The following is a 53,242-nucleotide window of genomic DNA, read 5'->3' on the forward strand; positions in this document are numbered from 1 at the left end:
TGCCGACATCGACGGAACGATCGCGGGCTATGCCTCCTATGGTGACTGGCGCCCCTTCGATGGCTTCCGCGCCTCGGTCGAACATTCCGTCTATGTCGAGAAGGATCATTACGGCCAGGGGCTTGGCAAGTCGCTGATGACGGCGCTGATCGAGCGCGCGAAGACGGGCGGCATCCACGTCATGGTCGCCGCCATCGAAGCCGGGAACACGGGCTCGATCGCGCTCCACACCTCCCTCGGCTTCCGCCTTGTCGGCACCCACCACGAAGTCGGCCAGAAATTCGGCCGCTGGCTGGATCTGACGATGATGGAGCTGAAGCTGGGCTGAGGGGTCACCTCTCCCTCGAGGGGGAGGTCGCCGCAAAGCGGCGGGTGGGGGGGATAGCACCGAGGCCAGACCGAAGTTCACCCCACCCCGGAGCTCCGCTCCGACCCTCCCCCTCAAGGGGAGGGTGTAATCTTCGCGCAGACGCTCAGCCCTCATCCTGAGGTGGGAGCGAAGCGATATCAGAAGGACGAGGGCGGATGGGGGCGTCGGGGCCTCGATCCTTCGAGGCCTGCTGGCGCAGGCACCTCAGGATGAGGAGAGCCCGAAGCACCCACTTCTCCTCAAGGGGAGGGAAGTTGCCTTACAGCAGCTTCAGTAGCTTCTTCGCCGCCTCTTCCGACGAGGCCGGGTTCTGGCCGGTGACAAGCTTGCCGTCGGTCACCACATAGACGCCCCAGTCGGCGCCCTTTTCATAGAGACCGCCGCGCTCCTGCAGCATGTCCTCGACCAGAAAGGGCACGACGTCCGTCAGGCCAACGGCCTCTTCTTCCGAATTGGTGAAGCCCGTCACCTTGCGGCCCTTGACCAGCGCTTCGCCATCCGTGCCCTTGACGTGGCGCAGAACGCCCGGTGCATGGCAGACAACACCGATCGGGCGATCCTTCGCAGCGAAGGCCTCGATCAGCGCGATGCTGTCCCGGTCTTCGGCCAGATCCCAGAGCGGGCCGTGGCCACCCGGATAAAAGACCGCGTCGAAATCGGCGGGATCGATATGCGACAGCGGCGTGGTCGAGGCCAGCAGCTGCTGCGCCGTCTGGTCCGCCTTGAACCGATCGGTCGATTCGGTCTGGGCATCCGGCTCGTCGCTCTTCGGATCGAGCGGCGGCTGGCCGCCCTTCGGCGAGGCGAGCGTGATCTCGGCGCCGTCATCCTTCATCACGTAATAGGGGGCGGCGAATTCTTCGAGCCAGAAGCCGGTCTTCTTGCCGGTATCGCCGAGCTGGTCATGCGAGGTGAGAACCATGAGGATTTTCATCGGTGTTTTCCTTTGTGTTGTCTTGGGAGCATTCATGTTTGCTTCGAAGGCCTCGCCCTTCGAGGTCCGGCTGCGCCGGACACCTCAGGGTGAGGGGAGATCTTGGTATTTCAGGCGACAGACGCCCCTCATCCTGAGGTGCCCTCGCAAAAGCGAGGGCCTCGAAGGATCAGTTGCGCGGGGTCAATCATCCGGCCCGACGCGGATCACCCGCTTGCCGAAGGCCTCGCCACGCAGCAGACCGATAAAGGCGCTCGGCGCCTGTTCCAGCCCGTCGATCATCTCTTCGCGGTATTTGATTTTGCCGGCCTCGACCCAGCCGGCCATCTCCTTCGAAAATTCCGGATAAAGATGGCCGAAGTCGTCGAAAACGATGAAGCCGCGCACGGTGACGCGCTTCTTCAGGAAGAGCCCCATCAGCCAGCCCAAGCGGTCCGGCCCGTCGGGAAGCGACGTCGCGTTATACTGCGCAATCAGGCCGCAAAGCGGGATGCGCGCAGCCGTGTTGAGAAGTGGCGCGACCGCATCGAACACCTCGCCGCCGACATTCTCGAAATAGATGTCGATACCGTCGGGCACCGCCTGCTTCAGCGCATTTGCAAAGCCGTCGGCCTTGTAGTCGATGCAGGCGTCGAAGCCGAGCGTGTCGGTGGCATGGGCGCACTTCTCCGGCCCACCGGCAATGCCGACGACCTTCAGCCCGAGGATTTTGCCGATCTGCCCGACGGTCGAGCCGACAGGGCCAGTCGCGCCGGCTACGACAAGCGTCTCGCCGGCCTTGGGCTTGCCGATCTGCTTGAGGCCCGACCAGGCGGTAAAGCCGGGCATGCCGGTCACGCCGAGCGCCCAGGACGGATGGCTGGGATTGGCGCCAAGCGGCGTCACGCCTCGGCCGTCGGAAAGCGCATAGTCCTGCCATCCGGTGAAGCCGACGACCCAGTCGCCTTCCTTGAACCCTTCGAGCTTGGATGAGACCACGCGCGACACGGTACCACCGACCATGGTCTGGCCGATCTCGACCGGCGCCGCATAGGAGGGCGCATCGCTCATCCGCCCGCGCATGTAAGGGTCGAGCGAAAGGAAGACGGTGCGCAACAGCATCTGGCCGTCTTTCGGTTCGGGAATGTCGACGGTCTCGAGCCGCAGTGTCTGATCATTGGGTTCGCCTTTCGGGCGTTCAGCCAGCACGAAGCGGCGGTTGGTATCGGTCGATTGCGGCATGGAAATCTCCTGTCTTGCAAGGCCTGTCCGTCTCGGCCGGGCCATGAGCACGATGTCCGTTCGATCGTCGATCGCGCCTTGGCGCGAAGGCGACGGCCATGAGCCATGACAACGGCACCCGGATGGCGTTGTTCCATGACATCCTGTCGCGGTCATGGCAGTAGGCAGGGGCAGCGCTCCTCGCCTCCCCCTTGAGGGGGGAGGTCGCCGCGAAAGCGGCGGGTGGGGGTGAAAACGTCCGGCGGGTTGGATGCACTGGGCAGAGCCGATGCCTTGCCCCATCACCCCACCCCGGAGCTGCGCTCCGACCTTCCCCCTCAAGGGGAGGGTGGTGAAGCCGCGATCTTCCTCTTCTCCCCAGCGGGGAGAAGGTAGGGTGAAAGGGGGGGATAAGGGAGCGCGAAGCGCAAGGCAGTCGATCACGGGTCCGCCCACCCCCTCAGTCGGCCTCCGCTCCGAGCACGGCGGTGCCCGCGCCGCCTCACTCGATCCGCACCCGCGCCATCTCGCCGCGAATGCGGATCTCGGGCCTGGCGCCGGGCGTGTTCGGCAAGGCGCTATCGACGAACGAGGCGACGGCCTCGACGCCGTAAGAAATCGGCGTCGGCACGAGGAACATCACGGTCGCATCCAGCATCTTGCCGGAAATGCGGATCTCCTCGGTGTTCATCACCCGCTCGAAGGCAAGCCGTGCCCGCAAGGCTGCGCCCGACACGGCGACGGAGGCCGCATGGCCAGTCAAGGCGAAGTCCCCGGCATCGCTGTTGATGGTGATGGCGCCGAAGTCACCGGCAAGCCGCATGCGCGCTGCATCCTGGCGGATCGAGATCCGGGTCTGCGGCGGCAGGGTGGCCGTCAGAGACAGCGTGCAGTCGTCCCAATCGTTCCAGCCGAAGAAACCGCCCCGATCGCCCATGTCGACATAAAGCGTGTCACCCTCGCGCCGCATCTGAGCCTCACCCATGCAGTCGCCGGCAAACCAGCCGGACCGCCAGATCGCGCCCCAGCCATGCCGTGTGCCTGAGAGAACAGCTTCCCGCGCGCCGTCGCCCCCGGTGGAAATGGAGATGTCGCTCGAAGCCCCGGTCACCGAAAGCTGCGTCACGCCGGTGAGATCGATCGGACCGGACAGCGCGTCGCTGGCCCGGATCATCTGCACGCTGCCGTCGATGATAGCGAGGCCGATGATGCCGCCGAGGATGGAAAGAAGGATGGTTCGTTTGCGCATGAAGGGCACTCCTGATTTGGCACGTCCGTTTAAGGCGGCCGGTTTCGATGCCTTCATCTCCGTCGAGAAACCTGTCATCCGCGACCTCGATCGCGATCCGGGTCGACCGGGATCGCGCTTTCGGTCATGGTCGGAGCAGTCTCACCTGGCCTCCATGATCGAAACATCCGCATGCTGCTCGTCCCGCTCTCCTTTCTCGTCGCCCTGTTCCTTGCCGTCTTCCTCGTCCGCCTGCTCGGTGAAGGCCGCGAAAGCTGGCGCCGCAACGGCCTCTTCCTTGCGCTGCTGGCGCTTTACGTTGTCCAGAGCTTGCTGGTCGGGTTGCGCTGGGGATATGGGGTGATGGCCGTGCTGCCGGCCTTGCCGGTCATGGCAAGCCTCGTGCCGGCGCTCTCCTTCCTCGCCTTCCGCGATCTGACCCGTGAAGAACCGGGGCTCTCGGCCGCCGACTGGCCGCATCTTCTCCCGATGCTGGCGACGCTAGTTCTGCTGATGGTCGGCCGGGCGCCGGTCGATCTCGTCATCATCGCAAACTTCCTCGGTTATGGTCTGTCGCTGCTCTGGCTCGCCCGCCTTGGTCCTGATGGGCTCATCGCCGCCCGCCTCGATGGCTCGCTGCGTTCCTTCCGCGCACTGATGCTGACCGGCATTGCCCTGATTGCCTCGGCCCTGACGGATGTCGCGATCAGTCTCGACATGCTCTGGTCCGGCGGCCGCTATTCGCCCATGGTCGTCTCGGCCGCCACAACGCTCATACTGCTCCTCCTCGGCATCGGCGCCGTCACCGCCGGCCAGGAAGAGGCGGGCGAGGGGGCTGATGCGGCTGCCGATCGGACGAGCGCTCTTGAGCCTCGCGCCATGTCCGGCCGCGACCGGCCGTCGGCCCCGCTCATGGATGCGGCGAACACCTCGGCCCCAGTCCTTGCCTCTCCCACACCGGCGAAGGCCGCGACGGAAGATCACCGCCAGATCGCAACCGCGCTTGATGACCTGATGCGGGAGAAACGCCTCTGGGCGGACCCGGATCTCAACCTCGCCCGCCTCGCGCGCCGCCTCGGCCTGCCCGCCCGCGCTGTCTCGGAAGCGGTCAACCGCGTCCACGCCATCAGCGTTTCGCATTACGTCAACAACCACCGCATATCAGAGGCCTGCCGCCTGCTTAACGACACCGACATGCCCGTCACCCGCATCCTCTTCGAGGCGGGCTTCATGACTAAATCCAACTTCAACCGCGAATTCCTGCGTGTGACCGGCGAAAGCCCAAGCGACTGGCGACGCGCACAAAACCCTGGACTGGCAAAGACCTGCTAGCGAGGATATACTCAGATCCTTGAAGGGATATGCTGCCATGCCGCTCTACATCAAGGATCCCGAGGTGGACCAACTCACCAACGAATTGATCGGCCTCACCCGGACGACCAAGGTGGAGGCGGTCAGGGATGCGCTGAAGGACGCCATTGCAAACCGGAAGGCGAAGCTGTCGATCCGAGATCGCCTTGCCACCACACTTGCCATGGCCGACGCAGCCGGCCCCTTCCATCCCGGTGATCACAAGCGGGAATCCGACGAGATGTGGGGCGAAGAAGACTGATGATCTTCATCGACGCCTCCGTCGCCGTCGCGATCATCACCCGGGAGGATGATGCCGATGCGCTGATGGATCGATTGGAGAAAGAAGGCGGGCCGTTTTATGTTTCAGCAGTCATGAAACTCGAGACGAGCCTATCTGTCGCGCGCCGACTGGCGGGTCCGGGCAATCCTGCGACCGCCGACATGGTCGCCACGGCCAGGCGACTTGTCGACCAGTTCATTACCGATCTGGAGGCCCGTGATGTTCCCATTGCGGACGACGTTGCCAATTACGCTCTGGATGCCGCCCAGCGGTTCGGCAAGATCGTGAACCATGCAGCCCGCCTCAACATGGGCGACTGCTTCGCTCACGCCTGCGCGACAGCAAGCCAGACAAGGGTCGCCTACAAGGGCGACGATTTCCTTCATACGGATATCGGCTGGTAGGCACGCACCGCCGCTCTCCACCTCCCCCTTGAGAGGGGAGGTCGCCGCGAAGCGGCGGGTGGGGGTGACCATGGCCTCGAGTTCGATCTTGTCGATAAGCGCTGACGTCTCCACGTCACTCCACCCCGGAGCTGCGCTCCGACCCTCCCCCTCGAGGGGAGGGTGATCCATCACCGCGAATAGGCCGTGATCACCTCGATAAAGGCGTCGCCGTAACGCTCCAGCTTCGATTGCCCGATGCCGGAAATCGACAGCATCTCGTCCTCGTCCATCGGCCGTTCAGTGGCGAGTGCAACCAGCGTCGTGTCGGGGAAGATGACGTATGGCGGTACGGATTGCTCGCGGGCGAGCTCCATGCGCTTGGCGCGCAGGGCCTCGAACAGTTCCTGATCCGCCTGATCGAGCCCGGCCTTTGCCTGTGCCGTGCGCGAGGACTGGCCGCGCGCTGCCTTGCCCGTCGTCGGCCGGTCCTTGCGGAAGCGCACATCGACCTCGCGCTTGAAGACGGCGCGTGCGCTTTCCTCCAGCGTCAGCGCACCGTAAGCCGTGTGATCGACGCGAATGTATCCGGCGGCAAGCAGCTGGCGATAGACCGATTGCCAGGTCTTTGCGGGTAAATCCTTGCCCGCCCCGAAGACCGGCATGTCCGTATGACCGAAACGGATCGTCTTGTCGTTTTCGTTGCCCATGAGCACGTCGATCAGATGCCCGGTGCCGAAGCGCTCTCCGGTGCGGTAGATGGCGGCCAGCGCCTTGATCGCGGCCTCGGCGCCGTCCCAGGTCTCGACTGGCTTCAGACAGGTGTCGCAATTGCCGCATTGGCCCGCATGGCTCTCGCCGAAATGCTTGAGAATTGCCTGGCGCCGGCAGCCGGGCGTTTCGCAGATGGCCAAGAGCGCATTGAGCTTGGCGCGCTCCACCCGCTTGATGTCGTCGGCAGCTCCGCCCTCGTCGATCATCCGTCCGCGCTGGATGACATCGGCCATGCCATAGGCCATCCAGACTTCGGACGGCAGACCGTCACGCCCCGCGCGGCCCGTCTCCTGATAATAGGCCTCTACCGAGCCCGGCAGGTCGAGATGCGCGACGTAACGCACATTCGGCTTGTCGATGCCCATCCCGAAGGCAACCGTGGCGACCAGGCAGAGGTCTTCCTCTTTGAGAAAAGCGTCCTGGTTGGCGTCTCGAATCGCCCGGTCCATGCCGGCATGATAGGGCAGCGCCCTTATCCCCTGGTCGTCCAGCCAGCTGGCGATCTCCTCGACCTTGGCGCGCGACAGGCAGTAGACGATACCGCTCGATCCCTTGTGGCGCGACAGGAAGCGCAAAAGCTGCTGGCGCGGCTGGTCACGCTCGACGATCTCATAGGCAATGTTCGGGCGGTCGAAGGAGGTGGTGAAGACTTGTGCATCGTCCAGCCGCAGCCTTGCAATGATGTCTTCCCGCGTATGCGGATCGGCGGTTGCCGTCAGCGCCAGCCGCGGCACGCCGGGGAAGAGATCGGCAAGCTTGCCGAGCTCGCGATATTCCGGCCGGAAATCATGCCCCCATTGAGAAACGCAATGGGCCTCGTCGATGGCAAAGAGCGCGATCTCCACACCTTGCATCATCTCGATGAAGCCTGGGGTCGCCGTCCGCTCCGGTGTCACATAGAGAAAGTCGAGCTCGCCGCGATCGAGCGCCCGGCGGATCTCGACATATTCCTCGCGGCTGAGCGTCGAGTTGAGCGCCGCCGCCCTGACGCCGAGGCCTTTCAACGCCTCAACTTGGTCGCGCATCAGGGCAATCAGCGGCGAAACGACCACGCCGACGCCTGGCCGGCAGAGCGCGGGCACCTGGAAACAGAGCGATTTTCCCGCCCCCGTCGGAAACAGCACCACGGCATCGCCGCCGGACACGACATGCGAAACCACCTCCGCCTGGCGCCCGCGAAACGCGGAATAGCCATAGACACGCTTCAGGACGGAAAGCGGACCGTCCAGGGCAGGGTGCGAGAAGAGCGGATCGGTGAGGGACTGAGTCGGCATGATCAGAGGGTTTAGCCGAGAGGCCGGGGGATGGCCATGGCAAAGCAGTTCGATACGCAGCCTTTGCCGACCGCATCCCAAGAGTCTTGCCGCCCCGCGAGGAACCCCGGAGCGGCAATACGGATCAAGGCTCAGGCGACTTCGTTTGCCACCGGCAGATGTAGGACGTTGTCGGCGGCCACAGGTTTCTGAATCAGCCAGGTATCCCGCTCGCCCGTAAAGAACAGCTGGATGTCATTCACCTTGCAAAACAGATCGACGTCATGCTTGACGGCCGGGAACATCATGTAGTCATCGCCGATGATGATACCACCCGGCGGCAGCAGGTCGTAATAGAGCGACAATTCCATGAAGGTCTCGCCGCACTCATGCGCCGAATCGAGATAGACGAAGTCAATCTCGTAATTCAGCACTTTCAGCGCCCGGGCGGCAACGATCGATGATACGCGGAAGGGGATGACCGTCTCTGTCAGGCCGCTGTTGAACATCGCATTCATGAAATACTTGAAGATAACGGGGTCACCGTCCATCTTGCGCATCGTGCCGGCGAAGTTGCCGAGCAGCCACATGTTGATATCGCCGCACCAGGTATCGACGCACATCAGCGCTCCGCCGTGCTCACGCATCCACGCACCGATGATCGATGCGCTGCTGCCGATGAAACTTCCGACTTCGATGCCGAACGTCGGCTTGCGGCCGAGCTGCGCCTCGATCGCGCCGAGAGTCTTTTCTCCTATATGGGCCTTGTAGGGCATCGGTGCCGGAAGCAGTTCCGGCTTGTAGGCGTGATAGGGATTGTCACATCCGAACAGCCTGTTGCAGACATCCTTAAAGGACGGCTTGATCCGTGGCAGATGGTTGGTGTTGATGAACCGGGTGAGTTGCGGATCCGCGATGGTCTTGGCGGAAAACCAGGTCTTCAGGACAGTCTCATCGATATGGTCGCTGTAATTGCTCATGTGCCTCTCCAGGGTAAGACTTGCGTGCCAAGCGGCTTTCCCAGCGGCGATGAGCAAATGGGTGCAGGGTTTGCGCACGAAATCGCAATGACTATTTCGCCTTATCCTTGTGTGAGCCTCGCGTCCGATGGGTTGACGTTCGGATTCACGATCACCTGTGAACAAGGCCTGGATACACTTGCGTCCAACGATAAGGCCTGATCCTCATGAGGTTCCTCCCGCCACGCCCCAAGGTTGTCAGTCTCCTATGCACTTTCCTTTGAAACTCTATCTCGCCGGCCCCGAAGTCTTCCTCCCCAATGCCCGCGCCGTGCTGGACGAAAAGGCTGCAATGACGCGCGCCTACGGCTTCGAACCGATCTGCCCCGGCGACCTCACCATTCCGCCGGCACCGACAAAACGTCAGTTCGGGCTCAATATTTCGGAGATCGACGAGAGCTTCATGAACCGGGCGGATGGCGTGATCGCCAACCTGACCCCCTTCCGCGGCATCGCCGCCGATCCCGGAACCGTCTTCGAGCTCGGCTATATGTGCGGCGCCGGCAAGATCGTCGCCTGCTACACCAATGTCGCAGAGACCCACTACCAGCGCACACTCGCCTGGTATGACGGCCAACTGAGCCGGGACGCCGAAGGCCGCATGCGCGGGCCGGATGGTCACTCGCTTGAAGATTTCGACATGATCGAAAACCTGATGCTGCATGGCGGCGTCGTGCGCCGCGGCGGCCCGGTGGCCGTCCATGCCGCCGATCCGGCGCGGCTCTATACGGATCTCACGGCCTTCGAGCAGTGCCTGAAGGCGCTGTCAGAAAGAGTCTGAAATCAAGTATTTGCCCGGGCAGGCTGAGGTCCTGCAAACAGTCGCCGCATCCACTTCCAGGTCATGTCCAAAGGGCACAAGGCTGCAGAGCCGACCCTCCCCGATGCGGGGAGGGTGGTTGCCCGCGTCAGGCTTTCTTGGCTGCCGGCTTCGCGGTCGGGTCTTCAAACCGGATGCCGCAGTTGTTCTTGATCGACGCGCCCTCGATCGCCTTCATCTCGCCCTTCAGTCGCGCAACCTCCGCCGCCGAGGCGCCATCGCCCTTGGCGAAGAACAGTGCCGGCCAGAAGAGGACGAGGCCGACCCCGACGGCGACAGCATCATTGTCGGCCTTCTTCTGCTGCACGCCACTTGCAGCAATGGCGCGGGCCGAAACGGCGGTTGCCTCTTCGCGCAGTCGGTCGCAGGACAGGCTTTCATAGAGCATCGGCGAGACATAGGCCGCTTCGATGTCCTGCGGCTTGCTGGCGCAGGATGAAAGCATGGCGGCGAGACCGAGAACGGTCGCGAGTTTGATATGCATGATAGACCCCCAGGTTGTTAACTGGATTGGGGTTCCATCAACGCGTTTGCCGGTCAAATGCAAAAATTGCAACTGGAGCTTTAGGCCTGGGATTTCCACAGCCAAGAAAGGCAGCGTCGTGCGCCAGTCGGTCTGTCGGCCGATGTGGCGGACAGTTACGGCAAGGCGCAACCGATCACGGGGCAGTGTTTGCGCGGCAGCGATGCCGTCGCCTCAGCTTCGCCTCCGGCGAACCTGACGGCCGTAAAGCCGATGACCGTGGCGACGGCAGCGACGCCGAGAAGGAGGATGATCTTTGTCTTCAAGCAGGTCTCGCTCGGGCTATTTTCGGCCGCGCGAAAGCGGCTCTGCCGGACTGGAAGCCGCCCGGCCGTTCGGCCAGGCGCGTCTTCCGGCGCTGGTCTTGCCCATCACTCGATCGGCGTGAACACCATGGAATGGCCGTTGATGCAGTAGCGCAGCCCCGTCGGCTTAGGGCCGTCGGGAAAGACATGTCCCAGATGACCGCCGCAATTGGCGCAGCGGATTTCCGTGCGCACCATGCCGAAGGCGGTGTCACGGTGTTCGGTCACGGCATCCGCCTTCACCGGCTCGAAATAGCTCGGCCAGCCGCAGCCTGCGTCGAACTTGGTGTCGGAGACGAAGAGCGGCTCGTCGCAGGCCGCACAACGGTAGAGGCCCTTTTCGAAATTGTCCCAGTAAGGCCCGGTAAAGGCGCGCTCGGTGCCGTGTTCGCGCAGGATCCGGTATTGCTCCGGCGTCAGCTGGTCGCGCCATTCGGCATCCGACTTGACGATCTTCGGGGCGGTCGTGGAAGCGGTCATGATGATCTCCTTGGCCAGAGGCGGGGCAGGGCGAAGCCTCGCAGGTGTTGCTCTATAGATAGGGAGGCAGAGCCTGAGCGGCAATTGTCTGCCCGGTGCTTTGCTCGATCGGAGCCCCGTTGCCCTCACGACAAACTGAACTGCATCACTCCAATCTCACAGAATCGTGGGTTGACGCGTCCGTGAAGGGGCAAAGTTCCGTTTTCGCTTGAGACAAAGGTTGGCTTGTCCTAACACGTGCCACCTTGTATCGACTGATGGTCGAGCGCTGATCGTTGCCCACGGGGAGATGGAATGCCTGAGATGACGAGCGACATGACTTGGGTCGCCATGCTGTTGCCGTTTGCCGCCGCCGTTCTGGCGCCGTGGATCGTCTCCCGTCTCGGTGCAAACGGCGCCTGGGTCCTGGCATTGGCGCCGGCGCTCGCCTTTGCCCATTTCGCCGGCTTCTTGCCCGAGATCGCCAACGGCGAGCGGGTAACCGGCGGTTATGCCTGGGTGCCGAGCCTGAACCTCTCCTTCTCCTGGTTCATCGATGGCCTGTCGCTCACTTTCGCGCTTCTGATCACCGGCATCGGCACGCTGATCGTGCTCTATGCCGGTGGCTACATGAAGGGCCATCCGCAGCAGGGCCGTTTCATCGGCTTCATCCTGCTCTTCATGGGCGCAATGCTCGGCCTCGTCGTCTCCGACAGCTTCCTGATGCTCTTCGTCTTCTGGGAGCTGACCTCGATCACCTCCTTCCTGCTGATCGGCTTCGATCACACGCGTGAGGCCTCGCGCCGTGCGGCCTTGCAGGCGCTGGTCGTCACCGGCGGTGGTGGCCTGATCCTCTTGGCCGGCATGATCTTCATCTGGAACATCACCGGCGTCAGCCAGCTGTCGCTTCTGCTCTCGACCGGCGACGCGCTGCGCGAAAGTCCCTTCTATCTCGCGGCGCTCCTGCTCGTGCTCGGCGGCGCCTTCACCAAGTCGGCGCAGTTCCCGTTCCACTTCTGGCTGCCCAATGCCATGGAAGCGCCGACCCCGGTCTCCGCCTATCTGCATTCGGCCACCATGGTGAAGGCCGGCGTCTATCTCTTGATGCGCTTGAACCCGGTCATGGGCGAAACGCCCGCCTGGGAAATCCTGCTGCCCTTCTTCGGCGGCATCACGCTGATCGTCGGCTCGGTGCTCGCCGTCCGCCAGACGGATCTGAAGCTGATGCTCGCTTATACGACGGTGGCCTCGCTTGGCCTGCTCGTCATGCTGACCGGCTTCGACACCGAACATGCGGTCGAAGCGGCGGTGCTCTATCTCGTCGCCCATTCGCTGTTCAAGGGCGCGCTCTTCATGGTCGCCGGCGCCATCGACCATGAAGCCGGCACCCGTGACATCACGCGGCTGGGGGGGCTTGGCAAACTGATGCCGATCACCTTTACCGCCGCCATTCTCTCAGGCGTTTCCATGGCCGGCCTGCCGCCGCTCTTCGGCTTCCTCGCCAAGGAAGAGATCTACTATGCGCTGGCCGGATCCGACCCGCGCGCCATCCTCTTCACGGCCGTTGCCGTCATCGGCAATGCGCTGATGTTCGTCATCGCCTTCGCAGTTGGCCTGAAACCCTTCATCGGCAAGGAAGGCCCGACGCCGAAACATGCCCATGAGGGTCCTGTGCTCCTTTGGATCGGCCCGCTGACGCTCGCCATACTCTCGCTTCTCGGCGCGCTCTTCTCCGGTCTTGCCCATCGTTTCATTTCGTCACCCATGGCAAGCGCCGTCGATGGCGAGGCGCAGACCGTGACCATCGGACTGATCCCGTCGCTCGGTGCAGCACTTGCGCTCTCCGTGCTGACGGTCCTGATCGGCCTTGTGCTCTATCTCGGGATTGAGCGTCTGAGAGCCGCCGTCGATCGTCTCGTCACGGGTCTTGGGATCAGCCCCGATCGCGGCTTCGACCACTTCATCGCAGGCCTCGTCCGTTTCTCCACGTCAGTCACGCGCCTCGTCCAGAACGGACGGCTTGAGACCTACATCACGCTTTCCTTCGTCTTCATCGCGGCCGTGCTTCTGGTCACGCCGATCGTCTTCAACGAACTCCCGCGAGACCTGGTCCTGCCGCGCGACGTCGATCTGCATGAGATGGCAATCCTGGTGATCGCGGTCATCGGCGTGATTGCCGTTCTGACCGCCAAGGATCGCCTGACCGCCATCGTCTGCCTCGGCATCCAGGGCTTTGCGGTCGCCGTCATCTTCCTCCTCTATGGCGCACCCGATCTCTCCTTCACCCAGTTCATGGTCGAAACACTCTCGGTCATCATTCTGGCGCTGGTCATGACCCGGCTCAGGCTCTCGCTCTCCGACCATCGCCCGATGGCAGCGCGCCTGTTCGATGGTTCGCTGGCAATTGCCTGCGGTCTCGGCTTCGGCCTGATGCTGGCAGCCTCGACATCGGGTCCCTTCGATGGTTCGCTCTCGGCCTTCTTTGCCGAGCACTCCAAGATCATTGCCCACGGCGCCAATGTCGTGAACGTCATCATCGTCGACTTCCGCGGCGTCGATACGCTGGGTGAAATCGCCGTCGTGATGATCACTGGCCTTTCCATTCTGGCCTTGATCCGCATCCGGGTCGGTGGCGCGCCGGCAGCACCGGCCATGGCGCCGCCCGGCGCCTCCGCCGAGGGGATACGTCCCAGCAAGACCAAAGGTGGCAAGCGCTCATGAACACTCTGATCTTCCGCACCTTCGCACCCTTCCTGACGGCGCTGATGCTGGTCTTCTCGATCTTCGTCCTGCTGCGCGGCCACAATGAGCCCGGCGGTGGTTTCATCGGCGGGCTGATCGGCGCTGCTGCCTTTGCGATGTACGGCATCGCTTTCGGCGTTCAGGCCGTGCGCCGCGCCATGGTTTTTCATCCGATGTCGATCGCCGGCTTCGGCCTGCTGATCGCCGCCTTGTCCGGCCTCATCTCTGCGCCGCTCGGCTACCCCTTCATGACCGGTGTCTGGATCTATCCGAGCCTCTTCGGTGTCGAAGTGCCGCTCGCGACCGTGATTTCCTTCGACATCGGCGTCTATCTTGTGGTCGTCGGCACCTTCGCCTCGATCGCGCTTGCACTCGAAGAAAGGGATGACGGCTGATGGAAGTCATCTTCTCGCTCGTCGTCGGTATCTTCTTTGCCGCCGCCGTTTATCTGATGCTGTCGAGAAAGATCGTCCGCATTCTGCTCGGACTCGTCTTGCTCGGCAATGCCGTCAACATGCTGCTCTTCACCGCCGGTCGCCTGACCCCGTCCATCCCGCCGATCATTCCGGGTGGCGTCGACGTGCTGCCGGCCGGTACCGCCAATCCGCTGCCGCAGGCGCTCATCCTGACGGCGATCGTCATTTCCTTCTCCTTCTTCTGCTTCCTGCTGGTGTTGAGCTATCGCGCCTATCAGGACCTCGGCACCGACGACACGGGTGAAATGCGTGTCGCCGAGCCGATGGACGAGCCGCTGCCGCCGAGCGGCTACTGAGCGGGAGACACGAGGACCACATGGCTGCCCCCACAACGACCCCTGCCGACTACGCCGCCGCCTATGTCATGGAGCCGATGACGGCTGCCGACTGGCTCGCGGTCACGCCCATGGCGCTCTGCATCGTCTTCGGTGCGATCCTGATGATGATCCGCCACCGCACCCACTGGCATCCGCCGGTGGCACTGACGGGACTGGCGCTGCTCGTCCTCAACAATGCATTGCTGCTTGCCAAGGTCATGGCCGATGGCCCCCTGACCATGATGATGGGCCGCTGGCTGCCGCCCTTCGGCATCGCGATCACCGTCGACCTTGCCGGTGCGCTCCTCGCACTGTCCGCGGCCATCGTCGCTTTCTGCGGCGCGCTCTACGCCCATGTCGAGATCAACAACAGTGGCCGCCGCTATGGCTTCTACCCGCTTTTGATGTTGCTGATGGCCGGTGTCTCCGGTGCCTTCCTGACCGGCGACATCTTCAACCTCTATGTCTGGTTCGAGGTTCTGCTGATCTCCTCCTTCGGCCTCCTGATCCTCGGATCCGAGCGCGAGCAGATCGATGGTGCGCTGAAGTATGCCGTCCTCAACCTGATGGCGACGACGCTCTTCCTCATCGGCGTGTCCTATGTCTATGCCATCTTCGGCACGCTCAACATGGCCGACATCGCGACGAAGGTCCCGCAATATGCCGAGACCGCGCCACTGATGACGCTGACGGCGCTGTTCATCCTGGCCTTCTCGATGAAGGCTGCGGCCTTCCCGGTGAATTTCTGGCTGCCGGCCTCCTATCACACGCCGCGCGTCGTCGTATCGGCGCTGTTCGCCGGCCTTCTGACCAAGGTCGGTGTCTACGCGCTGTTCCGCGTCGTGGTCATGCTCTTCCCCGTCGAGCGTGAGGCGCTCAGCCTCGTCATCGCGATCGTCGCGGCTCTGACCATGATCTTCGGCGCGATCGGCGCGCTCGCCCAGAATGATATCCGCCGCTTCCTCGGCTTCGTGGTCATTGCCGGTATCGGCAACATGATGGCGGGCGTCGCGATCGGCGGCGACATGGCGGTGGGTGCTGCGATCTTCTATGCGCTGCACTCCATCCTCCTGATGACGGCGCTCTATCTGGTCGCCGGTGAGATCGGCCGCATCGGCGGCAGCTACCGCCTCGATCGCGTGGCCGGCCTCTGGACGGCAGCGCCCGCCTTCGCCGCGATCACCCTTGCGCTCTTCTTCGCCGCAAGCGGCCTTCCGCCTTTCTCCGGCTTCTGGCCGAAGGCGCTTCTGGTCAAGGCTTCGATCGATATCGGCGCCTGGTGGCTGGCCGCGTCCGTGCTCGTCTCCGGTTTCCTGACGACGATCGCCTTTGGTCGCGTCTTCCTCTTCTCCTTCTGGCGCCCGGTCGCCGTCGAAGGCAGTGCGCAGGCAACGGCTGCCCCCACATCGTCGGGCGCGCTGCGCTGGCGCATGACGCCGATCGTCATCCTGACCGCTTTCGTGGTCTGGTTCGGCCTCTTCCCGGACAGCCTGATCGTTGTCACGCAGCAGGCGGCCGCCGGTCTCTCCGATCCCACCGCCTATATCCGCTCCGTCTTTCCTGAAGGAGTTGCCCGATGAGCCTTTATGCACTCAGCATCCTGATGGCGGTGATCTGGGCCACCGTCTCCGGCAGCTTCACAGTCCCCAATCTGATCTTCGGCTTCGTCATCTCGCTGCTCACGCTCTACCTTCTGCGTGAGCGTTTCGTCGGCCGCGACTACACGAGCCGCTTCCGCCGCGTCCTGGCGCTGGTGATGCTCTTTCTCGTCGAACTCGCCAAGTCCGCCTGGCGTGTCGCCACACTCGTGCTCCAGCCGAAGATGGACCTGAAGCCCGGCATCTTCGCTTATCCGCTGACCGTCAAGAGCGATTGGGAGATCTCCTTGCTCGCCAATCTCATCACGCTCACCCCGGGCACGCTCTCCGTTGACGTTTCCGAGGACCGCTCGACGCTCTACATCCACGCGATTGACTGCTCCGACGTGGAGGCCGCCCGCCGTGACATCGCCGAGGGCTTCGAGAAGAAGATCATGGAGGCATTTGCCTGATGACCCCTGAACTCATCGTCGAATACGCATCCGTCGCCGCCATCGTCATCCTCGTGATCGCCCTGTTGATGACCGTCTACCGCGTCGTCGTCGGTCCGACCCTGCCGGACCGCGTCATCGCCCTCGACATGCTGGTCGGCATCGTCATCGGCTTCATCGCCGTAATTGCGCTCAGAACAAGCTATACGCTCTATATCGATATCGCGATCGCGCTCGGCCTCGTCGGCTTCCTCGCGACCGTCGCCTTCGCCCGCTTCATCCTGGCCCGCGGCTATGTCGGGGAAGGGGAGCAGGTCGAGGCGGGCCCGTCGTCGAAGAAACCGACCGGCAAGTCGGGTTCGGGAAAGTCGGGCAAACCGGTCAAGGCAAGCAAACCGGCCGCACCGCTCGGCAAGGAGGCCAAATGATCTCGCTTCTCGCAGCCATCGCCATTGCCGTTCTGACCATCGGCGGCGCGCTCTTCTCCCTGATCGCCGCAATCGGCCTCAATCGCCTGCCGGATCTCTATACCCGCATGCATTCCGCCTCGAAGGCGGGCACGGTCGGCTCCGGCCTGTTGCTGCTCGCCGTTGGCCTGCATGCAGGCGATGTGGCGACGTTCGGCCGTGCCGTGGCCGGCATCATCTTCTTTGTTCTGACGGCCCCGATTTCCGCCCATCTGCTTGCCCGCGCGGCTCACAAGGTCGGCTACAAGCTGTCATCCGCATCAGTACGTGACGATATGATGTCATAATGAAACGACTGATATTCCCGGTTGAGTAAGCGTCTCTATTGAAATCCTAGCTATCTTGCTCAATGCAAAATGCGTGATCGGCGAATAGAAAAGTTTTATACCCGTCAAATCTAGTAGAAATATCAGGTGGACATTTGCAGCAGGGGTGTTAATTCACTCTTGAGAGCGCTGATCTGTTGCGTTCGCGGTAACTAGGCGAAGTGAACTGCCAGCTATTGGCAATGTCGAACACCTGATCTTCGCTGAATTCTGCGTGGCATTACGCCGGACGGTTTGGGGCCGGTCCGGCAAATTGGTGATCTTCGTGGGGGTGTCTTAGCCTTCCCCGTCCGGTTGGATCGGGAAGACGGTAAAACTATTGTCTGCAGGGGCGGCGGCCTCTCCGGAATCTGAACAGGAGAATTGAATGACTGAAACCCAGCAGGGTCCAAGCCAGCAGTTGCTGGTCGAACTGACCGCTGACATCGTCTCTGCCTATGTCAGCAATCACGTCGTCCAGGTCAGCGACCTGACCAACCTGATTGCCGATGTGCATATGGCCCTGAACAACACCGCTTCGCCGACTCCGGCCCCCGTGGTCGTCGAAAAGCCGAAGCCGCCGGTTCCGATCCGCAAGTCGATCGAGGATGATTATCTGATCTGCCTCGAAGACGGCCAGAAGTTCAAGTCGCTGAAGCGACACCTGATGACCCATTACAACATGACCCCGGAAGAATACCGCGAGAAGTGGGGCCTGCCGGCCGACTATCCGATGGTTGCCCCGGCCTATGCCGAAGCGCGCTCGCGCCTCGCAAAGGAAATGGGCCTCGGCCAGCGCCGCAAGCGCGCCAAGTAAGCCTTTTCTGGTTTCTCGCGATGCGAGGAAGATCAGGCCGGTCCCGCGACCGGCCTTTTTTGCGTTCATAGATAGGAAAAAGATCCTTCTCCGTTTGCCGGCGACCACACTCGCCGCGCTGATAGTGACCTTTCGGGGCACCGAGAGATGGTCCTGATTCCCCTAAAATCATGGGGTTCACATTCTCTCCGGCTCTGGTAACTTGGATAGGAATAAAATCCTTTATCGGAGTGCGCCATGATCACTGACGACCCCATCAGCCCGCCACCCCCGATCCTTCCCGCCGCACCATCGGTTGAATGGCAGCCCACAGCCGAGGCGGATGATCTTTCCGAGCGTCCCCTGACGCCCGAGCGACGGCTGCTCTGCATGATCGTCCGGCAGTTGACCGAGGAATTGCTGCGCGCCACAGGCCTCGAGCATGATCAGGAGCCTGGCCGCCGGGCGACGAGCCATGTCCGCCAGGTGGCAATGTATGTCTGCCACGTCGTCTATTCGATGCCGATGGGGGAGGTGGCCCAGGCCTTCGGCCGTGATCGCACCACGGTTGGCCATGCCTGCCGCATGGTCGAGGACCGCCGCGACGACCGCGCCTACGACACCTTTGTCGCGATCGTCGAGCGCATGGCAAGTGCAGTCCATCTCATCGCCGGCAAGCGCATCTGAAGGAGACGGCAGGTCATGACCCGCAGCGAACGAAAACAGATCCGCCAGATCCTACGCCGGGCGCTGACCGGCCCCCTGGAACTGCCCCCGCATGACGCCAACCATCAGGCGGCCTTGTCACCGGCCGAGACTGCGCCCGAGCTCCTCGCCCGCCTGATGGCCGATGGCCTGCTTCGCCACACGCCAGGCGGTCTTGCAGCCACCGCCGAGACCGCCGCCTGGCTTCGCCGCGATCTCTGCGACCTGCCCGAGGAGGCCCATGCCGCCCAGCACCGCACGGTCGAGGCCGTGACGCTGGAGATGCCTCAGGGTCGCCAGGCCGTGCGCCGCAATCTGCAGGAATCGCCGCTTTTTCCCCTGCTGCGCCTGAAGGAAAAGGACGGACGCCCGTTTCTGTCGGAAGAGGCTGTTGCCGCGGGCGAGCGGCTGGCCGCCGATTTCGACTTCGCCGGCCTGCAGCCGCGCATCACCGCGAGCTGGGAGCCTCGCCTGTCGACCCGCAACAAGGGCGCACCCCCGCCGGGAGTTGACTTCACCGATGCGACGCTCTCGGCCCGCGACCGCGTCAATCGTGCCGTCGAGGCCATAGGGCCGGAGCTGTCAGGCGTGGCGCTCGATGTCTGCTGTTTCGGCAAGGGTCTGGAAACGGTCGAACACGAGCGCCAATGGCCGGCCCGTTCCGCCAAGCTGATGCTGCGTACCGCCTTGCTGTCGCTCGCCCGCCACTACGCCCCGCCACCCGTCCGGTCCCGCACCCGCCACTGGGGCGACGACGGATTTCGGCCGGACATCGGCTGAGGGGGCCGTTCACACCAGCCGACGCGCCGCCTCTTCGCGGATCCGCTGGATCATCGAACGCAAGCCGTTGGCGCGCTGCGCCGTGAGGTGTTCGAGAAGGCCGAGTTGCTTGAAGAGGTCGAGCGCATCGAAGCTGACCACCTCCGATGCCTTCTTGCCGGAATAGGCTGAAAGCACGATCGCAACGAGACCGCGCACGATGAAGGCGTCGCTGTCGCCGCGAAAGGTCATGTCCGGATCGGCGCCATCGTTGGATGTGACCGAGAGCCAGACCTGGCTTGCGCAGCCCTGCACCTTGTTTTCGGCGGTCTTCTCGCTGTCCGGCAGATCCGGCAGCGCCTTGCCGAGCTCGATTACGTAGCGCATCCGGTCCTCCCAATCATCCAGGAAGCCGAAGTCGTCGATCATCTCGTTCAAATTAGCCATGCTGCCCACCCGCTCGTTACGTCGGACCCATATAGTTGAGACCGACAAGCTTTTGAACTGGCTGCGGCAATGAAAGCTTTTGAGTGAGGGCGGTTGGGAGCAACGTCGTCACATGTCGTCGCTGGTGTCCGCGTCGTCGATATCGGGCATGGGCTGCTGCATGCGACCATGTCGAATGGTGACGATGTCCACGGTTTCGTCATCGGCGCGGTAGTCGATGAGATAGTTGTCCACCACAAGCGTGCGAAATCCGGCGATCTGCAGCCCGTGCAGCGTGTTGCCCGCTTCCGGGAAATCCTGCAGCAGGCTGCGCGCCCGCTTCATGGCAAGAGCAAACGTGCGTGCCGCAGCCGGGCTGCGGTCCTTCAGGTAAGCGCTTTCCTGGCGGATGTAATCGGCGGCCTTGTGCGAAAGCCGAATGGTTTTCATGCCACCTTGCCGGCGATGATACGGTCCATCTCGGCAAGCACGGCGTCGAAATCTTCGTGCTCTCCGGCGTCGATCTCTGCGCGTCCTTCGATGGCCGCAAGCACGTCGGCCCCCTCGCTGAGGAGATATCCCTTCATGGCGCGCAGAATGATATAGCTGCGCGAGCGTTCGGTCGCCTCCGCAATTCTGTCGATGTCCCGGAGGACTTCGATCGGAATACGAAGGGTGACGGATTCGGTCGATTTGCTTGTCGCCATCGCGCTCTCCTCTCGAGTGCAAGACAATGTAAGACAATTTCCCTCAGCCCTCAATGCTGGCCATAGCCCGGAAAAAAGAAAAGCCGCGCAGCTTGCGCCACGCGGCCCGGCAAATGCCGAATTCAGTCAGGGACAGGCAGACAGGCATCCGGTCTATGGCAGAACCGGCTGCAAGGCGGGGAGGGGCGGCTGTCCGCCCCGGAATTTGTCAGATGACCGCGTAAGCTTTGGTCATGCGCCTCAAGCTCTCAGGGCTTCGGCGGCTGGTAGGGTTTCGGCAGATGCCTCGGCCGTTCCGCCGGTGTCACCGTACCGGTGATGACGGGCGCATCGGTCTCGGCACTGACGAGCCGCGGTGTCTCGACCTGAGGCCTGATAATCTCGACGGCGCCACTCTTCGGCGCCTGGATCTCGTCGGCGACGACGGCCGTGCCCTCGTCGGTAAACTGCTGGTCGAGCAGCTGATAGGCGACGAGCGCCCCTTCGCGGGCCCGCTGACCGAGCGCCTGGAAGGTTGCCTTGCCCTTCTCGCAGACCTCGGGCTTCTCGACGCAGAGCGAGGTGACATACTCATAAGCACCGCTTGCGGCGGTGATGGCGGCACCCATGTCGAAGCTGGCGCCATCCTTTTCCTCTGCAGGCGGTGCCGCGAGGAAGGACAGCGCGACAAGCGTCGCGGTGCAATAGAAAGTTCCCTTGATCAGAAACCACATTGTCTTCACCAAATCCCTGTTGCCGGTCTTTGCCGGAACGGTCCGGGTTTCTCCCCGAACTCGTGAATTCCACCCTAGGTTTGATTCGCCAAAATCGATTTGCGAAAGACGGTCGGTTTTGATGCGAATTCGACTAAAATTTGAGTGATCTCCCCATTTCGGGACGCGTCCGTAAAACTTTAGCGGTCAGCGTTAAGCATAAATGTGGCGCTGGCCCCGCAATCCACCGCTTTTGGCCTGGTGGCGCCGACACAAATCTTAACGGCCATCAGAAAACTTGAATGATTTCAGTGCTTACGCCCCGTTAACCATGATTTGGAAAGCCTCGTTCGGCTGTCCTGTTTCGGGTCAGAACGGCTGAGCCGGGGCCCTTCCGGGGCTCTGCCTTATCTATTCCTTAAGCGCGTCGGCCTATCTTCAGACCCATAAATCAGATGAACCGGTCGCGGATTTCTGGCGTGGTTGTATTGCGTAAAATGTCGGCTGCATTGACGGTAAAGATGGACGGGCTTCTGGCCCGGCTTCTCGTGCGTCATGCCGTTGGCCGTCCGGTTGACCGGGCCGAGATCGTTGCCTTGCGCCGGCTGACCCTTGCGGTTCTCCCCGCGCTCGTCGCCGTGCCCGCCATCCTCACTTTGGTCTTTGGCGTCGCAACCGGTCTGCCGATCGGTTTTGCCCTCGTCACCGCCCTTTATCTTCTCGGCGCCCTGGTGCTGGTCTCGGGCCTTCGCCTCGGAAGCGAGCGAGACGAGGCCGAGACGGTGCTCGCGACCATCCCGACCGACCCTTACGAATATTGCCCCGGCCTCTTCCTGACGCTCGACGCGACGGGCATCGTCCGCGCGGCCGGTGGCCGTGACCGTCAGATGTTCCTGTCCTTCCTGCGCGAGCCGCTGTCGCGTGCCTTTGTCGAGCAGGTGCATGTCTCCGACCGCTTGGCCTTCGTCCAGGCGCTCGACGAGCTGCGCCTCGGCGCCGATGTCGTCGTGACCGATCTCAGGCTCGACCGTCCGGTCATCGGACTCGATCAGGCCCAATTCCTCAATGTCCGTCTCGACATGACCGCCGTCCGGTCCGACGACGGCACGCTTGCCGGTGTCCGCGCCCAGATGCTCGACATCGAAGGCGAGATGCTGATGCGCGACGAGGTGGTCCGCAAGGAAGAAGAGGCAAGTGCCGCGCACGAGATCAAGAGCCGCTTCCTGGCTGCCGTCAGCCATGAGATGCGCACGCCGCTCAACGCGATCCTTGGTTTCTCAGACATCCTGATCGGCGAGTATTTTGGCAAGCTCGAAAACGACCGCCAGCGCGAATATGTCCAGCTGATCCGCCAGTCCGGCGCCCATCTTCTGTCGGTGGTAAACACCATGCTCGACATGTCGAAGATCGAGGCCGGCCGCTACGAACTCATGCTTGAGGATGTCGATCTCGCGCAGTCGCTGACCGAATGTGAACGCATGCTTTCGCTGCAGGCACAGACCAAGGGCGTCAAGCTGACCAGCCGTCTGCCCAAGGGCCTCGGCGAAATCTCGGCCGATGGCCGGGCGCTGCGCCAGATCGTCATCAACCTCGTCGGCAATGCCATCAAGTTCACCGATGCCGGCGGCGCCGTGAACATCGATGCCGCAAGGCACGGCAACGAGGTCACGATCAGCATCAGCGACACCGGTATCGGCATCGCGCCGGAGAAGATGGCTCTGCTCGGTCGCCCGTTTACACAAGTGCAGAACGATCTCAACCGCAACTACGAGGGTTCCGGCCTCGGCCTTTCGCTGGTAAAGGGATTGACGGCTCTCCATGGCGGCACCTTCAGGATCGAAAGCCGCCCAGGCGAGGGCACCGTGGTCTTGGTGACGCTGCCGGCGGACGGTTCGGGCGCCAGAGCTATCGGTGAAACGAACATGGTCGAATTCCCGCCGCGTCTGGCCGAGACGGGAACTGATCTGACAAGGGGTGGGAAAGCACCGGCGCATGACGAAGCGAAAGCGAAAATCGCCTGAGAAGAAGAAGGCGGGATCGAAGGTCCTCCTGGTTCTCTCGACGGGTGCTGGCGCCCTTGCGCGGCTTGCCGGCCGTCATCCGCGTGCCGTGGGTGGCGCTTTCTGCTTTACACTTGTCTTCGGAACGATCGCTGCCAATGCGCTGTGGTATCAGCCGGGCCAGCATCCCTCGCCATTCCTGCGCACCCGTGACGCTGCCGACTTTACCGCCCTTGCCGGCACGCCGCGCAGCCCGCTACTCAGCGAACAGGACGCGGACAACGTCACCACCTTCCGCATCGAACGCGAAAAGCCGGGCAGCGAAACGGCACCCTCGGATACGACTGAAGCCCGTCCGGCAGCAGCACCGGCTCAAACCGCGACATCAGCCTCGCCCGCGCCCGCGAGCCTCCCCGCCAATGCCGCGGAGACGGCAGGCCTCATTCGTAAGGTCCAGGATGAACTCCTGCGCCGCGGTCTCTATGACGGCGAGCCAGACGGCGTCATCGGGCCGCGCACCGAAACCGCGATTGCCATGTTCCAGAAGACCGTCGGCATGGAGGCGAACGGCCTCGTGACGCCGGAACTTTTGGCGGCGCTCACGCTCGATCGCGGCATCACCGCCGCCGTTCCGGCACAGCGCCCGGTGATGGATGTCGAAGCGCCGGGAGAAGACCCGGTTGCGGCCGCCATCCGCAATTCCGAAGCCCAGGTGGTCACCGCGCCGCGGCGTCCGGTGACAGCCGCCCAGCCCGTTCCGCCCAAAACCGTCGAACCGACGGCCCCGCCGCCGGTGCAGCAGGCGAATTTCGATCCGGGCCTGGTCATGGAAATCCAGCGCGGCCTGTCCAACATGGCCTACAAGAACATCCGCATCGACGGCGTGCCGGGCGATGACACCCGTGCTGCGATCCGTCGCTTCGAGCGCCACTACCAGCTGCCGGAAACGGGCGAGCCGAGCGCGGCCGTCTTGAAGAAGCTGAAATCCATCGGCGCCCTCTGATAATGCGCCCCTGAAGCGGCGGCGTTTCAGTCCGTCCAGGGCAGCAAGCCCTGATGGGGCGAGACCGGCGCCGTGAAGCTTTCCGGGTGCAGGCTCTCTCCCGCCTCGATACGCTCATAAAGCGACAGATAGCGCGCGGTCATGCGCTCCGCCGTGAAATTCTCCTGGAAATGCCCGTGGATCGCCGCGCGGTCGAACCGGCCGATATCGCGGATCGCCTCCGCCAGCACGTCGCCCTTGTCCGAAAGGCAGCCCACATGCTCCGGCACCAGTTCCGGCACCGACCCGTAGGGCGTGGCAAAGACCGGAAGCCCGAAATACATCGCCTCAATCACCGCAAGCCCGAAGGGTTCGTGCCAGCGCACCGGAAACAACAGGCCGGCCGACCGCCCGAGCACTTCAGCCTTGCCGGCGTCGTCGACCATGCCGTGAAAGCGTGCATTGGGATCGAGCGTCAGCCGCAGCCCCATCTTCAGGTTCAGGCGATAGCCGCCAAGCACGTCGAGCCGACGTCCGGCCTTCCGCGCCACCCGGATCGCGCCGCGCACATTCTTCACCTTCCAGGCCGCCTTGGCGAGGAAGGCGAGGGACTTACCGTCATGGGCAAGGTCAGGCACAGGATAAACGCGCGGATCGAGCCCATTATGCACGAAGGCGGCACCGCCATGCCGTGCGGCATGATTGGCGGAGACGAAGATCGAGTTGCGATGCAGCCGGGCACCCGCCGCATTGCCATGGATCGTCTGGCAGGCCTTGCCGTCGAAATCGGGATCCAGCCCGACATGGCTGTGAAACACATCCGCCTCGCGCGGGATCTGCGCCTCGAGCGGCCGATCGGGATCGAAAACCGTAAGCGGTCCGTAGTGCCACGTCGAACCCGCCGGGCCCAGAAGTCCGACGACGTGACCCTTTTCGGCAAGCGCGCGGCCAAGCCAGGCGATGATGCGCTCCGTGCCGCCGTAACGCAGGGCCGGAATACGGGTATGAGTGGCGAGAACGATGTGCATGGCGGTCCTGGGTCAACTTTGCTGTGACCTAACATGCCGTGTCCTGCTCGGGCAATTCTCCGCAGGCGGGCAGGGCGGACGAGCATCGGCTGTTCACCGGACTTTCGTCTAGGTGAATTTTCGCAGTCCCTAACGAAAGGCCTCATTAATCATACCAACTGTATACTCCGTCAATTGGAGGAGGATGATCCATGACTGCTGCGATGAACGCGCGATACGATGACGACCACCAACTGGATGCGACGGAGACCCTGCGGCATCAGGAGATCGATGCTGCCACCTTGCGCGGCATCGTCCAGCGCCTGGCCGAAGAGGCCTCGACGCTCGGCGTCGATCTCGTCGATATCGCCGGAGCGATCCAGGACGTCGCCGGTATTTCCAAACGCCATGCGGTGACTTTCGACGGCATTACCCGAACAGCGCTGTCGATCGCCGAAACCAATCGCGATGTCGCGAGCACCCTGCGCGAGACGGATCAGACCGCCGGCGAAGCCCGTCGAATGCTGACCGACAGCGCGACCCGCTTGACCGGCGCTGTCGACAAGATCGATCACATGGTCGAGACCTCGGAGGAAATCGGCACGGAGATCGGTAGCTTTTCGCAGTCGCTCGCCGAAGTCGACAAGGTCGCCGAAGAGATCGGCACCATCGCCCGCCAGACCAACCTGCTCGCCCTCAATGCCGCGATCGAAGCTGCCCGTGCAGGCGAGGCCGGAAAGGGCTTTGCCGTCGTTGCAGCCGAAGTCCGCGCGCTTGCGCTGCAGACCTCCCAGGCGACCGGCGCCATCCAGGAAACCCTGAACCAGATCCGCCAGAAGATCGTCCGCCTGACCGATGCCGGCCGAGGTGCCACCGCGAGCGCCCGTGACGTGCGCGAGACCTCCCAGGCGATGAACCAGTCATTCTCCGCCATGGAGCAGGTCATCACCCGCATTCTCGACGGCTCCTCCGCCATGGCCCAGACGACCGATCAGGTCGATCGCCAGTGCTCGGAATTCGTCGCAACCCTCAGCGACATGTCCGCAGAAGTCCGCCAGTCCGACCATCACCTGCAACAGACCGCAGGCCGCGTCGACAAGGTGGTGGCGCTCTCGGAAACCCTGATCCAGCTGACCGCGAGTGCCGGCATCCGTACCGCCGACAGCGACTGGATCGACACCGCCGTCGATGTCGCTGCCCGCATTTCGCAGGCCTTCCAGAATGCCGTCGATAGCGGCCGCATCCGAGCAAGCGATCTCTTCGACCGCAATTATCGTCCGATCCCGGGCACCGACCCGGTGCAGATGATGACCGGTTTCACCGAATTCACCGACCAGGTGCTGCCCGCGATCATCGAGCCGGTGGCGGGGTCTTCGGAGCGCATCGGCTTCTGTGCCGCGGTTGACGAAAATGGCTATCTGCCCACCCACAACAAGAAGTTCTCCGCCCCGCAGCGCCCGGGCGACACGGTGTGGAACACCGCCAACTGCCGCAACCGCCGCATCTTCAACGACCGCGTCGGCCTCTCCGCCGGCCGCTCCACCGCCCCCTTCCTCGTCCAGACCTACCGCCGCGACATGGGCGGCGGCAATTTTGTCCTGATGAAGGACATTTCCGCCCCGATCTTCGTCGCCGGCCGGCACTGGGGCGGATTGAGGCTGGCCGTGAAGGTGTAATCGCCCATGAACGTTGGCGCCGGTTAATCAAGATCGGCGTTTCCTCGGCCCGTGAAATCCAAGTCGACGCAGCGCGTCGGTTTTTCAGTCGGATCGCCCTTTCATTGTCTTGCGCAGGCAATGCAGATGCATTACTTTTGAGCCTTATTATCTGCGGGCCCGGCCATGACTGTGCGACCTGACGAGATTTCGAAGCTGACCGATCGGTACCAGACCACGGTTCCGACGGGTGTGCGAAAACAGTTGCAACTCCGTAAGGGCGACCAGATCCGCTATCGTACGGACTCGAGCGGCCGAGTATATATCGAAGCTGTGGCCGAAGAGCGCGATCCCGCTCTGGGCGCATTCCTGGATCTGCTGGAACGCGATGTGATGGATCATCCCGAACGGCTGAAGCCGATGGAGGGAGCGCTGGTGCAGCGGATCGGAGCACTGGTCGGAGATGTCGCCGTCGATCTCGACGCGCCACTGTCGCCGGAAGATGAGTGAGCTCGGCGCGCCCTTCACGGCCAGTGGCTGGGCCGTCTATGCCCACCCCCTTTTTCTCGATCAGTTGCTGACCCTTGCGGACGAAGTCGAAGCGCGAAAGCGCCGCGATCCGGAGACTTGGCGTGAGAAGAATGCTTCGAAGCGGCTGGCCGCGATCCTCAAGCTCGTGACGACGGATATCCCGGCCGATCCGGGAGCCCCGCAATTCCGTCAGGGTCATACGCTGGGCAGTCACCGCAAACACTGGTTCCGAGCGAAGTTCTTCCAACAATACAGGCTGTTCTTTCGCTTCGACAGCAGCCGAAAGATTATCGTCTTCGTTTGGGTGAACGATGAGGACACGCTCCGTGCCTATGGCAGTCGATACGATGCCTATTCGGTCTTCAAGAGCATGCTCGACAGCGGCCATCCGCCGGACGATTTCGATGTGGTCCTCAATGAGGCCAAAGGGGCAGGCGCTCGATTTGCGCAATTGATTAAGCCGACTGACGAACCCTGACCCTCGACCCTCGACGCCGCCCGCGCAATCCCCTAAACCCTAGCCCATGCGCATCCGCTCCGACATCTTCGTCTCCGCACTCACCCGCCGCGTCTTCTCCGACGGCGGCTATGCTGCTGTTGTCGCCAAGGGGTCGGACGCTTCGGGCGCGATCTTCGTGCGCCAGCGCTTCCGCGATGGTCTGGAGACGCTTTATGGCCCGGCACCCCAGGCCATGATCGATGACGAGACACGCGACGACCGCATCTTCGAGCCGCGCCTCGTGCGGGCTGAACCCGAGGCGGTGGAGGCTCTGATCGCCCGCGAGCGGAAGTTCGATAGCGATCTCTGGCTGGTTGAGATCGAGGTGGAAGATCTCGGCACCTATCTGACGCTGGCGGATGTGAAGGATTGAGCGGCAGCCACTCTGCATGGCGTGAGATCGGCTCCTCGGAAGAGGCCGTCGAGCGGAGGAGCATCGGCCATCGCCATCCACCCTCCCCCTTGAGGGGGAGGGTCGGCGCAAAGCGCCGGGGTTGGGGTGATCACACGCGACGGCGGCTGCGAAAACCCACACACAAGCAGTCACGCCTACCGTTTACTGCCTATTGCCTCACTGAGCTTCTACCGCTTGCGCGCCCTGAGCACCTGTCGCCCATGCTCGTCGCCCACGGGTTGACGCTTTGATGCAGCCTGGTTGGCGGCGGTCAGCGGTTTGCTGCTCGGCACCGCCGTGCGTTCGGAGCCGTCACCCGCCTCGATCGTCTGCTCTTCGCCGGCGAAGGTATACCGGTCGGCACGGATCCAGCTGTCGATCCGGGCCTCGGCCTGGTCCGGGTCCATGCCGAAGAAGAGGTTTTCGGCCCGGCTCGCGCCGTTCTCGCGGCGGGAGAGATGCGGATAGATGTGTTCGAGGATGAAGATCGCCTCGCGATCCTCCATGGCAACGCCGGCAAGCGTCGTTGCGAGCTGCCGCCCGGAAATGTCGAGCAGGATGCGCTCGGCAAGCCAGCGGCTCGAGGTCAGCATGTCGGCGAGCGTCGTGGCAAAGAAGCCGCCGTCATGGCTGCGGGCAAAGCGGACGAGCAGCGCGGTCTGCACCGGCGTCGCCTGGCGCCGGCCGAGCCGATCGCTGCGGGGCGGACGATGCTGATACGCCATGCGCTTGATCGTCTGGCGCAGCGCTTCTTCGCGGCTCTCTGTTGCAGGCTCATTCACCGTCGTTGAAGCGGCGCCCGGCAGGTCGCGCATCTCGAGATCTGCCATCACGGTGTCGAAGCTCGAAGCCGGCATCTTGGCCGCCTGCAGAGGCTGCATTTCCGCCGTCTGCTCATCGGCCTTCACCTTTTCCGGGCGCGGCGGCAGGGCATGGCGCAGCGACACCAAGGCGTCGATCACTGTCGGCGACAGCCGCTCGCGCTTGACGATGGCGCGTGCGTGGTCGACGCCTTGCGTGCGGGCGATCATGATCAGCATGTCGTCGGAGAGTGCCGGAGAGGAAGCAAGGAAGGGTGCGGCGATCGAAATCGGCTGAGAGGCGATGAAGGCGGCAATCGAGAGCGGCAGGTTCGGGCTTTGTGAGAGGGCCGCGACCGCTTCCCGGCGCGCTTCGGCAGAGGACCCGGCAAACAGCGGCTGGAACAGCTCGGCAAATTGCCGGAGTTCCGACTTGCCGGGAAAGGAGAGCGCCTGGAAACTCGTGACCGTGGCCATCAGAACGACATCCTTGTTCCGCGCGCCGGCTGGCCTTTCAAGCTCCCTGAACTGTTCGCTCACGACTACCTACTCCAACGCAATACAGATGTGTGCGAGATTAGAACGAATTTGTTAGCAAGCTGTTAACTAACCTATGGCTTCTTGTGGACAGGCGGATGGTCAAGTCCGGCGATTCGCCGCATGTTTCCGATATTAGGCATATGCGTACCCCGTTTCGTGGGGTGAACCGCGACAGGGGGAACGCGTCGGAGAAAGGCGCAGATGACCCTGGTTTGTGTGAGACTTTCCGCAACATGAACCGGATTGTGCCGGCCCTCGTAGAAGGAGGGCAGGGCGAGATGATGCTCTCGACCCTCTCGATCTTTCTTCTCGAAAGGAGACGAGCATGGCGGATATCATCAGGATTTCGGACCGGCTGACCCCCTCGCGCCGATCGACGGCCACGGGTGAGCACAAGGCAGAGATACTTTTCTTCACCGGCATCCGCTACGAGCGGCTGGATCCCAACGCCATCTGGCCACGGGTGGAACTGCCGACCTTGCCGGCCCTGCCAGCGCCACAGGGACCTGTCTTCGGCCCAGGCCGTCGGCCGTTCTGAGCAAGCTCTCTCGTCATTCGCCGTTGCCGGTCGTCGTGGTGCGATCCGGGCATCCGCGACGTGTTGCTGCTCAAGGCTCCGAAGCCATGTCGCACACCCGACTTCTAGCGATTCACCGGTTGTAAATCGTTTATGTAGGATAAGGTAAAATAGGAAGTCGTGGCATTACGCCCGATCAACCGCTGCCCCTGGCAAGGGCGCCCATTGCGGAGCAGGTCGACCATCGATGCTGATGAAGATTGCCAAGGATCGCATTCGCAAGGGAATGTTCATCGAAAGCGTCGCGTGCCCGAGCCGGGAATTTGCCAGACGCCGCTTCCTGCTCAACAGCGACCGCGACATGGCGGCAATCCTGACCTCGTCTGCGACCGACGTCTCGATCAATCTGCGTCTCGGTGTCGATCCGGACGGCCGCAAGGTCGCAGCCGTCAAGCCAGCCTCGTCATCCCTGCCGCCAAAGGACATGCGCACGCGGGCCGCTCGCGGGGTCATCAAGCAATCCGCAAAGGTGCTCCGCACCAGTCTCGGCGACATCGTCTCGGGTCGCCCGCTCGACATGGCGCATCTCTCCGAGGCAGCCGACGAGAATGCCGAGCTGTGGTCCGACAGCACAGTCATCGCCCTGGAAGTGACCCGGCTCAAGAGCAAGGACGAGACCACCTATGTCCATTCGCTTGCCGTCAGCGGCTTGATGACACTTCTGGCGCGCTCGCTGCAAATGGACGACGAAACGGTGCGCATCCTTGGCGTCGCCGGCATGCTGCACGATATCGGCAAGCTGCTGATCCCCAACGAAATTCTCAACAAGCCCGGTCATCTGACCGATCGTGAACGCGTCGTCATCCGCAACCATCCGGAGGCAGGCTACCAGCTGCTCAAGACCCATCCCGAGATCCCGCAAGTAGTGCTCGACGTCTGCCGCCTGCATCATGAGGTTCTCGATGGCTCCGGCTACCCGCTCGGTCTGAAGCAGAAGGACCTGAGCGCCCCGGTGCAGTTGAGCGCGGTCTGCGATGTCTTCGAGGCGCTGACATCCGTGCGTCCCTACAAGCGTCCCTGGACGGTCTCACAGGCTCTCGACTGGATGTTTGCTCGTCCGCATCATTTCGATCGTAAGATGGTCATCCGGCTGGGCAGCGTTCTGAGCGACGAGCCGATCGGTTAAGACCTGTTCACCGCCCGATGAACGGCAGGCATTCGGCATCGGCCAGAAACGCCCTGGCATCCGCCTCATAGCTTGCCTGCGGCGCCAAAACCCGCAGCACCACATAACCTTCCATGCCCGGATGCTCGACCAGGATGGTTTCCGCGAGTGCTGCGATCGGGGTCTTCCTGAGCTGCGCCACCTGAACTGGGGTTGCAACCAGCACGTCGAGGTCGCCGGCGACCGAAGTGCGGTCATTCATCGAAAAGATCTCGTTGGCTTCCCGGTCATAGATCGCGACCGACCAGAAATCGACACCGCCGCCGAGCGCGATCAACGACAGCGGCTGGCGGGTGATGTCGAAATGACAGACGGCGACCCTGAGATAGGGATCGAGGTTCGACAGCCCCACCGCATCGGGCTGAGCCGACAGCGGGTGGAAGACGAAGGGAGCGCCCTCGGCGGTCACGCGCGTATAGGCGTCACGCCCGGTGAAATGCGGCACACCGAGAATGATGATGATGTGCAAGAGCACGGCACCGAAGAAACCGGTCAGGATGGCGTAGAGAAGCTTACTCATTGGCCACATCCGATCTGCTCGATGACCGGCATGGCAAGACCGGAGAGGCCCGTCGAGGCGGCCGCCGGCGTATCGAGCAGTGTCAGCACCAGCTGGAATGAGCCGGCATCGGGAATGGCGAGCCAGTTCCCTGATTTTGCTGTGCGCGAGATCGTGATGTCGAATGTCCCGTCGCTACGCCTGAGAACCGTCTGGGAATTCTTCGCCGTCGGAAGTTCTGGACCCGCATCCAGGGCATTGCCGTCGGCATCGGCGGCATAAAGCGTCCACAGCCGCGCCGTCGGCGTGCGCCCGCTCATCCGGTAAGAGCAGGTCCCCGTCAGCGTCAACCCGTCCTTATCGCGATAGGCGGTGAACTGCAGCCCCTCGGCAGACCCGTAAAGCAGTCGCCCGCCCTTGGCGCGATGCGCCTTGGCGTAAGGATCGGCAGACGCCTTCTGCGCGGAGGGAAACGCCCGCCAGCCAGCCACTTCGATCGCCCCGAACCCGACGGAGGCGTTCAGCATCGAAAGCGCCGATAGGATCCCGCCTCCGAAGGCAATGATCAGCGCAGTGGCGACGATGAGGGGAACACGAAACACGGGCGGGTCGAGACCTTCGGCAATGCAGGCGCAATCGCGCCGGGCGGCAGTGCCCGAGGGGTATCACTGATTCGGGGGTGAGGGAAGTTTCAGGGGGGAGGGAGGAGGAGCTTAGCGAACTCCACCCCGAGCTAGACGGCTTTGCGCGGCCGTCCGCCCTTGGCGCCGTTTGCCCGTGCTGCGGCGGCTTTGGCATCGGACGTGGCTCGACCCGCGCGGCGCGCCAGTTCTCGTGTCATCCACGCTTCTGTCCCGAAAATTCCGGCAATCAGCCCTGGCACGAAGAGGTCGACATCTAGCTCTGGCCAATGGAGATTGAAGCCGAGCCCGTCAATTTCTACACCGGCCAGTGCCTCTGGAGAGGCTGATTGCAGATCTTCGATCAAGGCCGTCGGGAAAGCGTAGACGCAACCATTGGCGAGATCGAGTACGACACGACCTGTCTGTGCGTCGTATCGCGCGGCAATCGCTCTCGGTTCTGTCTCCAGCATAGCGCGTCCGCGTGCTTCTGCAGCCTCAAGGTCTCTTTCGTCAAAGTCAGCCATGAATGCGCTCCCATTCTCTGAACAGCCGCGCCTGTTCCATCGCAACCTCGTTCAAGATGCGCCGAAGATCGGCACGGCTGATCCCCATGCTGTAGACCAGTTCCGGTTCTCCGTTTCGACCCAGCAGGTTTATCTTCGCCTGTCCGGACCCGGTGATATGAACATGCGCAGGCTCGTGATCCTGCGTGTAGATCACGAAACGGAAGCCGAAAGCGCGATGAACAACAACCATCCCACACTGTAACCCATCTGTTGGGTTATGCCAATGAGTCCTACCGCAACACCCCCGCCGCCAGCGCTCGCTGTATGCCCCTCACATCCGTGCCCTTCTTCAGCGTCTTCTTCAGCGGATCATGGCTCCCCGAGACCCAGATCTTCAACTCGCTGTCGAGGTCGAAGGTGCCGGCGGTTTCGACGGAAAAGCGGGTGATAGCGCGGTAGGGGACGGACATGTAGTCGACCTTCGAGCCGGTAATGCCCTGCACGTCGATCAGGATCAGTCGCTTGTCGGTGAAGACAAAGACGTCGCGGATGACCCGGAAGGCGAGCGAGACGTGCTCGCCCTCAATCAAGACGCCGTCCAGCCGCTTGGCGAGATCGGCTGGATCGACGCTTGATCCATGGCCCAGCAATCCGTCGAACAAACCCATCGTGATCGTCCATCTGTGGTTAGAGCGGAGATGGGAAGAGGCGGCGACGCGGTCAAGATAGGGGCGCGCGCTCTACCCCTCACACCCGCTCGCAAAAGGCGATGCGGTTGCTGAATGGATCCGTCACCGTCATCTGGAGACCCCAGGGTGCATTCTCCAGCCCCGGTTTGAGATAGCGATAGTCCTTGACCGTCAGATCCGCATGGAAGCTCTTCACGCCCCGCATCCATGTGAAGGCCTTGGCGCCCGGTGAGGCATCACCCGCGTGCTCCGACAGGTGCAGAACGCAAGCGCCGCGCGACACTTGGCAGTAGAGCGGGAAATTCTCGCCGAAGCGATGTTCGAAGTCGACGGTGAAGCCGAGATAGTCGCGGTAGAATTCCATCGCCTTGTCGACATCGAAAATGCGGAAAATCGGGATAGGCGGCTCGAAGGAGATCTTGGCCTGCGGCGTCTCTTCAACATCAATCCGCGCCGCTAGGATGTTCCATTGTTCGAAGCCCAGCTGTCTTGCGACGAGTTCCAGGGCCTGAGAATGGCTGATCTCGAGATTGCTCTTGGCCAGCTCCGCCTTCAGCGTCCTGGCCATCAGTTTTGCGTCACGCATGTCGCGCATCGTCGTCCCTCCGCAGTGGCAAACGGTCCAATCAGTGTCCGCGTCTGCTGATCCGTCGCCATCATTTGAAAGGGCAAGGATGAGGAGGTCATTTCGTGATGCGTTCACCATCGCGCTCTGGAACAAGCGCCGCGGAGCGGCAGGCTGCATCGGCCTAATCAGACATTAGCAGAGCTTGGACACATGACAAGACTAGGGGGCGGGCGAGCGGCATGCTGTGCTGCGCCCGCCTGTCGTTCGATTATCCCACCCGCTCGTAAAACGCCTCCAGCGTCGCCACTTCCACCCCGAGCTTGGTGAGCGAGGCATGTACGCTCATGTGGCGTTCGTCATGTAGGATGAACCAGTCGTCGAAACCGAACCGGGTCTTCGAACCATCGACATCGGGAACGTCGCGGGCATATTGCCAGCGGAAGGCGCAGCCGGATTGTTCGCCCTCTGCCGTGCCGTCGATCAGCGTCTCGCGGCCCTCATAGCGGTTTTCGCTGCGTTTCAGGATTGTCCAGGTCAGCGTGTCGGAGTGGCCGTCGTCGAAAAAATAGTCTTCCGTCAGCGACAGCACATTGGCGCTTGCGTCAAAGCGCCCGCGGGCATCGATCGTGAACCGGTTCTGGAAGCCGCCCAGCCTCCCGATGGTCATGCCATAGCCGCGCAGCGTGCCGGAGAAGAACTCCTCCAGAATGAACTTGGGCTCTTTGTCTGCAAAATCCTCGAGTTTCAAGGCGTCTCTCCTCGGTTGCCGAATGGTCCGGTGAAACACGGGCGAGGCGGCTCCGGTTCCCTGGGGGGATCAAGGCGCGCTATAGCCCCTTACGCTTTTGCCTCCGCCGCGCTATCTGGTCGTCAGACAACCCATTCTCGAGGAGGATCACCATGGGCAAGCGGATCGTATTCACCGGCGGCAGCGGCAAGGCGGGGCGCCATGTCGTGCCCTATCTCTTAGGTAAGGGTCACAAGGTGCTGAATGTCGACCGCGCCGTGCTCGACGTTCCAGGCGTCCACACCCTGCTGACGGACGTCACCGATGCCGGCGAGGTCTTCAACGCACTCTCCTGCCATTTCGGCTATGACGGTTATGAACAGGAGGGCGGCCCGAAGCCTGCAGATGCGGTTGTGCATTTCGCCGCCGTCCCGCGCATCCTGATGCATCCCGATAACAAGACCTTCGCGGAAAACACCGTCTCGACCTACAACGTCATCGAGTCTGCCGCAAAGCTCGGCATCAAGAAGGTGATCATCGCCTCTTCCGAGACCACCTATGGCGTCTGCTTTGCCGAAGGCGACAAGGACTACAAGGAATTCCCGCTGACCGAAGACTATGACGTCGATCCGATGGACTCTTACGGCCTGTCCAAGGTCGTCAACGAAAAGACCGCCCGCGCCTTTGCCATGCGCTTCGGCATCGATGTTTACGCGCTCAGGATCGGCAATGTCATTGCGCCCGAGGATTATGCCAACTTCCCCGGCTATCTCGCCGATCCGCCATGCCGCAAGCGCAATGCCTGGTCCTATATCGATGCGCGCGATCTCGGCCAGATCGTCGATCTCTGCGTCGCAAAGGACGGCCTCGGCTTCCAGGTCTTCAATGCCGTCAACGACACGATCACCGCGACCGTGCCGACCCGCGAATTCCTGGCAAAATATGCCCCGAACACGCCGATCACGGGCGAGATCGACGGCTTCGATGCACCGCTGTCGAACCGCAAGATCCGCGAACTCCTCGGCTTCAAGGAAGAGCATGACTGGCGCAAATACGTGAAGGTCTGACGACCGCCACCGCCCTTCAAATCTCGCTCACTCGAATGTCAGCCATCCGGAGCCGATCCGGATGGAACATCGCAGTCAGTCTGCCATTATCCCCTTGTTATCGTAATAGACGAATGAATGAGGGAGACTGATATGGCCCAGGCGCGCCGGATGGAATTGCGACTTCTCGACGAGACCGAGAAGGAACTGGTGGAAGCCTCGCGGCATCCGCACCTTGCCGAGCGGACGGATGAGGATCTCTCCTCGCTCCGCAAGAACCTGCGTGACCGTCGCGATCGCGCTCGTGACATCGCCAGCCGCCAGCGTCGCGAAATGCGTGGCAAGGCTGCGCCCTCGGGCGCGAAGCCTGCAGCAGACAATGCCGGCAGCCGCGAGAAGTTCGCCGCCCTCTCTGCCGCTCTCCAGCGTGTCAACGGCGAGATCGCCCGTCGCAAGCGCTTCTCCTCCCGCGAGGAACTGAAGCGCAATGCCGAAAAGGCATTGGAGATGCGCCGCGCGGCGAGCCGCCCCAACCGCCCGACCTCGCGCCGTGCGAAGAAGGGCATGCGCTCGGTGCCCAATGAGCGCGGTCCGGACCTCGTCAATCCGATGGAAGTCGGACGCGTTTCGCAGTTCGTCAAGAACGGCCAGGCGCGGCGCGACAGTCGCTGACGACATCACGTGAACACTGTTGGCAGTGAACCAGGGCGGCTTCGGCCGCCCTGTCATTTTTTAGGGGTAAAAACCTAAAATGGAGGATGAAAAGGCCTCGTTTTTCACATATGAGGAATATGGAAAAACCCTGCATTTACAGGGTTCGATGATGGCCCGAAAGACCAGCCTTGCCAGAAAAGCGGATGGAAATCGCCAACTACGCGCAGACCGAAGTGCGCGGCCAGAGCTTCGTCACCTTTGATGTGGCGATGCAGGGCCATGTGATCTCGACCATCGATGCGCCGATCCTCTCGGGACGCATTCTCTGGTCTCATGCGGCGATCCATGGCTATCGCGATTTCGATCCTCGCGAACGCACGGAGTTGGAAGCCGAGCTCGGCCGCATTTTGCTTGGCGAACATGCTGCAGAGAACGGCGAGCGGGACGAACGCCCTGTCAGCCGGCAATGATCCTCAACCCGGTGCAGTCCAGCGGGGCAGTAGCAGCGCTACACCGACCGCCAAGGCAAGGGCAGCTGTGACCGCCACGGAAAAGGCGAGGAGAAACATCCCCGTTGCCCGGATGCCGCCAACCCCCAGATCCCGCTGGAACCACCGGATTTCCGCCTGCCCATACCAGACGACCGCGCCCAGGAAGATGGCTGCGGCATAGGGCAGGCCCCGATCCGCCGGGATCAGCAGACAGTCGACGGAAAGGCCAACCAGGAAGACAAAGGGTGCTGCCACATAGCACTGGCTGAAGAAGGGCGGTCTCAGCGTCGAGCGCGTCAGGATCTGACCCTTGTGCAGGATCAGCGTCACGGCCATGACCATCGGAAACATCCCGAAGACAACCCCGCGCACGATGAGCAGGTTGGAGAAGGAATGGGTGAGCGCCAGCGCATCCGCCGAGGTTGCCACGCTCGGAAACGCCGTCGACAGAGCCTGCGAAAGCAACAGCGTGATCAGGAGAAACAAGGGCGGGCTGATCGTATCGTCATACTGGTCTTCCGGCCGGTCCTCCAGTTCGTCATCGGCATAGCGCATCATGCTGAGCGGCTGGGTGACGGCGCGCCAGAAGGTCAAGGGATAGAAGACCAGCCAGGAGAGGATCTCATAAAGCAACTCCTCCAGCGATTTCAACAGCCTCATGAAATCCATAGATCACCCCACCTGACCGCCCGATGCCGCCATGGTGGCGGAGCAGGGGTTGCGCAGACGATGCCAGCCGCGCCAAGTGGAAGCAAGGCCGCAACCTGCCCTCGCGAGAGGCGAGCTTGCCACGAAAGGGTCAAGCCGTCTGAGCCAGTTCCCGACCGTCACTCCATCCCGGACCTTCGCTTCTATCCTTTTCCGGAGCTGGTCGGGCAGGTGCTCAGGTCGCATTAAGACGCGGCAACAGACTTGGTGAGCAACAAGCCGTTGCCAACGGCCTTGCCGGGTTTCCATCCACACCGCTCGTAGAATGTCGCGGCATCCCCGGCGGCAAGGACTTTCAGCTCCCTGACCTCCTTGCCCGCAGCAAACAGTTCGAGCGCCTGAAGCATCGTGGTTCCAAACCCGCGCCTTTGATGCTGCGGCAGGATCGCGACCATCCGCACCGTGGCAATCGCCGGGTCCGCAGCAGAAAGATCGAGCCGCACTGCGCCGATCGGCAGATGGTCCACGTAGTAGAGGAAAGGGAAGTTGCCGACTGTATGATCGTCCGGATGGGCGGGGTCGTAATCGTGCCGACCTCTCAACTCGTAGAGCACGAGCTGCCGGATAGCATGGTACGCTTTCCAGCCGGAGTCGTCTTGCGGTGCCACTTGGCGCAAACCCATCGTATCATCCTGTCAGTTCCAGCCAGATGAGTGGTTTCGTAACGGCGTGCAGTCGTTAAGCGCTCTCCAGTCAGGAACCCCCAAACTAAGCGGCCAAGCGGGCGAGAATGTGCTCTCCCTTGAGAATCGCCCCACCACCTGCCAGTGTCACCCGGCTTGAACCTGCCGGAGACCGAATGCTCGCCCTTTTCCGCAAGACGCCGATCCTCGGCGCGCTTCTCGCCCAGGTCGTCGCCCTGCCGGTGGTGGCCACCGTGACGGCGCCGCTGTCGACCTCGGTCGAGCGCCTGCCGCTGATCATGATCGCGCTCGTCCTGCAGGGAGCGCTTGCGGCACTGATCTGTGCGCTTCTGCGCCTTCCGCGCTGGTGGCTGCTGATCGCCTTCCTCTTTCCGCTCGCCATGGGCTCGGTCATGCTACTCGGCAATCTGCCGGCCTGGCCCTTCGGCCTCGCCTTCCTCCTGCTGGCGCTCGTCTTTTCCAACACCACCCGCGGCCGCGTGCCGCTCTATCTCACCAATTCCGAAACGGCTTCGGTCTTGAAGGACATGATGCGCGATCGCGGCGCGACCCGCATGCTCGATCTCGGCTGCGGCCTTGGCGGCGTGGTCCGCGCGCTGGACGGCGAGGGAAGGCGGGCGCGCGGTGTGGAGAATGCGCCGGCCGTTTATCTCGCAGCTCGCCTCATGTCGCGTATCTCGGGCAAGGGCGAGATCCGCCGCGGCGATCTCTGGAAGACGGATGTCGCGCAGGAAGACCTCGTCTACGCCTTCCTCTCACCCGCTCCCATGGCCGCCCTCTGGCAAAAACTGTCGCGCGAAATGAAGCCCGGCAGCCTCTTCGTCTCCAACAGCTTTGCCGTGCCCGATGTTGATCCCGACGAGATCTGGGAATTGTCGGACGCCCGCAAGACGCGGCTCTTCCTTTATCCGATCGGCAAGACGGAGGAGGGATGAGCTGTGCTCTTCTCCCTGAAGGCGGGGAGAAGCGGACCAAAGGCCGGATGAGGGGGCAGGGGACGCCAAGCTCGGCCGAATGCAGCACCGTTCGCGCCTCAGGTCTGAGGCCTCCGGCACATCAGTGCGGATCAACTTGCCCCGAAGCCGGCCGCTTCCAGCATGGCGCGAAGCTCTGTGTCGCTGGCTTGTTCCAGGCTCAGCAGGCCGAGATAGGCATCGCCCTCCTGGCCCAGCGCCGACCAGAAGGCCGGTTCGGTCTTCAGGCCCTGTCGTCGCAGCGCCAGAATGGCGCGTTTGAACCCGTCACCGCCGAGCCCCAGCAAGCGCCGTTCCATCTCGAAATGGCGCCAGCCGAACTGCTCGGCCACAGGCAGGGGGCTGGCGAAGATTTCGAAATCCCACCCGCATGCCCGAAACGTCGCAATCACCGGCCGATCCTTCGACACCCACTGCCAGATGCGAAAGCCGCTCATCGCGCCATAGAACCGCTGCACATCGGCAACAAAGGCCTCCGCATCCGGCGCACAGCAGAGAATGTCGATATCGCTGGTCAGGGTATCGACCCCGAGCGGCGGGGTGCCCGCAATATGCGGATCATAGGCCGCAAGGGCCTCCAGGATGCCGATTTGATCCACGGCGGTCTGATAGTCGGTCCGCGACACTGGCTCGCCCCCCGGGGTGATTGGGTGGCTTTCCTAACGCCCGAGGGCGAGCGGATCAAGGCGGGGTGGAGCGGGGAGATTATAGCGATGCGCCATTTGCGGTCATGAGTGGGGTGAAGCTAAGCCGCAATTCGTAATTGATGTTGCCGCCCCGCGAAGTGGCACCTATCCTCGGCAGTATGTGGACAGAATTCCTACTCACGACCATTTTGGCCATAGGGCTGTTAGTCCCGGAATTGCGACGACTTGCCAACACTTACGGGTACATTTTTGCTGGCGCGGTAGGAGGTGCGGCGGTGGTGGCCGTTGCTGTCTGGCTGCTCGTATTACTAACAGTCGGTTCTCAACTCGCAGGCGCATTCAAGTCGTTTGATTTCTGGCACCTTCTAGCTACTTTCGTTCTTCCTCTATCCACGTTTCTGTACGCGCGCCGCCGCTTCTCGGTTACTCCGAGCCTACTGCCGGCTGGGCTTATGCTCGCGTTCGTGAGCTTTGTGTTTCTTAATATCGCAATCGGATTGGCTTACTCATCTTGAGCCGCAGCTAATAATTGCCAAACACTTAGTGACCTGATGACCGCTTCGGGCCGATAGCCTCCAAATGGCGCTCATGCGCCAATAGCAGACATAAAGGCCGAACATTCTACGGAAGCCGCAAGTATCGCTGGCGAACGACTTTACCCTCTGCCCATATGCCGTGCGGAAGAAAGCCGCAGCTCTCGTAAAGTCCCCTCGCGGCACCCGCTCCCGGACTACCTGTGACAAAGGTGTCCACATGAATACTAGCTTCGGCGGGTATGTTCGCAATGGCAGCATTTACAAGTGACTTGCCTACGCCAAGGCGCTGAAAGCTTGAATGAACGGCGAGCCAGCGGATGGCATAAGCGCTACCACCACCCCCTATCATAACGCCCCCTACAAATCCGCCATTCCCATCGTCCGTTCTTGCGCAATAGGCCTGCTGCTGCGCGATCTTCCGGATCAGAACAGAATTGAAATCCGGCATGGGACCGAAGAGAGGCACGACTTCGTCAGCCAACCCAAGCCAAGGCTCTAAATCATCATGTCGTGCCAAGTTGATTTGAACTTGCATCCACTGCCTCGTAATGTCCCCAGGCATCCATAACAGGCAGAGATGAGTTTGTCCGCAAAGGGCCGTTAGCCCTCTTGGCGCTGATGCGCCAACACCGGTCATTGCGTCGGCTCAGAAACTCGCTAGTGTTTGAAAGACACCCCCGACTAAGGAATGTCTCGGATGCCGTCGCTTGAAGTCTTGCTCGCATTTGCTGCCACTACGGCCGTATTCGCATTTATTCCGGGACCGGCGATGCTCTATGCCGCAGCACGTACCATGGCAGGCGGCCGACGCGCGGGGTTGTGGGCAGTGCTAGGCATTCACCTGGGCGCTTATCTACACGTCGTCGCTGCGGCAGCAGGGTTATCCGCGCTTTTCCATGCAGTCCCTGTGGCCTATACGACCGTCAAACTGGCGGGCGCTCTCTATCTGATCTGGCTTGGCATTTCAATGTTTCGAGCACCAGCGCCATCTAATGGCGTGCCAGATGTGCCACCCACGTCCGCAAAGAAAGCATTCCTCCAAAGCATCGCCGTTGAAGTGCTGAACCCAAAGACGGCGATCTTCTTCATGGCGTTTCTCCCTCAATTTGTGGATGGCGATGGAGGCCTGCCACTCTGGGCGCAGCTCGCCATACTTGGAGCCATAGTCAACGCCACCTTCACCTTCGCAGATGTCGTTTGCGTCTTCCTCGCTGGGCTCATCATGACGAGGCTGAAGGGCTCCGGTGCGGTGCAGAAGCTGCTTCAACGCGCTGGTGGAACTATGCTGGTAGGGCTGGGTTTGCAGGTCGCGATGCAGCGCACGTGAAGACCTGAAGTCTAGTGGGCCGAATGCAGACTTCCGATTCGCGCCATTTGCGGTCATACGCTACAGAGCATTCAACTTCAGGAACGTGTACCAGCAAGACCTGTTGACTTGGGCCTCGACTTCGACTTGCCCCAGTGGCTGAGCCGTGCTGGTGGCGTCTCCTTGACCACTTCGATATTGAGCTTTGTCTCTAAGTCGGCTTTGAATTTTGCTGCGTTGCGCGCGCCCCAGATACCAAAAAAGCACCTCCCAGTTTTACCGTTCTTGTAAATAGCCGCACCACCGAACGCATCCGAGAGTCCGCCTTCACCGATAAGGCCGCCGGAGCCGTAGACTGAAATAACTGCCTCCATTGGCGCTACAGCCACAACAGTGTCAGGCGACCGGGAGAATTCGTCGCTTCGGAACTGATAAACAGGGATTATAGCATTGGACATGATCGGACTATACTTGTGGCAACCGAGGCCGCAAGGCCGCTTCGGGCCAACAGCAGCCTTAACCGCCACGCGCCAACACCGTCCCTCGGCCCGAATACCGGGCCGCCGTCAGAAGTAGATCCCGCTCTTAACGGCATCAAAAGCTTTCTCCGCTATCGCAAAGTCCATGATTTTCAACGGTTTCTTTAAAGTCTTAACGGCATGTCTGTGTCTGGTGGTCGTGGTAAAATTGGGTGCCGACACCGCCTATGCGAGCGATTCCGCCAGCATTCGCCCGTCCTGCTGGGCTGAAGCCACGCTTTCGGACGATCCCGTTTCCGTGGCGCGCGATGAACAAAGATGGTCCTGCTCCGGTGCGGGCCAGGATTTCTCGATCGCGGCCGAGCGCGTGCTGCTTCGTTTCGATATCGAACCCGATCAGACACCGCTGCTATATCTACTCTCGAGGCGAAGCGCGCTCGAAGCCGTGCATCTGCTGGCGATCGACAAGGATGGTGGAATTCGCCAGACGTCCTATCCGGCCGCCTCCTTGCGCAGCTCGATGGCTGGCGGCTACTTCAATGCGGCCCTGCCTGATGTCACGGAGATGACCCGGCACGTCGTCGCGGTCGTTGATCTGCCCTCCCATCGGATGATCCTGGAGAAAGCCTATCTTTCACCTGCGGACGCAGGCGCTGGCCGTGACGATTTGCGGTTTCTGCTGTTGATGGCCGGGCTCGCTGGCATGCTCGTCATGCCCCTCATTTTCAATGCAGCATTCTACCGAGCCCTCCGGCAACCCTTCGTTCTCTGGCACTCGGCGCTGACATTGTCGCTGCTGATGACGATTGTCGTCACATCAGGTCTGTCGGTCGTGTTCTTCGATCCCCCGCCCATGACGCTGAGCTGGATGACGACGCTGATCTTCGGTCTGACGGTCGCTTCAGGCGCGATGTTCACCTACAGCTTCATCGAGCAAGGAATGCTGCATCCGCTCCTGCGGCGCATCCTTCCCTATTGCGCCGCATGGGCGATCTTCCTCAGTGTCTTGCACGCGAGCTTCCCCTTCGTGGCCCGTCCGGTGCAATCGACTGTCTACACGGCAGCATTTACCCCGGTTCTTGCCGTCTTTCTCTTCTCGATGATCGACTCATTGCGCCGCGGAAGCCGCGCCGCACGGTTCCAGGCCATTGGCTACGCGCCGTTGATACTGGTCGGACTGATACGGTTGGTGACGGGCATAACACCGGGACTGCCCAGCCAGGATGCCATGCTGCTGTTCTATTTCGGCTGCATGTTTGAAGTGCTGCTCACCACGCTTGGCGTGGCGGATCGATTTGTGCTGATCAGACGTGAGCGGGATCGTGCGCTGAACGAGGCGGACCTGCTCGAGCGTCTGTCTGAAACCGATCCGTTGACGGGTCTGCTCAATAGACGCGCGATCGAGCGCCACTTCGAGCAGCTTCGCACCGACCGCTTTACCGCACTTGCTGTCATCGACGTCGATCATTTCAAGGCGATCAATGATGGCTACGGGCATGGCGTGGGCGATGAGGTGCTGAAGGCAGTCGCTGCCGCATTGAAAGCCGGGCCGGACGTCCGCGCCTACCGCCTGGGTGGCGAAGAGTTCCTGCTGGTGCTGCGCGGGCATGACGTCGATGGAGAGGCCGAGCTTCGCCGCCAGGCGATCCCGACGACCGTCGCCAGCGCCGTTCCTGCACTCGCCGGGGCCGTAACTGCAAGCATGGGCATCACCCTGATCTCCGGCGATGAAGGCTTTCCCGCTTTGTATGAACGGGCCGACAAGCTGCTTTACGAAGCCAAGAGGGCCGGACGCAACAGAACCCGCGGCGGCAACAGGGGAGACGCAGTCGGCGAAAGCGCCACACTCACCCTCACGCCACCACCCGCGCCTCGTCCTCATCAAGGCTGACGCGCCAGGTGTTGCGGCCGTCGGCCTTGGCGGCGTAGAGCGCCCGGTCGGCCATGTCGAGCAAGCGTTCGAAGTCTCCCTCGGACTGGATCCTGCCTGAGACCGCGCCGACGCTGATCGTCACATAGGTGTTCCGGTCGCCGGTAAAGCCGTGGGCAATGCCGAGCTGGCGCACGGCGCGGCGCAGGCTCTCGGCCAGCGTCGGTGCCATGTCGGAATCGGCGTCGGAGAGGATGGCGAGAAATTCCTCGCCGCCGTGGCGGGCGAGATGCGCCTCCATCGGCAGCGCCCGGCGCATGGCGCGGGCCACCCGTTTCAGACATTCGTCGCCGGCGCCATGGCCATAGGCGTCGTTATAGGCCTTGAAGTGATCGACATCGGCAACCAGCAGCACCACGCGCCGCGCCTCGTCCGACACGTCTGTCGCCAGCCGCATCAGCTCCATCTCGGTGCCGCGGCGATTGGCAAGCCTGGTCAGCGGGTCGGTGACGGAGAGCCGTGCGAGATCCTTGTTCTGCCGCGACAACTCCCGCTTCAGCGCCTCGTTTTCCTGCATCTGCAGATGGCTGGTGAGCGCCTCGACTTCCAGCTGATAGGAGACAAGCAGCGTCATCAGCACCGTCGGCATGTAGACCGCCAGATGCTGGATGACATAGGAGGGGCTCGCCCCCTGAAGGAGCCAAATGGCGGAGTAGTTGAGGCAGAAGGTGAAGATGCTGGCCCGCAGCGCCGGACGGAACGGCGAGGCGGCAGCGATCGTGATCGCCATCTGGAAGGTCGCGGCCGCATAGAAGTAAGTGAGCACACCCGGGCTCGAACTGGACACCAGGATCGCGCACCAGCAGACATTGGCGAGAAGCGCCACCAGGATCGCAGCGATCTCCTTCTTCTCGATCGGATGATTGCCGGCAATGTAGAAGAGGAGGCCGATCGCGATCGGCAGCATCACCCCGAAGCGCAGCACCGCCGACAGCAGGGTGACGTCGCCCAGCAACCACAGATCGAAGAGGAAACAAGCGAGATAGAAGATCAGAACACAGACGACGGCCGCTTTCAGCATTCGGCTGCGTAAAGCTGCGCGATCTTCGAGGAATGCCGCATACTGCTCCACCGTCAATCGGGGCCTAGCGGGAAGTCCGAGCCATCTCATCATGGATGTCCAATCACCGATTGAAATATATGAACCGTCGAAAACGGCTGAAATCTATGTCTGGCCCCCTTAATTTGGGGTGAAGGCGATGTGCCAATACGAGAAATCATGGATGAACACAAGCGCCATGGTAAACCCCCGGTAAACATCGGGAGACCTGAAAATCCCTGGAAGCTGCAACCTGTTTCAATTCAGGATGGTAGGCGAGGGTGGCCGGAGACTTGTGCCTGAATGACACGAACGGGCTGTCAAAAGCCGGCGGATCGCTGTCGCGATTCGCAGTCGCCTTGCTTGAGGCGCGGTAAACTTGTGATTGTCTTAACGGCCGGTCGAGCCGGTCGTTTGCGGCTCGATGGCGGCCTGGGCCGTCCCGGCCGGTGCCGAAAGCGCGTCGGCGGATTTCAGCCGCGTTGCAAGCTCCCGGATCAGGCGGGTCGATTGCGAAGACAGCGAGCGCGGCCGCACCATCGGCGGCAGCGCATCCGGATTGGCCGCATCCGCCACTTGGGGCTTGGCTTCCTTCTCCGGCATCGGCTGGTCGACGCCGGGGATCGGCTTGATGTCGATGCCCTGATGGGCATAGTCCATCAGCTTCTTGAAGGTCATGGCCGGAAGCGAGCCGCCCGTCATGTTGTTGGTCGAGGTGTAGTCGTCGTTTCCGAACCAGACGGCGGCGGTGTAATTGCCGGTATAGCCAACGAACCAGGCATCGCGGTAAGCCTGCGTCGTGCCGGTCTTGCCGCCGGTCAGGATCCCATCGACGGCGGCGCGCCTCGCCGTACCGATATAGGGGATCTTGGTCATCATCTGGTTCATCGAGCGGGCCGCCTGTTCCGTCAGGATGCGCTCGGGCGCGGGCGCGTCGCGCTCGAAGTCGTAAAGCACGTCGCCGGCATAATTGACGATCTGCGCTATGCCGTGGCGGCGCGAGGCGTAACCGTCGGCCGGGAGCACGGCATAGGCCGTCGCCTGGTCCATGACGGTGACTTCCGACGTGCCGAGCGGGATCGTAACGTCCTTCTTGATCGGCGTCTCCACACCCATCGCCCTGGTGGTCTGGATGATCGCGTCGATGCCGAATTTTTCCTTGGCGAGCCGGACCGGGATCGTGTTGATCGATTTCGCCAGCGCCGTTTCCATGGTGACGCGCCCGGAAAAGCTGCGACCATAATTCTGCGGGCTCCAATTGCCCCAGGCGACCGGCGCGTCGACCACGACGGTTTGCGGCGTATAGCCGTTCTCCATGGCCAGCGCGAAAGTATACATCTTGAACGAGGAGCCTGGCTGGCGCAGCGCCCGCGTGGCGCGGTTGAACTGGCTCTCGCCGTAGTCGCGTCCGCCGACCATGGCGCGCACCGCCCCGCCGTTTTCGACCATCACCAGGGCGCCCTGCTTGACGTTGTAGCTTTCGCCATATTCGCGCAGCGACGAGGCGACAGCCTCCTCGGCTGCCTGCTGCAGGCCGAGATCGATCGTGGTGCGCACCACCAGTGTATGATCCTTGAAGCGGGCGGCGATCCGCTGGACTTCTTCGAAGGCCCAGTCGAGGAAGAAGTCGGGCGCTTCCTTCTTGTCGCGATCGATGACGGAGGCCGGATTGCGACGCGCCGCCACCACCTGGCCCTCGGTCATCAGGCCGCTCTGCACCATGTTGGTGAGCACGTCATTGGCGCGCGCCCGCGCCGCCGGCAGATTGACATGCGGGGCATATTTGGCCGGCGCCTTGAACAGGCCGGCCAGCATCGCCGCTTCCGCCAGCGTCACCTCGGTGATGTTCTTGCCGAAATAGAATTGCGAGGCGGCTGCTGCGCCAAACGTGCCGCCGCCCATATAGGCGCGGTCGAGATAGAGCGAGAGGATCTCCTGCTTGGAGAGATTGGCCTCCAGCCACAGTGCCAGATAAGCTTCCTTGATCTTGCGCTCGATGGAGCGCTCATTGGTGAGGAAGAGGTTCTTCGCCAGCTGCTGCGTCAGCGTCGAGCCGCCCTGAACGACCGAACCCGCCTTGGCATTTTCCGTCATGGCGCGGGCAAGGCCGATGAAATCGATGCCAAAGTGATCGAAGAAGCGCCGGTCTTCCGTCGCCAGAACCGCCTTGACCAGATGGTCCGGCAGCTCATCGACCGGAACGGAGTTTTCATGGATGATGCCGCGATGGCCGATCGTGTTGCCGTAACGGTCGAGGAAGGTGACGGCGAAATTGTCGTGGTTGCGCCAGTCTTTCTTGGTTTCCTCAAGGGCCGGCTGGGCGAGCGCGAGCAGGAGAACCATGCCCGCCGTGCCCAGCGTCATGGCTTCGCCGGCGATCTCGAAGCCGAGCTTTTTGAGGCCGCGCACACGGAAACGGCGGAAGAAGATGGTGATCTCTTCCCAGGCCTCGGCGAGGTCGTAACCGGCATTCCACAGCGTCGAATCGAGCCAGCTGTCGATCTTGAGAAAGAAGTGGCGCTTCAGCTTCCGTGGCTTTTCGGGGCTTGCCGAGGAGGCGCCGGAGGCTGGCCGATCGATGCCGTCGGCGCCGCCGAGGCGTTCCGCAGGCTGAAGATCGTCAGGCTTGTCCTTGTCGGCCACCGTGGCTTTTTCCCGAAAACTTGTTGTCGGCTCCCTTGACGCGCCCGCCGATTGGGATCAGGACCCGGAGAGATTACGGGCGTGTCGTCATTATGTGAGTGATGGTCGATTTGCCGTAAAAGAACAAGCGGTTTCGCCGGCCATGGTGAACCCGGCGCGGCCCCGGACGCGCTTTTGGCAGCAGGCGTTGCACCCCGGCCACCGACTGGCCGAGGATGGAGGCCAGCGCCGCAGCAGGATGCAGCAGCAAGACCGAAAGATCACAGTCAGTTGAACGAGACGATGACCGAACAGCCCTTCTGGAAAACCAAGACGCTCGCCGAGATGAGCAACACAGAATGGGAAAGCCTCTGCGATGGCTGTGGCCTCTGTTGTCTCAACAAACTCGAAGATTGGGACACTGGCGAGGTGGTCTTCACTTCGGTTGCCTGCAAGCTGCTTGACGGTCACAGCTGTCGCTGTTCCGACTACGAAAATCGCCAGGAAACCGTGCCCGACTGCATCCAGCTGACGCTTAAGGGCCTCCGCGAAATCCAGTGGCTGCCACCGACCTGCGGCTACCGGCTGATCGATGAAGGCCTCGACCTCTACTGGTGGCACCCGCTGGTCTCGGGCAGTGCGGAAACGGTGCATCAAGCCGGAATTTCAGCCCGCGGCCGGACGATCTCGGAGGAGGGGCTCGATGTCGAGGATCTCGAAGATTACGTGGTCGACTGGCCGATGCGGGTTGGCGCGGAGCGGGATTGAGGGGCTCGCGAGGTGCTTGAGGCCTAGTTGTTGACCTAGGCCTCAGCCGATGCCGAGGAAGACGGCGAGATTGCGGGTCAGCGCGAGCATCTTCTCTATTCTGCGCGTTTTGCAAGGTGCTCAGGTCTGGCCAGACAGCCTCTGAACCCTTTTGAGCTGGAAATCGACGCACCACCCCTTGACCCTCCCATGATGGGAAGGTCCATCTATGATGGCGGAGGTGACCGCCATGAATATGCAGTCCAGGCCAGATCTGGCCAAGAACAAGAACGAAGCCATCCTTTTGCCTGTCGAGGGCATGACCTGCGCATCCTGTGTGCGGCGGGTGGAAAAGGCCGTGGCCGCGGTGCCAGGGGTCGAGGCGAGCGCGGTGAATTTTGCGACCGAGACGCTGTCGGTGACGCCGGGAAAGGGGTTTTCGGCAGACGCCTTGCTCGAAGCGATCGAAAAGGCCGGCTATGAAGCCAAGGCCGAGACGCTGGTGCTGGAGGTCGAGGACATGACCTGCGCATCCTGCGTGTCGCGGGTCGAGAAGGCCTTGAAATCGGTGCCGCCGGTCGAGACGGCAAGCGTCAATCTGGCAACCGGCGAGGCAATCGTGAAGGTGCTGGGCGGGGTCGACGCCTTGCCGGCGCTTATCGCAGCCGTGTCCAAAGCGGGGTATGCGGTCAGGCTCGTCGGTGCGTCGACGGATGGAGCCGCGGCCGGAAAAGGGCAGGGGGGCGTTGGCGAGGCCAGACCCGGCGAGGTTCCAGGAATGGCGCATCCGGCGGTCTCGGCAGGCCGGGCCGACGACAGCCGCGAGGCGCGCCGGGAGAAGGGAATATTGGGGCTGAAGCGCGATTTCCTGATCGCCTTCGTACTCACTCTGCCGCTTTTCGTCATGGAAATGGGCGCGCATCTCTATCCGCCGCTGCATCATGTGTTGATGCAGATTTTCCCCGGCAACAGTCTGTATCTCCTGCAGTTTGCGCTTGCGACGGCGGTTCTCGCCGGTCCCGGGCGACGCTTCTACTTGAAAGGCTTTCCGGCCCTCTGGCGTCTTGCCCCTGACATGAACGCGCTGGTCGCGATCGGTACCGGGGCGGCCTATCTCTATTCGCTGGTGACGACCTTTGCGCCTGAAATCCTGCCCGTCGATGCCCGGCATGTCTATTACGAGGCCGCGACCGTCATCGTCTCGCTGATCCTGCTCGGCCGGCTGCTGGAAGCGCGCGCCAAGGGCCGGACGGGGGCTGCGATCCGCAAACTGGCAGGCCTGCAGGCAAAGACTGCGCGGGTCGAGCGCGGCGGCGAGACGCGCGACGTGCCGCTGTCGGAGGTGAAGCTCGGTGACACCGTCGTGGTCCGTCCGGGCGAGCGTATTCCGGTGGATGGACGGGTGATCGACGGAGCAAGCGCCGTCGACGAGGCGATGATTTCGGGCGAGCCGATCCCTGTCGAAAAGGGGCCGGGCGCCACCGTCATCGGCGGTACGGTCAACGGCTCCGGCTCTTTCCGTTTCGAGGCGACAGGCATCGGCGCCGATATGATGCTCTCGCGCATCATTCGCATGGTCCAGGAGGCGCAAGGGGCGAAACTGCCGATCCAGAAGCTGGTCGATGAGGTCACGGCCTGGTTCGTGCCCGCAGTCATCGGTATCGCTGTTGTGACTTTTTTCCTATGGCTGATCTTGGGACCGGAGCCCGCCTATACCCATGGGCTCGTGGCGGCGGTGGCCGTGCTGATCATCGCCTGCCCCTGCGCCATGGGGCTCGCCACGCCCACCTCGATCATGGTCGGCACCGGCCGCGCCGCCGAAATCGGCGTTCTCTTCCGCAAGGGCGAGGCGCTGCAAAGTCTCTCCGCCATCGACTGGGTGGTCATGGACAAGACCGGCACGATCACGGCCGGAAAGCCTGAAGTGAGCGAGATCGTGACGGCAGAGGGGTTTGACGAGGCGGAGGTGCTGCGGCTGACGGCAAGCCTTGAGGCGCGCTCGGAGCACCCGCTGGCGGATGCCATCGTGCGCGCGGCGGAGGCGCAGGGGATGGCGCTGTCTGCCGTGGAGAATGTCGAAGCCGTTGCGGGGTTTGGCGTGACCGGGATGGTCGAAGGGCGGAAGATTGCAGCGGGGGCTGACCGGTTCATGGTGAAGCTCGGGGTGATGGCAGAGGGCGAGACATCGGATCTCACCGCCGCCGTCACCCGTCTTGCCGATGACGGCGCAAGCCCGCTTTTCGTTGCCATCGACGGCAGGCTCGCCGCCGCCATTGCGGTCGCCGATCCGATCAAGGAGATGAGTGAACAGGCGATTGCAGCCCTGAAGGCCCGGGGTCTGAAGCTTGTCATGGTGACCGGCGACAACCGGCGCACGGCCGACGCCGTGGCGAAAAAGGCGGGCATCGATGCCGTAATCGCCGAAGTGCTGCCCGAGGGAAAGGTGAGCGCGATCAAGGACCTGCAGGCGAAAGGTGAGAAGGTCGCCTTTGTCGGCGACGGCATCAACGATGCGCCGGCGCTCGCCACCGCCGATGCCGGGATTGCCATCGGTACCGGCACCGACGTGGCGATCGAAAGCGCCGATGTCGTGCTGGTCGGCGGCGATCTCATGGGCGCGCTGCATGCGATCGAGCTCTCGGACAAGGTGATGGGCAATATCCGCCAGAACCTGTTCTGGGCCTTCGGTTATAACGTGGCGCTGATCCCGGTCGCGGCTGGGCTGCTCTATCCGTTCTTCGGCGTGACCTTTTCGCCGATGCTGGGGGCGGCCGCCATGGGGTTGTCGAGCGTGTTTGTGTTGTCGAATGCGTTGCGGTTGCGGACGGCGAAGGCGACGGAAATCATCTCCCCCCTAGCGGGGGAGAAAGCAAAATCGAAGGCTTAGGCGGCTGGCGCTCGCCTAAGCCTTCGATTTTCCGTCCTCCCCCGCATGGGGGAGGTATCGCGGCCTCTCCCCCTGAGGGAGAGGAACTGAAGGAGAACAAGACCATGACGATGAACATCGGCGAAGCCTCGCATGCCTCGGGCGTGTCGGCCAAGATGATCCGCTACTATGAGGAGATCGGGCTGATTGCGCCGGCGGGCCGCACGGCCTCGAATTACCGGGTCTATGATGCCGACAGCGTCAACCGGCTGCGTTTCGTGCGGCGCTCGCGCAGCCTCGGCTTTTCGCTCGAGGAGACCGAGCGGCTGTTGAAGCTCTGGGACGACAAGGAACGCGCGAGTGCCGAAGTGAAGGCCTTGGCGCTCGCCCATGTCGAGGAGCTGGAAGGAAAGATCGCCGAGATGCAGGCAATGCGTGACACGTTGGCTCATCTCGCCGAGCGCTGCCTCGGCAATGACCGGCCTAACTGCCCGATCCTTGCCGATCTCGAGGGCAAGCCGCTGCGGCAAAAGACCGCCGGAAAGGACAAGGCCGGGGACTGCTGCGGGGATTGACCTTGTCCCCGTGGGAAGGTGCAGAAAGGGGTTGGAAGCGACGGCTTGAAGCCGTCGGCAACAAGGAAGGACAAGACCATGATCGGACAGACGATTTTCAAGATCGAGGACATGACTTGCGGGCATTGCGAGAAGACCGTGGTCAAGGCCTTGGCGGCTGTGTTGCCGGGAAGTGCCGTGACCATCGATCTCGCCGCCCGCAAGGCCTTTGTCGAGGGCGATGCTGTCCTTGCCGAACAGGCGATCCGCGAGGCGGGTTACACGCCGGTGCGGGAGGTTTGAGGGGGGTGAGCGAATAGCGAATAGGGGTTAGGAGTTGTCCCGCAGCGGACAGCGATGATGACACAGGGTTGCCGCGCTGCTCGGAAATCAGTCCAATCTCCCAGCCTACTGCCTACTGCCTCTCTTGCAATATATTCAAGTCTCAATATATATGTAGTATCGTATATATTTTGGAGACGCCGCCATGAGCAAGGACTACATCGCCATCACCCGGGATATCTCGAACGGGATCAAGACCTTGCGCAAGGACATTCCCGATGTGATGCAGGGCTTTTCGGCCATGGCCGGTGCGGCGACCAAGGACGGGGCGCTGTCGAAGAAGGTGAAGGAACTGGTGGCGCTCGGCATTGCGATCTCCACCCGCTGCGACGGCTGCATCGGCTTTCACACGGAAGCGCTGATCAAGCTTGGTTGCACCAAGGCGGAATTCGAGGAGGCGCTGGGGCTTGCGGTCTACATGGGCGGTGGCCCGTCGCTGATGTATGCGGGCGATGCCATGGCCGCCTGGGAGCAGTTCGGTGGACCGAAGGCCTGAGGCAACTCAGGTCGGGCCTAAGCCGGGGACTAGTCTGGTGCGACGCCGCAGGGTCGCGGCCCAAAAAATGCCGGGCC

At 62.4% G+C, this 53,242-nt stretch carries 62 protein-coding genes (1 of these 62 cut by a window edge); 34 read left to right on the top strand and 28 right to left on the bottom strand.

Going from position 1 to position 53,242, the window contains the following annotated elements:
• Positions 1-328 carry the 3' portion of a GNAT family N-acetyltransferase gene (locus D4A92_RS13270; protein WP_006727202.1) on the top strand. The gene continues 170 nt to the left of window position 1, outside the view, so only the last 328 of its 498 coding nucleotides appear in the window; its start codon lies beyond the left edge, outside the window; the stop codon is at positions 326-328.
• 301 nt (positions 329-629) lie between these two features.
• Here the strand turns inward: D4A92_RS13270 and D4A92_RS13275 are convergent, their stop codons facing one another.
• From D4A92_RS13275 to D4A92_RS13285, 3 genes are all read right to left on the bottom strand, one after another.
• Entirely contained in the window at positions 630-1,304 is a 675-nt protein-coding gene (locus D4A92_RS13275; RefSeq protein ID WP_203013897.1) for a type 1 glutamine amidotransferase domain-containing protein, read from the bottom strand.
• A gap of 183 nt (positions 1,305-1,487) precedes the next feature.
• Entirely contained in the window at positions 1,488-2,525 is a 1,038-nt protein-coding gene (locus D4A92_RS13280) for an NADP-dependent oxidoreductase (RefSeq protein WP_203013900.1), read from the bottom strand.
• Between the two features lie 481 nt (positions 2,526-3,006).
• A complete protein-coding gene (locus D4A92_RS13285) occupies positions 3,007-3,753 on the bottom strand; it encodes a hypothetical protein (protein ID WP_203013902.1) in 747 nt (248 codons plus the stop codon).
• Positions 3,754-3,924: 171 nt separating this feature from the next.
• Here D4A92_RS13285 and D4A92_RS13290 point away from each other — a divergent pair, with 171 nt between their 5' ends.
• From D4A92_RS13290 to D4A92_RS13300, 3 genes are read left to right on the top strand one after another with little or no spacing between them, the layout of a single operon-like run.
• Positions 3,925-5,064 (top strand): helix-turn-helix domain-containing protein, encoded by a 1,140-nt coding sequence (locus D4A92_RS13290; RefSeq protein ID WP_246753943.1) that lies wholly within the window; start codon positions 3,925-3,927, stop codon positions 5,062-5,064.
• Between the two features lie 37 nt (positions 5,065-5,101).
• On the top strand, positions 5,102-5,344 hold the full coding sequence (locus tag D4A92_RS13295) for a type II toxin-antitoxin system VapB family antitoxin (protein WP_203013908.1): 243 nt from the start codon (positions 5,102-5,104) through the stop codon (positions 5,342-5,344).
• Positions 5,344-5,769 carry a type II toxin-antitoxin system VapC family toxin gene (locus D4A92_RS13300; protein ID WP_203013911.1) on the top strand — a complete coding sequence of 142 codons (426 nt, stop codon included), beginning with the start codon at positions 5,344-5,346 and terminating at the stop codon, positions 5,767-5,769. Before D4A92_RS13295 ends, D4A92_RS13300 begins: the two co-directional genes overlap by 1 nt.
• 170 nt (positions 5,770-5,939) lie before the next feature.
• Here D4A92_RS13300 and recQ read toward each other — a convergent pair whose 3' ends face one another.
• Positions 5,940-7,796, bottom strand: a complete 1,857-nt coding sequence (recQ, locus tag D4A92_RS13305) for a DNA helicase RecQ (protein ID WP_203013913.1) — start codon at positions 7,794-7,796, stop codon at positions 5,940-5,942.
• 131 nt (positions 7,797-7,927) lie between these two features.
• Positions 7,928-8,755: a class I SAM-dependent methyltransferase gene (locus D4A92_RS13310; RefSeq protein ID WP_203013916.1), complete on the bottom strand. Its 828-nt coding sequence runs from the start codon at positions 8,753-8,755 to the stop codon at positions 7,928-7,930.
• A 247-nt stretch (positions 8,756-9,002) separates the two neighbouring features.
• Between D4A92_RS13310 and D4A92_RS13315 the strand changes: the two genes are divergently transcribed.
• Positions 9,003-9,575 (top strand): nucleoside 2-deoxyribosyltransferase, encoded by a 573-nt coding sequence (locus D4A92_RS13315; RefSeq protein ID WP_203013919.1) that lies wholly within the window; start codon positions 9,003-9,005, stop codon positions 9,573-9,575.
• Between the two features lie 127 nt (positions 9,576-9,702).
• Here D4A92_RS13315 and D4A92_RS13320 read toward each other — a convergent pair whose 3' ends face one another.
• The 3 genes from D4A92_RS13320 to msrB form a co-directional block, all read right to left on the bottom strand.
• On the bottom strand, positions 9,703-10,098 hold the full coding sequence (locus tag D4A92_RS13320) for a hypothetical protein (RefSeq protein ID WP_203013922.1): 396 nt from the start codon (positions 10,096-10,098) through the stop codon (positions 9,703-9,705).
• A 155-nt stretch (positions 10,099-10,253) separates the two neighbouring features.
• Positions 10,254-10,403, bottom strand: coding sequence for a hypothetical protein (locus D4A92_RS13325; protein ID WP_203013924.1), 150 nt, complete (start codon positions 10,401-10,403; stop codon positions 10,254-10,256).
• Between the two features lie 105 nt (positions 10,404-10,508).
• A complete protein-coding gene (gene msrB / locus D4A92_RS13330; RefSeq protein ID WP_203013927.1) occupies positions 10,509-10,922 on the bottom strand; it encodes a peptide-methionine (R)-S-oxide reductase MsrB in 414 nt (137 codons plus the stop codon).
• A 303-nt stretch (positions 10,923-11,225) separates the two neighbouring features.
• On the opposite strand from msrB, the gene D4A92_RS13335 reads away from it, so the two are divergent.
• From D4A92_RS13335 to D4A92_RS13380, 10 genes are all read left to right on the top strand, one after another.
• Complete coding sequence (locus tag D4A92_RS13335; protein WP_203019957.1) at positions 11,226-13,622, top strand: putative monovalent cation/H+ antiporter subunit A; 2,397 nt, start codon at positions 11,226-11,228, stop codon at positions 13,620-13,622.
• The gene (locus D4A92_RS13340) at positions 13,619-14,038 is read left to right on the top strand and encodes a Na+/H+ antiporter subunit B (protein WP_006727213.1); all 420 of its coding nucleotides are present in this window, start codon (positions 13,619-13,621) and stop codon (positions 14,036-14,038) included. The genes D4A92_RS13335 and D4A92_RS13340 overlap by 4 nt, the downstream gene beginning before the upstream one ends.
• Positions 14,038-14,415 carry a Na+/H+ antiporter subunit C gene (locus D4A92_RS13345; RefSeq protein ID WP_203013930.1) on the top strand — a complete coding sequence of 126 codons (378 nt, stop codon included), beginning with the start codon at positions 14,038-14,040 and terminating at the stop codon, positions 14,413-14,415. Before D4A92_RS13340 ends, D4A92_RS13345 begins: the two co-directional genes overlap by 1 nt.
• 20 nt (positions 14,416-14,435) lie before the next feature.
• Entirely contained in the window at positions 14,436-16,016 is a 1,581-nt protein-coding gene (locus D4A92_RS13350; protein WP_203013933.1) for a Na+/H+ antiporter subunit D, read from the top strand.
• Positions 16,013-16,486 (top strand): Na+/H+ antiporter subunit E, encoded by a 474-nt coding sequence (locus tag D4A92_RS13355; protein WP_203013936.1) that lies wholly within the window; start codon positions 16,013-16,015, stop codon positions 16,484-16,486. The genes D4A92_RS13350 and D4A92_RS13355 overlap by 4 nt, the downstream gene beginning before the upstream one ends.
• Positions 16,486-16,893 (top strand): cation:proton antiporter, encoded by a 408-nt coding sequence (locus D4A92_RS13360; protein ID WP_203013939.1) that lies wholly within the window; start codon positions 16,486-16,488, stop codon positions 16,891-16,893. Before D4A92_RS13355 ends, D4A92_RS13360 begins: the two co-directional genes overlap by 1 nt.
• Positions 16,890-17,219, top strand: a complete 330-nt coding sequence (mnhG, locus tag D4A92_RS13365) for a monovalent cation/H(+) antiporter subunit G (RefSeq protein ID WP_203013944.1) — start codon at positions 16,890-16,892, stop codon at positions 17,217-17,219. Before D4A92_RS13360 ends, mnhG begins: the two co-directional genes overlap by 4 nt.
• A 406-nt stretch (positions 17,220-17,625) precedes the next feature.
• Positions 17,626-18,054 carry a MucR family transcriptional regulator gene (locus tag D4A92_RS13370; RefSeq protein ID WP_203013947.1) on the top strand — a complete coding sequence of 143 codons (429 nt, stop codon included), beginning with the start codon at positions 17,626-17,628 and terminating at the stop codon, positions 18,052-18,054.
• A gap of 237 nt (positions 18,055-18,291) precedes the next feature.
• A complete protein-coding gene (locus tag D4A92_RS13375) occupies positions 18,292-18,720 on the top strand; it encodes a helix-turn-helix domain-containing protein (protein WP_203013949.1) in 429 nt (142 codons plus the stop codon).
• Positions 18,721-18,735: 15 nt separating this feature from the next.
• Entirely contained in the window at positions 18,736-19,518 is a 783-nt protein-coding gene (locus D4A92_RS13380) for a DUF6456 domain-containing protein (protein ID WP_203013952.1), read from the top strand.
• A 9-nt stretch (positions 19,519-19,527) separates the two neighbouring features.
• Here the strand turns inward: D4A92_RS13380 and D4A92_RS13385 are convergent, their stop codons facing one another.
• The 4 genes from D4A92_RS13385 to D4A92_RS13400 all read right to left on the bottom strand — a co-directional run bounded on the left by D4A92_RS13385 (position 19,528) and on the right by D4A92_RS13400 (position 21,343).
• Positions 19,528-19,944, bottom strand: a complete 417-nt coding sequence (locus tag D4A92_RS13385; protein WP_203013955.1) for a SufE family protein — start codon at positions 19,942-19,944, stop codon at positions 19,528-19,530.
• A 108-nt stretch (positions 19,945-20,052) separates the two neighbouring features.
• Positions 20,053-20,373 carry a type II toxin-antitoxin system RelE/ParE family toxin gene (locus D4A92_RS13390; protein ID WP_203013958.1) on the bottom strand — a complete coding sequence of 107 codons (321 nt, stop codon included), beginning with the start codon at positions 20,371-20,373 and terminating at the stop codon, positions 20,053-20,055.
• Entirely contained in the window at positions 20,370-20,630 is a 261-nt protein-coding gene (locus tag D4A92_RS13395) for a CopG family ribbon-helix-helix protein (RefSeq protein WP_203013961.1), read from the bottom strand. The genes D4A92_RS13390 and D4A92_RS13395 overlap by 4 nt, the downstream gene beginning before the upstream one ends.
• Before the next feature lie 248 nt (positions 20,631-20,878).
• Positions 20,879-21,343 (bottom strand): DUF5330 domain-containing protein, encoded by a 465-nt coding sequence (locus D4A92_RS13400; RefSeq protein WP_203013964.1) that lies wholly within the window; start codon positions 21,341-21,343, stop codon positions 20,879-20,881.
• Positions 21,344-21,843: 500 nt separating this feature from the next.
• Here D4A92_RS13400 and D4A92_RS13405 point away from each other — a divergent pair, with 500 nt between their 5' ends.
• Positions 21,844-23,343 (top strand): sensor histidine kinase, encoded by a 1,500-nt coding sequence (locus D4A92_RS13405; RefSeq protein WP_203019958.1) that lies wholly within the window; start codon positions 21,844-21,846, stop codon positions 23,341-23,343.
• Positions 23,315-24,325 carry a peptidoglycan-binding domain-containing protein gene (locus D4A92_RS13410; protein ID WP_203013966.1) on the top strand — a complete coding sequence of 337 codons (1,011 nt, stop codon included), beginning with the start codon at positions 23,315-23,317 and terminating at the stop codon, positions 24,323-24,325. The genes D4A92_RS13405 and D4A92_RS13410 overlap by 29 nt, the downstream gene beginning before the upstream one ends.
• Positions 24,326-24,351: 26 nt before the next feature.
• On the opposite strand, the gene D4A92_RS13415 is transcribed toward D4A92_RS13410, so the two are convergent.
• The gene (locus tag D4A92_RS13415; protein WP_203013974.1) at positions 24,352-25,332 is read right to left on the bottom strand and encodes a glycosyltransferase; all 981 of its coding nucleotides are present in this window, start codon (positions 25,330-25,332) and stop codon (positions 24,352-24,354) included.
• Between the two features lie 191 nt (positions 25,333-25,523).
• Between D4A92_RS13415 and D4A92_RS13420 the strand changes: the two genes are divergently transcribed.
• From D4A92_RS13420 to D4A92_RS13435, 4 genes are all read left to right on the top strand, one after another.
• Positions 25,524-26,987, top strand: coding sequence for a methyl-accepting chemotaxis protein (locus tag D4A92_RS13420; protein WP_203013978.1), 1,464 nt, complete (start codon positions 25,524-25,526; stop codon positions 26,985-26,987).
• Positions 26,988-27,152: 165 nt separating this feature from the next.
• A complete protein-coding gene (locus D4A92_RS13425; protein WP_203013980.1) occupies positions 27,153-27,476 on the top strand; it encodes a type II toxin-antitoxin system PrlF family antitoxin in 324 nt (107 codons plus the stop codon).
• Positions 27,430-27,975 carry a type II toxin-antitoxin system YhaV family toxin gene (locus D4A92_RS13430; protein ID WP_348649881.1) on the top strand — a complete coding sequence of 182 codons (546 nt, stop codon included), beginning with the start codon at positions 27,430-27,432 and terminating at the stop codon, positions 27,973-27,975. The genes D4A92_RS13425 and D4A92_RS13430 overlap by 47 nt, the downstream gene beginning before the upstream one ends.
• A gap of 46 nt (positions 27,976-28,021) precedes the next feature.
• Positions 28,022-28,369 (top strand): DUF1491 family protein, encoded by a 348-nt coding sequence (locus D4A92_RS13435; RefSeq protein WP_203013985.1) that lies wholly within the window; start codon positions 28,022-28,024, stop codon positions 28,367-28,369.
• Between the two features lie 209 nt (positions 28,370-28,578).
• Here D4A92_RS13435 and D4A92_RS13440 read toward each other — a convergent pair whose 3' ends face one another.
• Positions 28,579-29,667 carry a DUF2336 domain-containing protein gene (locus D4A92_RS13440; protein ID WP_203013987.1) on the bottom strand — a complete coding sequence of 363 codons (1,089 nt, stop codon included), beginning with the start codon at positions 29,665-29,667 and terminating at the stop codon, positions 28,579-28,581.
• A 388-nt stretch (positions 29,668-30,055) separates the two neighbouring features.
• Between D4A92_RS13440 and D4A92_RS13445 the strand changes: the two genes are divergently transcribed.
• The gene (locus D4A92_RS13445; RefSeq protein ID WP_203020095.1) at positions 30,056-30,268 is read left to right on the top strand and encodes a hypothetical protein; all 213 of its coding nucleotides are present in this window, start codon (positions 30,056-30,058) and stop codon (positions 30,266-30,268) included.
• A 226-nt stretch (positions 30,269-30,494) separates the two neighbouring features.
• Positions 30,495-31,433: an HD-GYP domain-containing protein gene (locus tag D4A92_RS13450; protein WP_203013989.1), complete on the top strand. Its 939-nt coding sequence runs from the start codon at positions 30,495-30,497 to the stop codon at positions 31,431-31,433.
• 7 nt (positions 31,434-31,440) lie between these two features.
• Here the strand turns inward: D4A92_RS13450 and D4A92_RS13455 are convergent, their stop codons facing one another.
• The 7 genes from D4A92_RS13455 to D4A92_RS13485 form a co-directional block, all read right to left on the bottom strand.
• On the bottom strand, positions 31,441-31,992 hold the full coding sequence (locus D4A92_RS13455) for a DUF1254 domain-containing protein (protein ID WP_203013991.1): 552 nt from the start codon (positions 31,990-31,992) through the stop codon (positions 31,441-31,443).
• Positions 31,989-32,573, bottom strand: coding sequence for a DUF1214 domain-containing protein (locus D4A92_RS13460; protein WP_203013993.1), 585 nt, complete (start codon positions 32,571-32,573; stop codon positions 31,989-31,991). The genes D4A92_RS13455 and D4A92_RS13460 overlap by 4 nt, the downstream gene beginning before the upstream one ends.
• A 131-nt stretch (positions 32,574-32,704) precedes the next feature.
• Positions 32,705-33,118: a DUF2442 domain-containing protein gene (locus tag D4A92_RS13465; RefSeq protein WP_203013995.1), complete on the bottom strand. Its 414-nt coding sequence runs from the start codon at positions 33,116-33,118 to the stop codon at positions 32,705-32,707.
• Positions 33,111-33,350, bottom strand: coding sequence for a DUF4160 domain-containing protein (locus D4A92_RS13470; RefSeq protein WP_203013997.1), 240 nt, complete (start codon positions 33,348-33,350; stop codon positions 33,111-33,113). The genes D4A92_RS13465 and D4A92_RS13470 overlap by 8 nt, the downstream gene beginning before the upstream one ends.
• 40 nt (positions 33,351-33,390) lie before the next feature.
• Complete coding sequence (locus tag D4A92_RS13475; RefSeq protein WP_203013999.1) at positions 33,391-33,768, bottom strand: PH domain-containing protein; 378 nt, start codon at positions 33,766-33,768, stop codon at positions 33,391-33,393.
• 79 nt (positions 33,769-33,847) lie between these two features.
• Positions 33,848-34,384, bottom strand: coding sequence for a glyoxalase superfamily protein (locus tag D4A92_RS13480; RefSeq protein WP_203014001.1), 537 nt, complete (start codon positions 34,382-34,384; stop codon positions 33,848-33,850).
• 241 nt (positions 34,385-34,625) lie between these two features.
• A complete protein-coding gene (locus tag D4A92_RS13485) occupies positions 34,626-35,105 on the bottom strand; it encodes a DUF3833 family protein (RefSeq protein ID WP_203014003.1) in 480 nt (159 codons plus the stop codon).
• A 152-nt stretch (positions 35,106-35,257) separates the two neighbouring features.
• On the opposite strand from D4A92_RS13485, the gene D4A92_RS13490 reads away from it, so the two are divergent.
• The 3 genes from D4A92_RS13490 (at position 35,258) to D4A92_RS13500 (ending at position 37,254) form a co-directional block, all read left to right on the top strand.
• Complete coding sequence (locus D4A92_RS13490) at positions 35,258-36,151, top strand: NAD-dependent epimerase/dehydratase family protein (protein WP_203014006.1); 894 nt, start codon at positions 35,258-35,260, stop codon at positions 36,149-36,151.
• 132 nt (positions 36,152-36,283) lie between these two features.
• A complete protein-coding gene (locus D4A92_RS13495; RefSeq protein ID WP_006727242.1) occupies positions 36,284-36,802 on the top strand; it encodes a hypothetical protein in 519 nt (172 codons plus the stop codon).
• A gap of 185 nt (positions 36,803-36,987) precedes the next feature.
• The gene (locus D4A92_RS13500) at positions 36,988-37,254 is read left to right on the top strand and encodes a hypothetical protein (protein WP_203014009.1); all 267 of its coding nucleotides are present in this window, start codon (positions 36,988-36,990) and stop codon (positions 37,252-37,254) included.
• Positions 37,255-37,257: 3 nt separating this feature from the next.
• Here D4A92_RS13500 and D4A92_RS13505 read toward each other — a convergent pair whose 3' ends face one another.
• Both D4A92_RS13505 and D4A92_RS13510 read right to left on the bottom strand, forming a co-directional pair.
• Entirely contained in the window at positions 37,258-37,944 is a 687-nt protein-coding gene (locus D4A92_RS13505) for a permease (RefSeq protein ID WP_203014011.1), read from the bottom strand.
• Between the two features lie 224 nt (positions 37,945-38,168).
• Positions 38,169-38,606 carry a GNAT family N-acetyltransferase gene (locus D4A92_RS13510; protein WP_203014013.1) on the bottom strand — a complete coding sequence of 146 codons (438 nt, stop codon included), beginning with the start codon at positions 38,604-38,606 and terminating at the stop codon, positions 38,169-38,171.
• Positions 38,607-38,782: 176 nt separating this feature from the next.
• Here D4A92_RS13510 and D4A92_RS13515 point away from each other — a divergent pair, with 176 nt between their 5' ends.
• A complete protein-coding gene (locus D4A92_RS13515) occupies positions 38,783-39,562 on the top strand; it encodes a class I SAM-dependent methyltransferase (protein ID WP_203014016.1) in 780 nt (259 codons plus the stop codon).
• 131 nt (positions 39,563-39,693) lie between these two features.
• Here D4A92_RS13515 and D4A92_RS13520 read toward each other — a convergent pair whose 3' ends face one another.
• On the bottom strand, positions 39,694-40,227 hold the full coding sequence (locus D4A92_RS13520) for a DUF4269 domain-containing protein (RefSeq protein ID WP_203014018.1): 534 nt from the start codon (positions 40,225-40,227) through the stop codon (positions 39,694-39,696).
• A 642-nt stretch (positions 40,228-40,869) separates the two neighbouring features.
• The gene (locus D4A92_RS25330) at positions 40,870-41,421 is read right to left on the bottom strand and encodes a GNAT family N-acetyltransferase (RefSeq protein WP_425959155.1); all 552 of its coding nucleotides are present in this window, start codon (positions 41,419-41,421) and stop codon (positions 40,870-40,872) included.
• A gap of 60 nt (positions 41,422-41,481) precedes the next feature.
• Between D4A92_RS25330 and D4A92_RS13530 the strand changes: the two genes are divergently transcribed.
• Positions 41,482-42,111: a LysE family translocator gene (locus D4A92_RS13530; RefSeq protein WP_203014024.1), complete on the top strand. Its 630-nt coding sequence runs from the start codon at positions 41,482-41,484 to the stop codon at positions 42,109-42,111.
• A 77-nt stretch (positions 42,112-42,188) separates the two neighbouring features.
• On the opposite strand, the gene D4A92_RS13535 is transcribed toward D4A92_RS13530, so the two are convergent.
• Positions 42,189-42,548, bottom strand: coding sequence for a hypothetical protein (locus D4A92_RS13535; protein ID WP_203014027.1), 360 nt, complete (start codon positions 42,546-42,548; stop codon positions 42,189-42,191).
• 220 nt (positions 42,549-42,768) lie between these two features.
• On the opposite strand from D4A92_RS13535, the gene D4A92_RS13540 reads away from it, so the two are divergent.
• Positions 42,769-44,460, top strand: a complete 1,692-nt coding sequence (locus D4A92_RS13540) for a sensor domain-containing diguanylate cyclase (protein WP_246753945.1) — start codon at positions 42,769-42,771, stop codon at positions 44,458-44,460.
• Here D4A92_RS13540 and D4A92_RS13545 read toward each other — a convergent pair.
• A complete protein-coding gene (locus tag D4A92_RS13545) occupies positions 44,423-45,520 on the bottom strand; it encodes a GGDEF domain-containing protein (protein ID WP_203014033.1) in 1,098 nt (365 codons plus the stop codon). The genes D4A92_RS13540 and D4A92_RS13545 overlap by 38 nt on opposite strands.
• Before the next feature lie 408 nt (positions 45,521-45,928).
• Positions 45,929-48,118 carry a transglycosylase domain-containing protein gene (locus D4A92_RS13550; RefSeq protein WP_203019959.1) on the bottom strand — a complete coding sequence of 730 codons (2,190 nt, stop codon included), beginning with the start codon at positions 48,116-48,118 and terminating at the stop codon, positions 45,929-45,931.
• A 345-nt stretch (positions 48,119-48,463) separates the two neighbouring features.
• Between D4A92_RS13550 and D4A92_RS13555 the strand changes: the two genes are divergently transcribed.
• From D4A92_RS13555 to D4A92_RS13575, 5 genes are all read left to right on the top strand, one after another.
• Positions 48,464-48,928: a YcgN family cysteine cluster protein gene (locus D4A92_RS13555; protein WP_203014036.1), complete on the top strand. Its 465-nt coding sequence runs from the start codon at positions 48,464-48,466 to the stop codon at positions 48,926-48,928.
• Positions 48,929-49,157: 229 nt separating this feature from the next.
• Positions 49,158-51,794 (top strand): heavy metal translocating P-type ATPase, encoded by a 2,637-nt coding sequence (locus D4A92_RS13560; protein ID WP_203014039.1) that lies wholly within the window; start codon positions 49,158-49,160, stop codon positions 51,792-51,794.
• Positions 51,795-51,904: 110 nt separating this feature from the next.
• Positions 51,905-52,348 (top strand): Cu(I)-responsive transcriptional regulator, encoded by a 444-nt coding sequence (gene cueR / locus D4A92_RS13565; protein WP_203019960.1) that lies wholly within the window; start codon positions 51,905-51,907, stop codon positions 52,346-52,348.
• 78 nt (positions 52,349-52,426) lie between these two features.
• Positions 52,427-52,630 (top strand): heavy-metal-associated domain-containing protein, encoded by a 204-nt coding sequence (locus D4A92_RS13570; protein ID WP_425959158.1) that lies wholly within the window; start codon positions 52,427-52,429, stop codon positions 52,628-52,630.
• Positions 52,631-52,814: 184 nt separating this feature from the next.
• A complete protein-coding gene (locus tag D4A92_RS13575) occupies positions 52,815-53,165 on the top strand; it encodes a carboxymuconolactone decarboxylase family protein (RefSeq protein ID WP_203014042.1) in 351 nt (116 codons plus the stop codon).
• Positions 53,166-53,242 lie beyond the last annotated feature (77 nt).

The sequence above is a fragment of the Rhizobium rosettiformans genome, assembly GCF_016806065.1.
Classification (GTDB): domain Bacteria; phylum Pseudomonadota; class Alphaproteobacteria; order Rhizobiales; family Rhizobiaceae; genus Allorhizobium.

What these genes read in the sequence shown, in the direction of transcription:
- D4A92_RS13275 (WP_203013897.1), bottom strand. Translation starts at nt 1,304, where the DNA reads ATGAAAATCCTCATGGTTCTCACCTCGCATGACCAGCTCGGCGATACC.
- D4A92_RS13280 (WP_203013900.1), bottom strand. Translation starts at nt 2,525, where the DNA reads ATGCCGCAATCGACCGATACCAACCGCCGCTTCGTGCTGGCTGAACGC.
- D4A92_RS13285 (WP_203013902.1), bottom strand. Translation starts at nt 3,753, where the DNA reads ATGCGCAAACGAACCATCCTTCTTTCCATCCTCGGCGGCATCATCGGC.
- D4A92_RS13290 (WP_246753943.1), top strand. Translation starts at nt 3,925, where the DNA reads ATGCTGCTCGTCCCGCTCTCCTTTCTCGTCGCCCTGTTCCTTGCCGTC.
- D4A92_RS13295 (WP_203013908.1), top strand. Translation starts at nt 5,102, where the DNA reads ATGCCGCTCTACATCAAGGATCCCGAGGTGGACCAACTCACCAACGAA.
- D4A92_RS13300 (WP_203013911.1), top strand. Translation starts at nt 5,344, where the DNA reads ATGATCTTCATCGACGCCTCCGTCGCCGTCGCGATCATCACCCGGGAG.
- recQ (WP_203013913.1), bottom strand. Translation starts at nt 7,796, where the DNA reads ATGCCGACTCAGTCCCTCACCGATCCGCTCTTCTCGCACCCTGCCCTG.
- D4A92_RS13310 (WP_203013916.1), bottom strand. Translation starts at nt 8,755, where the DNA reads ATGAGCAATTACAGCGACCATATCGATGAGACTGTCCTGAAGACCTGG.
- D4A92_RS13315 (WP_203013919.1), top strand. Translation starts at nt 9,003, where the DNA reads ATGCACTTTCCTTTGAAACTCTATCTCGCCGGCCCCGAAGTCTTCCTC.
- D4A92_RS13320 (WP_203013922.1), bottom strand. Translation starts at nt 10,098, where the DNA reads ATGCATATCAAACTCGCGACCGTTCTCGGTCTCGCCGCCATGCTTTCA.
- msrB (WP_203013927.1), bottom strand. Translation starts at nt 10,922, where the DNA reads ATGACCGCTTCCACGACCGCCCCGAAGATCGTCAAGTCGGATGCCGAA.
- D4A92_RS13335 (WP_203019957.1), top strand. Translation starts at nt 11,226, where the DNA reads ATGACGAGCGACATGACTTGGGTCGCCATGCTGTTGCCGTTTGCCGCC.
- D4A92_RS13340 (WP_006727213.1), top strand. Translation starts at nt 13,619, where the DNA reads ATGAACACTCTGATCTTCCGCACCTTCGCACCCTTCCTGACGGCGCTG.
- D4A92_RS13345 (WP_203013930.1), top strand. Translation starts at nt 14,038, where the DNA reads ATGGAAGTCATCTTCTCGCTCGTCGTCGGTATCTTCTTTGCCGCCGCC.
- D4A92_RS13350 (WP_203013933.1), top strand. Translation starts at nt 14,436, where the DNA reads ATGGCTGCCCCCACAACGACCCCTGCCGACTACGCCGCCGCCTATGTC.
- D4A92_RS13355 (WP_203013936.1), top strand. Translation starts at nt 16,013, where the DNA reads ATGAGCCTTTATGCACTCAGCATCCTGATGGCGGTGATCTGGGCCACC.
- D4A92_RS13360 (WP_203013939.1), top strand. Translation starts at nt 16,486, where the DNA reads ATGACCCCTGAACTCATCGTCGAATACGCATCCGTCGCCGCCATCGTC.
- mnhG (WP_203013944.1), top strand. Translation starts at nt 16,890, where the DNA reads ATGATCTCGCTTCTCGCAGCCATCGCCATTGCCGTTCTGACCATCGGC.
- D4A92_RS13370 (WP_203013947.1), top strand. Translation starts at nt 17,626, where the DNA reads ATGACTGAAACCCAGCAGGGTCCAAGCCAGCAGTTGCTGGTCGAACTG.
- D4A92_RS13375 (WP_203013949.1), top strand. Translation starts at nt 18,292, where the DNA reads ATGATCACTGACGACCCCATCAGCCCGCCACCCCCGATCCTTCCCGCC.
- D4A92_RS13380 (WP_203013952.1), top strand. Translation starts at nt 18,736, where the DNA reads ATGACCCGCAGCGAACGAAAACAGATCCGCCAGATCCTACGCCGGGCG.
- D4A92_RS13385 (WP_203013955.1), bottom strand. Translation starts at nt 19,944, where the DNA reads ATGGCTAATTTGAACGAGATGATCGACGACTTCGGCTTCCTGGATGAT.
- D4A92_RS13390 (WP_203013958.1), bottom strand. Translation starts at nt 20,373, where the DNA reads ATGAAAACCATTCGGCTTTCGCACAAGGCCGCCGATTACATCCGCCAG.
- D4A92_RS13395 (WP_203013961.1), bottom strand. Translation starts at nt 20,630, where the DNA reads ATGGCGACAAGCAAATCGACCGAATCCGTCACCCTTCGTATTCCGATC.
- D4A92_RS13400 (WP_203013964.1), bottom strand. Translation starts at nt 21,343, where the DNA reads ATGTGGTTTCTGATCAAGGGAACTTTCTATTGCACCGCGACGCTTGTC.
- D4A92_RS13405 (WP_203019958.1), top strand. Translation starts at nt 21,844, where the DNA reads ATGGACGGGCTTCTGGCCCGGCTTCTCGTGCGTCATGCCGTTGGCCGT.
- D4A92_RS13410 (WP_203013966.1), top strand. Translation starts at nt 23,315, where the DNA reads ATGACGAAGCGAAAGCGAAAATCGCCTGAGAAGAAGAAGGCGGGATCG.
- D4A92_RS13415 (WP_203013974.1), bottom strand. Translation starts at nt 25,332, where the DNA reads ATGCACATCGTTCTCGCCACTCATACCCGTATTCCGGCCCTGCGTTAC.
- D4A92_RS13420 (WP_203013978.1), top strand. Translation starts at nt 25,524, where the DNA reads ATGACTGCTGCGATGAACGCGCGATACGATGACGACCACCAACTGGAT.
- D4A92_RS13425 (WP_203013980.1), top strand. Translation starts at nt 27,153, where the DNA reads ATGACTGTGCGACCTGACGAGATTTCGAAGCTGACCGATCGGTACCAG.
- D4A92_RS13430 (WP_348649881.1), top strand. Translation starts at nt 27,430, where the DNA reads ATGTCGCCGTCGATCTCGACGCGCCACTGTCGCCGGAAGATGAGTGAG.
- D4A92_RS13435 (WP_203013985.1), top strand. Translation starts at nt 28,022, where the DNA reads ATGCGCATCCGCTCCGACATCTTCGTCTCCGCACTCACCCGCCGCGTC.
- D4A92_RS13440 (WP_203013987.1), bottom strand. Translation starts at nt 29,667, where the DNA reads ATGGCCACGGTCACGAGTTTCCAGGCGCTCTCCTTTCCCGGCAAGTCG.
- D4A92_RS13445 (WP_203020095.1), top strand. Translation starts at nt 30,056, where the DNA reads ATGGCGGATATCATCAGGATTTCGGACCGGCTGACCCCCTCGCGCCGA.
- D4A92_RS13450 (WP_203013989.1), top strand. Translation starts at nt 30,495, where the DNA reads ATGCTGATGAAGATTGCCAAGGATCGCATTCGCAAGGGAATGTTCATC.
- D4A92_RS13455 (WP_203013991.1), bottom strand. Translation starts at nt 31,992, where the DNA reads ATGAGTAAGCTTCTCTACGCCATCCTGACCGGTTTCTTCGGTGCCGTG.
- D4A92_RS13465 (WP_203013995.1), bottom strand. Translation starts at nt 33,118, where the DNA reads ATGGCTGACTTTGACGAAAGAGACCTTGAGGCTGCAGAAGCACGCGGA.
- D4A92_RS13470 (WP_203013997.1), bottom strand. Translation starts at nt 33,350, where the DNA reads ATGGTTGTTGTTCATCGCGCTTTCGGCTTCCGTTTCGTGATCTACACG.
- D4A92_RS13475 (WP_203013999.1), bottom strand. Translation starts at nt 33,768, where the DNA reads ATGGGTTTGTTCGACGGATTGCTGGGCCATGGATCAAGCGTCGATCCA.
- D4A92_RS13480 (WP_203014001.1), bottom strand. Translation starts at nt 34,384, where the DNA reads ATGCGCGACATGCGTGACGCAAAACTGATGGCCAGGACGCTGAAGGCG.
- D4A92_RS13490 (WP_203014006.1), top strand. Translation starts at nt 35,258, where the DNA reads ATGGGCAAGCGGATCGTATTCACCGGCGGCAGCGGCAAGGCGGGGCGC.
- D4A92_RS13495 (WP_006727242.1), top strand. Translation starts at nt 36,284, where the DNA reads ATGGCCCAGGCGCGCCGGATGGAATTGCGACTTCTCGACGAGACCGAG.
- D4A92_RS13500 (WP_203014009.1), top strand. Translation starts at nt 36,988, where the DNA reads ATGGAAATCGCCAACTACGCGCAGACCGAAGTGCGCGGCCAGAGCTTC.
- D4A92_RS13505 (WP_203014011.1), bottom strand. Translation starts at nt 37,944, where the DNA reads ATGGATTTCATGAGGCTGTTGAAATCGCTGGAGGAGTTGCTTTATGAG.
- D4A92_RS13510 (WP_203014013.1), bottom strand. Translation starts at nt 38,606, where the DNA reads ATGGGTTTGCGCCAAGTGGCACCGCAAGACGACTCCGGCTGGAAAGCG.
- D4A92_RS13515 (WP_203014016.1), top strand. Translation starts at nt 38,783, where the DNA reads ATGCTCGCCCTTTTCCGCAAGACGCCGATCCTCGGCGCGCTTCTCGCC.
- D4A92_RS25330 (WP_425959155.1), bottom strand. Translation starts at nt 41,421, where the DNA reads ATGACCGGTGTTGGCGCATCAGCGCCAAGAGGGCTAACGGCCCTTTGC.
- D4A92_RS13530 (WP_203014024.1), top strand. Translation starts at nt 41,482, where the DNA reads ATGCCGTCGCTTGAAGTCTTGCTCGCATTTGCTGCCACTACGGCCGTA.
- D4A92_RS13535 (WP_203014027.1), bottom strand. Translation starts at nt 42,548, where the DNA reads ATGTCCAATGCTATAATCCCTGTTTATCAGTTCCGAAGCGACGAATTC.
- D4A92_RS13545 (WP_203014033.1), bottom strand. Translation starts at nt 45,520, where the DNA reads ATGCTGAAAGCGGCCGTCGTCTGTGTTCTGATCTTCTATCTCGCTTGT.
- D4A92_RS13555 (WP_203014036.1), top strand. Translation starts at nt 48,464, where the DNA reads ATGACCGAACAGCCCTTCTGGAAAACCAAGACGCTCGCCGAGATGAGC.
- D4A92_RS13560 (WP_203014039.1), top strand. Translation starts at nt 49,158, where the DNA reads ATGAATATGCAGTCCAGGCCAGATCTGGCCAAGAACAAGAACGAAGCC.
- cueR (WP_203019960.1), top strand. Translation starts at nt 51,905, where the DNA reads ATGAACATCGGCGAAGCCTCGCATGCCTCGGGCGTGTCGGCCAAGATG.
- D4A92_RS13570 (WP_425959158.1), top strand. Translation starts at nt 52,427, where the DNA reads ATGATCGGACAGACGATTTTCAAGATCGAGGACATGACTTGCGGGCAT.
- D4A92_RS13575 (WP_203014042.1), top strand. Translation starts at nt 52,815, where the DNA reads ATGAGCAAGGACTACATCGCCATCACCCGGGATATCTCGAACGGGATC.